The sequence below is a fragment of the Enterobacter sp. 01-M-02-SI-ECC genome (assembly GCF_047530595.1).
GTDB classification, from domain to species: Bacteria; Pseudomonadota; Gammaproteobacteria; order Enterobacterales; family Enterobacteriaceae; genus Enterobacter; species Enterobacter cloacae_M.
Window position 1 is genome coordinate 1 of record NZ_JBLKCZ010000026.1, and the last position, 54,633, is coordinate 54,633.

The 54,633-nt window shown below is 55.7% G+C and carries 46 protein-coding genes and 2 tRNA genes; 30 read left to right on the forward strand and 18 right to left on the reverse strand.

Annotation, left to right across the window (positions count from 1 at the left end):
* The first annotated feature begins 190 nt into the window (after nucleotides 1-190).
* From ACMWLG_RS21935 to ACMWLG_RS21945, 3 genes are all read left to right on the forward strand, one after another.
* Nucleotides 191-649 (forward strand): HNH endonuclease, encoded by a 459-nt coding sequence (locus ACMWLG_RS21935; protein WP_229218475.1) that lies wholly within the window; start codon nucleotides 191-193, stop codon nucleotides 647-649.
* Between the two features lie 124 nt (nucleotides 650-773).
* A complete protein-coding gene (locus ACMWLG_RS21940; protein WP_045620012.1) occupies nucleotides 774-1,202 on the forward strand; it encodes a hypothetical protein in 429 nt (142 codons plus the stop codon).
* A gap of 60 nt (nucleotides 1,203-1,262) precedes the next feature.
* Nucleotides 1,263-1,532, forward strand: a complete 270-nt coding sequence (locus ACMWLG_RS21945; RefSeq protein ID WP_045620010.1) for a hypothetical protein — start codon at nucleotides 1,263-1,265, stop codon at nucleotides 1,530-1,532.
* Nucleotides 1,533-1,536: 4 nt separating this feature from the next.
* On the opposite strand, the gene ACMWLG_RS21950 is transcribed toward ACMWLG_RS21945, so the two are convergent.
* The 6 genes from ACMWLG_RS21950 to ACMWLG_RS21975 form a co-directional block, all read right to left on the reverse strand.
* A protein-coding gene (locus ACMWLG_RS21950) for an IS3 family transposase (RefSeq protein ID WP_127348419.1) occupies nucleotides 1,537-2,684 on the reverse strand; the annotation gives its coding sequence in 2 pieces (ribosomal slippage) (nucleotides 1,537-2,447 and nucleotides 2,447-2,684; 1,149 coding nt in all).
* A 139-nt stretch (nucleotides 2,685-2,823) separates the two neighbouring features.
* Complete coding sequence (locus tag ACMWLG_RS21955) at nucleotides 2,824-3,894, reverse strand: ABC transporter ATP-binding protein (RefSeq protein WP_045404646.1); 1,071 nt, start codon at nucleotides 3,892-3,894, stop codon at nucleotides 2,824-2,826.
* Nucleotides 3,887-5,656: an ABC transporter permease gene (locus ACMWLG_RS21960; RefSeq protein ID WP_023309073.1), complete on the reverse strand. Its 1,770-nt coding sequence runs from the start codon at nucleotides 5,654-5,656 to the stop codon at nucleotides 3,887-3,889. The genes ACMWLG_RS21955 and ACMWLG_RS21960 overlap by 8 nt, the downstream gene beginning before the upstream one ends.
* Nucleotides 5,657-5,736: 80 nt before the next feature.
* On the reverse strand, nucleotides 5,737-6,825 hold the full coding sequence (locus ACMWLG_RS21965; RefSeq protein WP_045404643.1) for an ABC transporter substrate-binding protein: 1,089 nt from the start codon (nucleotides 6,823-6,825) through the stop codon (nucleotides 5,737-5,739).
* 168 nt (nucleotides 6,826-6,993) lie between these two features.
* Nucleotides 6,994-7,689 (reverse strand): response regulator, encoded by a 696-nt coding sequence (locus tag ACMWLG_RS21970; RefSeq protein ID WP_100245683.1) that lies wholly within the window; start codon nucleotides 7,687-7,689, stop codon nucleotides 6,994-6,996.
* A complete protein-coding gene (locus ACMWLG_RS21975; protein ID WP_045404637.1) occupies nucleotides 7,673-9,313 on the reverse strand; it encodes a sensor histidine kinase in 1,641 nt (546 codons plus the stop codon). Before ACMWLG_RS21975 ends, ACMWLG_RS21970 begins: the two co-directional genes overlap by 17 nt.
* Before the next feature lie 301 nt (nucleotides 9,314-9,614).
* Between ACMWLG_RS21975 and yjdI the strand changes: the two genes are divergently transcribed.
* Complete coding sequence (gene yjdI, locus ACMWLG_RS21980) at nucleotides 9,615-9,845, forward strand: 4Fe-4S mono-cluster protein YjdI (protein ID WP_008499689.1); 231 nt, start codon at nucleotides 9,615-9,617, stop codon at nucleotides 9,843-9,845.
* A gap of 10 nt (nucleotides 9,846-9,855) precedes the next feature.
* Entirely contained in the window at nucleotides 9,856-10,128 is a 273-nt protein-coding gene (locus ACMWLG_RS21985; protein WP_045404635.1) for a GNAT family N-acetyltransferase, read from the forward strand.
* Between the two features lie 27 nt (nucleotides 10,129-10,155).
* Here ACMWLG_RS21985 and ACMWLG_RS21990 read toward each other — a convergent pair whose 3' ends face one another.
* Entirely contained in the window at nucleotides 10,156-10,767 is a 612-nt protein-coding gene (locus ACMWLG_RS21990; protein ID WP_045404632.1) for a LysE family translocator, read from the reverse strand.
* A gap of 115 nt (nucleotides 10,768-10,882) precedes the next feature.
* Between ACMWLG_RS21990 and ACMWLG_RS21995 the strand changes: the two genes are divergently transcribed.
* A complete protein-coding gene (locus ACMWLG_RS21995; RefSeq protein WP_045404629.1) occupies nucleotides 10,883-11,335 on the forward strand; it encodes an Lrp/AsnC family transcriptional regulator in 453 nt (150 codons plus the stop codon).
* A 55-nt stretch (nucleotides 11,336-11,390) separates the two neighbouring features.
* Here ACMWLG_RS21995 and ACMWLG_RS22000 read toward each other — a convergent pair whose 3' ends face one another.
* Both ACMWLG_RS22000 and ACMWLG_RS22005 read right to left on the reverse strand, forming a co-directional pair.
* Nucleotides 11,391-12,620 (reverse strand): amino acid permease, encoded by a 1,230-nt coding sequence (locus tag ACMWLG_RS22000; protein ID WP_045404626.1) that lies wholly within the window; start codon nucleotides 12,618-12,620, stop codon nucleotides 11,391-11,393.
* Nucleotides 12,621-12,739: 119 nt separating this feature from the next.
* Nucleotides 12,740-13,201, reverse strand: a complete 462-nt coding sequence (locus tag ACMWLG_RS22005) for a multidrug/biocide efflux PACE transporter (protein WP_023309065.1) — start codon at nucleotides 13,199-13,201, stop codon at nucleotides 12,740-12,742.
* Nucleotides 13,202-13,306: 105 nt separating this feature from the next.
* Here ACMWLG_RS22005 and ACMWLG_RS22010 point away from each other — a divergent pair, with 105 nt between their 5' ends.
* The 7 genes from ACMWLG_RS22010 to ACMWLG_RS22040 all read left to right on the forward strand — a co-directional run bounded on the left by ACMWLG_RS22010 (nucleotide 13,307) and on the right by ACMWLG_RS22040 (nucleotide 21,185).
* Nucleotides 13,307-14,173, forward strand: coding sequence for a LysR family transcriptional regulator (locus ACMWLG_RS22010; protein WP_045404624.1), 867 nt, complete (start codon nucleotides 13,307-13,309; stop codon nucleotides 14,171-14,173).
* A gap of 93 nt (nucleotides 14,174-14,266) precedes the next feature.
* A complete protein-coding gene (locus ACMWLG_RS22015) occupies nucleotides 14,267-15,445 on the forward strand; it encodes an acetyl-CoA C-acetyltransferase (RefSeq protein WP_023309063.1) in 1,179 nt (392 codons plus the stop codon).
* Nucleotides 15,446-15,680: 235 nt separating this feature from the next.
* On the forward strand, nucleotides 15,681-16,517 hold the full coding sequence (gene kduI / locus ACMWLG_RS22020) for a 5-dehydro-4-deoxy-D-glucuronate isomerase (protein WP_045620005.1): 837 nt from the start codon (nucleotides 15,681-15,683) through the stop codon (nucleotides 16,515-16,517).
* Between the two features lie 63 nt (nucleotides 16,518-16,580).
* Nucleotides 16,581-17,342 (forward strand): 2-dehydro-3-deoxy-D-gluconate 5-dehydrogenase KduD, encoded by a 762-nt coding sequence (gene kduD, locus ACMWLG_RS22025; RefSeq protein WP_023309061.1) that lies wholly within the window; start codon nucleotides 16,581-16,583, stop codon nucleotides 17,340-17,342.
* Between the two features lie 312 nt (nucleotides 17,343-17,654).
* On the forward strand, nucleotides 17,655-19,076 hold the full coding sequence (locus ACMWLG_RS22030) for a sugar porter family MFS transporter (RefSeq protein WP_023309060.1): 1,422 nt from the start codon (nucleotides 17,655-17,657) through the stop codon (nucleotides 19,074-19,076).
* Nucleotides 19,077-19,279: 203 nt separating this feature from the next.
* Complete coding sequence (gene wzz(fepE) / locus ACMWLG_RS22035) at nucleotides 19,280-20,404, forward strand: LPS O-antigen length regulator Wzz(fepE) (protein WP_045404620.1); 1,125 nt, start codon at nucleotides 19,280-19,282, stop codon at nucleotides 20,402-20,404.
* An 88-nt stretch (nucleotides 20,405-20,492) separates the two neighbouring features.
* Complete coding sequence (locus tag ACMWLG_RS22040) at nucleotides 20,493-21,185, forward strand: aspartate/glutamate racemase (RefSeq protein WP_045404617.1); 693 nt, start codon at nucleotides 20,493-20,495, stop codon at nucleotides 21,183-21,185.
* Here the strand turns inward: ACMWLG_RS22040 and ACMWLG_RS22045 are convergent.
* A complete protein-coding gene (locus ACMWLG_RS22045; protein WP_045620003.1) occupies nucleotides 21,180-22,106 on the reverse strand; it encodes a LysR family transcriptional regulator in 927 nt (308 codons plus the stop codon). The genes ACMWLG_RS22040 and ACMWLG_RS22045 overlap by 6 nt on opposite strands.
* Before the next feature lie 121 nt (nucleotides 22,107-22,227).
* On the opposite strand from ACMWLG_RS22045, the gene lysA reads away from it, so the two are divergent.
* Nucleotides 22,228-23,490, forward strand: a complete 1,263-nt coding sequence (gene lysA / locus ACMWLG_RS22050; RefSeq protein WP_045404613.1) for a diaminopimelate decarboxylase — start codon at nucleotides 22,228-22,230, stop codon at nucleotides 23,488-23,490.
* Here the strand turns inward: lysA and ACMWLG_RS22055 are convergent.
* Nucleotides 23,460-24,497: a LacI family DNA-binding transcriptional regulator gene (locus ACMWLG_RS22055; RefSeq protein ID WP_045404611.1), complete on the reverse strand. Its 1,038-nt coding sequence runs from the start codon at nucleotides 24,495-24,497 to the stop codon at nucleotides 23,460-23,462. The two genes, lysA and ACMWLG_RS22055, sit on opposite strands and share 31 nt — an antisense overlap.
* A 229-nt stretch (nucleotides 24,498-24,726) precedes the next feature.
* Here ACMWLG_RS22055 and ACMWLG_RS22060 point away from each other — a divergent pair, with 229 nt between their 5' ends.
* On the forward strand, nucleotides 24,727-25,203 hold the full coding sequence (locus ACMWLG_RS22060; protein ID WP_032668263.1) for a GNAT family N-acetyltransferase: 477 nt from the start codon (nucleotides 24,727-24,729) through the stop codon (nucleotides 25,201-25,203).
* On the opposite strand, the gene galR is transcribed toward ACMWLG_RS22060, so the two are convergent.
* On the reverse strand, nucleotides 25,164-26,180 hold the full coding sequence (gene galR / locus ACMWLG_RS22065; protein WP_023309052.1) for an HTH-type transcriptional regulator GalR: 1,017 nt from the start codon (nucleotides 26,178-26,180) through the stop codon (nucleotides 25,164-25,166). The two genes, ACMWLG_RS22060 and galR, sit on opposite strands and share 40 nt — an antisense overlap.
* A gap of 623 nt (nucleotides 26,181-26,803) precedes the next feature.
* Here galR and aas point away from each other — a divergent pair.
* A complete protein-coding gene (gene aas / locus ACMWLG_RS22070) occupies nucleotides 26,804-28,963 on the forward strand; it encodes a bifunctional acyl-ACP--phospholipid O-acyltransferase/long-chain-fatty-acid--ACP ligase (protein WP_414763031.1) in 2,160 nt (719 codons plus the stop codon).
* Complete coding sequence (gene lplT / locus ACMWLG_RS22075; RefSeq protein ID WP_047060028.1) at nucleotides 28,956-30,149, forward strand: lysophospholipid transporter LplT; 1,194 nt, start codon at nucleotides 28,956-28,958, stop codon at nucleotides 30,147-30,149. Before aas ends, lplT begins: the two co-directional genes overlap by 8 nt.
* 93 nt (nucleotides 30,150-30,242) lie before the next feature.
* On the opposite strand, the gene ACMWLG_RS22080 is transcribed toward lplT, so the two are convergent.
* The 3 genes from ACMWLG_RS22080 to mutH form a co-directional block, all read right to left on the reverse strand.
* Nucleotides 30,243-31,283, reverse strand: coding sequence for an NADP(H)-dependent aldo-keto reductase (locus ACMWLG_RS22080; RefSeq protein ID WP_023309049.1), 1,041 nt, complete (start codon nucleotides 31,281-31,283; stop codon nucleotides 30,243-30,245).
* 131 nt (nucleotides 31,284-31,414) lie between these two features.
* On the reverse strand, nucleotides 31,415-31,633 hold the full coding sequence (locus ACMWLG_RS22085) for a YgdI/YgdR family lipoprotein (RefSeq protein WP_008499668.1): 219 nt from the start codon (nucleotides 31,631-31,633) through the stop codon (nucleotides 31,415-31,417).
* 128 nt (nucleotides 31,634-31,761) lie between these two features.
* Nucleotides 31,762-32,454: a DNA mismatch repair endonuclease MutH gene (gene mutH / locus ACMWLG_RS22090; RefSeq protein WP_045404606.1), complete on the reverse strand. Its 693-nt coding sequence runs from the start codon at nucleotides 32,452-32,454 to the stop codon at nucleotides 31,762-31,764.
* A gap of 683 nt (nucleotides 32,455-33,137) precedes the next feature.
* On the opposite strand from mutH, the gene rppH reads away from it, so the two are divergent.
* From rppH to recD, 12 genes are all read left to right on the forward strand, one after another.
* Nucleotides 33,138-33,668, forward strand: coding sequence for an RNA pyrophosphohydrolase (gene rppH, locus ACMWLG_RS22095; protein WP_013098553.1), 531 nt, complete (start codon nucleotides 33,138-33,140; stop codon nucleotides 33,666-33,668).
* A 12-nt stretch (nucleotides 33,669-33,680) separates the two neighbouring features.
* A complete protein-coding gene (gene ptsP, locus ACMWLG_RS22100) occupies nucleotides 33,681-35,927 on the forward strand; it encodes a phosphoenolpyruvate--protein phosphotransferase (RefSeq protein ID WP_023309047.1) in 2,247 nt (748 codons plus the stop codon).
* A 193-nt stretch (nucleotides 35,928-36,120) separates the two neighbouring features.
* Complete coding sequence (gene lgt, locus ACMWLG_RS22105) at nucleotides 36,121-36,996, forward strand: prolipoprotein diacylglyceryl transferase (protein WP_023309046.1); 876 nt, start codon at nucleotides 36,121-36,123, stop codon at nucleotides 36,994-36,996.
* Between the two features lie 6 nt (nucleotides 36,997-37,002).
* Nucleotides 37,003-37,797, forward strand: coding sequence for a thymidylate synthase (thyA, locus tag ACMWLG_RS22110; RefSeq protein ID WP_014885081.1), 795 nt, complete (start codon nucleotides 37,003-37,005; stop codon nucleotides 37,795-37,797).
* 184 nt (nucleotides 37,798-37,981) lie between these two features.
* On the forward strand, nucleotides 37,982-38,446 hold the full coding sequence (locus ACMWLG_RS22115; RefSeq protein WP_045355583.1) for a prepilin peptidase-dependent protein: 465 nt from the start codon (nucleotides 37,982-37,984) through the stop codon (nucleotides 38,444-38,446).
* Nucleotides 38,437-38,997: a prepilin peptidase-dependent protein gene (locus tag ACMWLG_RS22120; RefSeq protein ID WP_045404602.1), complete on the forward strand. Its 561-nt coding sequence runs from the start codon at nucleotides 38,437-38,439 to the stop codon at nucleotides 38,995-38,997. Before ACMWLG_RS22115 ends, ACMWLG_RS22120 begins: the two co-directional genes overlap by 10 nt.
* Nucleotides 38,994-39,395: a DUF2509 family protein gene (locus ACMWLG_RS22125; protein ID WP_045404600.1), complete on the forward strand. Its 402-nt coding sequence runs from the start codon at nucleotides 38,994-38,996 to the stop codon at nucleotides 39,393-39,395. Before ACMWLG_RS22120 ends, ACMWLG_RS22125 begins: the two co-directional genes overlap by 4 nt.
* Nucleotides 39,380-39,703 carry a prepilin-type N-terminal cleavage/methylation domain-containing protein gene (locus ACMWLG_RS22130; RefSeq protein WP_023309042.1) on the forward strand — a complete coding sequence of 108 codons (324 nt, stop codon included), beginning with the start codon at nucleotides 39,380-39,382 and terminating at the stop codon, nucleotides 39,701-39,703. The genes ACMWLG_RS22125 and ACMWLG_RS22130 overlap by 16 nt, the downstream gene beginning before the upstream one ends.
* 12 nt (nucleotides 39,704-39,715) lie before the next feature.
* Nucleotides 39,716-43,090, forward strand: coding sequence for an exodeoxyribonuclease V subunit gamma (gene recC / locus ACMWLG_RS22135; RefSeq protein WP_045404598.1), 3,375 nt, complete (start codon nucleotides 39,716-39,718; stop codon nucleotides 43,088-43,090).
* A 140-nt stretch (nucleotides 43,091-43,230) separates the two neighbouring features.
* Nucleotides 43,231-46,098 (forward strand): pitrilysin, encoded by a 2,868-nt coding sequence (gene ptrA, locus ACMWLG_RS22140; RefSeq protein ID WP_045404597.1) that lies wholly within the window; start codon nucleotides 43,231-43,233, stop codon nucleotides 46,096-46,098.
* Nucleotides 46,095-49,637 carry an exodeoxyribonuclease V subunit beta gene (gene recB, locus ACMWLG_RS22145; RefSeq protein ID WP_045404594.1) on the forward strand — a complete coding sequence of 1,181 codons (3,543 nt, stop codon included), beginning with the start codon at nucleotides 46,095-46,097 and terminating at the stop codon, nucleotides 49,635-49,637. The genes ptrA and recB overlap by 4 nt, the downstream gene beginning before the upstream one ends.
* A complete protein-coding gene (recD, locus tag ACMWLG_RS22150) occupies nucleotides 49,634-51,454 on the forward strand; it encodes an exodeoxyribonuclease V subunit alpha (RefSeq protein WP_045404592.1) in 1,821 nt (606 codons plus the stop codon). The genes recB and recD overlap by 4 nt, the downstream gene beginning before the upstream one ends.
* A 54-nt stretch (nucleotides 51,455-51,508) precedes the next feature.
* On the opposite strand, the gene argA is transcribed toward recD, so the two are convergent.
* Nucleotides 51,509-52,840, reverse strand: a complete 1,332-nt coding sequence (gene argA / locus ACMWLG_RS22155; RefSeq protein WP_023309037.1) for an amino-acid N-acetyltransferase — start codon at nucleotides 52,838-52,840, stop codon at nucleotides 51,509-51,511.
* A 227-nt stretch (nucleotides 52,841-53,067) separates the two neighbouring features.
* Between argA and amiC the strand changes: the two genes are divergently transcribed.
* Nucleotides 53,068-54,321, forward strand: coding sequence for an N-acetylmuramoyl-L-alanine amidase AmiC (gene amiC, locus ACMWLG_RS22160; protein WP_023309036.1), 1,254 nt, complete (start codon nucleotides 53,068-53,070; stop codon nucleotides 54,319-54,321).
* An 88-nt stretch (nucleotides 54,322-54,409) separates the two neighbouring features.
* On the opposite strand, the gene ACMWLG_RS22165 is transcribed toward amiC, so the two are convergent.
* Both ACMWLG_RS22165 and ACMWLG_RS22170 read right to left on the reverse strand, forming a co-directional pair.
* Nucleotides 54,410-54,486 (reverse strand) — tRNA-Met (locus ACMWLG_RS22165).
* 44 nt (nucleotides 54,487-54,530) lie between these two features.
* Nucleotides 54,531-54,607, reverse strand: a tRNA-Met gene (locus ACMWLG_RS22170).
* Nucleotides 54,608-54,633 lie beyond the last annotated feature (26 nt).

Genomic DNA, 54,633 nt, shown 5'->3' on the forward strand with positions numbered 1-54,633 from the left:
TGTTCGTCGGAAAAACGCTTCTTCATGGGGATGTCCTCATGTGGCTTATGAAGACATTACTAACATCGGGGTGTACTAATCAACGGGGAGCAGGTCAAACTCAGTCAACTGCAATCGTAGCTACTGGAGTTTCAACAAAACAGCCAGGCGAACTGATGATGTAACACATCGGCATCATGAGTATGACCGATTGTTCAAGCGAGGGAAGATCTTTGAAATCTATCAACCCTCTATTCATGGTATTTGGGAGTTGTATCAGGATCAGCAAGGTAAATGGTGTTACCGTAAGGTGAAATCTGAGTTTGAAAAGGCTGTTGATGATGCGTCAGAACTGCCCCCGTCAGAACGCAAAGAGATTTTAGACGCTGAGAATAAAACTCCTGAGCTAATCGAGGTTACAACACGAGTTTATAAGCGAAGCCCGTATGTAGTAGCCGAGGTTCTTTCAAGGGCTAATGGAAAGTGTCAAAGCTGTAAGAGTGACGCTCCTTTTCTCAAAGTAGACGGCACACCATTTCTTGAGGTTCATCACATTGAGTGGCTTTCGAATGGTGGGGAGGATTCCGTTGAAAATGCGATTGCATTGTGCCCGAACTGTCACAGACAGGCGCATTTCGGCGTCTTGGAGTTAGCACCAGTTAACAAATAAAACTAAATCTTATGACGACTTATTGTTTACGAGTTAAAGTGGAATCTATCTTTGATAGTCGTTTTTTGCGTCTAAGGGTAAGGTTATAATCTGATCACTTTGATTTTTCATAAGGGATTTTTCTATGGCTGATCCAGCTTCTATTGCTGCTATCTCAGGCACTCTTGAACTTGTTAACAAATCCGTTGACTTAGTGCGTAATCTTCGTAAGAAAGGGGATGACGAACTTAATGCCGCAGAAATGCGTAATACGCTGATTGATTTGCTTGAAGATTTGGTAGAAGTAAAAAGTGAGTTCGTCAGCCTCAAAGCTGTTTTGTTGAGTAAAGAAGAAGAGATACAATCTCTCAAAGCCCAACTTGATGGGAAAAATAAGCTTCAGTTTGACGGCAAACTATATTGGCTGGAAGGGGATAAAACCCCATATTGCACAAAATGCTACGAGAAAGACTCATTGGTATTCCATTTAAACTTTATTCATGCTAACCGTAACTGGAATAGTAGTGAGCACTGGCATTGCAGAAACTGTCAGGCAAACTATTATCTAAGATAGTGGCTATAACTTAAATCATATTTCCCTTTGTTCATTACTAACATAGCAAAAGAGGTTATTATGGAAGTTAAAAAGGTTTCAGTAGAAGACTATAGAGCAGATATGGGGTTGATACGGGGGTATAGTGATGATTCTCAAGAGATCCAGGAAGTAAAAAACTTTTATTATCAAGAGTCTGTCAGGCAGTTAAAAAGCTTTAAGAATGGCATTGAAATACTTAAAGAAGATGAAAACAAGAACATTCTTGTGTTCAAAGTCAATGAGGATCTTAAGTTTCAATTGACTCTTTTGAATAACATTAAATACTTAAGTGTTGTGAATCGCCACTGATAATTTAGACACTTCCGAGCCGCTGATAATACTGGTTTTCATATTCAGTTGGTGGCATCTGATCGCTGGAACCATGCCGACGCTTACTGTTATAAAACATTTCGATGTAATCAAAAATATCGCTGCGGGCTTCTTCCCGCGTTCCGTAGATCTTTTTCTTTATCCGCTCGCGTTTCAATAACTGGAAAAAGCTTTCTGCAACCGCATTATCGTGGCAGTTACCACGACGGCTCATGCTGCCCTCCAGGCCGTGTGATTTCAGGAACGACTGCCACTCATGGCTTGTGTACTGACTGCCCTGATCCGAGTGAACCAGCACCTGTTTTTGGGGATTACGCCGCCATACAGCCATCAGCAGTGCGTTCAGGACAATGTCCTTTGTCATCCGGGATTGCATGGACCAGCCGATAATTTTGCGTGAGAACAGATCAACAACCACGGCAAGATACAGCCAGCCTTCGTGGGTCCTGATGTAGGTTATGTCCGTTACCCAACGCTCATCCGGAGCATCCGGATTGAACTGCCGCTGGAGCCTGTTGGGCGACACGATACTGGCCTCGCCTTTACGTGCCCGCGGGCTCCGGTATCCGACCTGAGCCTTTATCCCGACACGTTTCATCAGCCGCCAGACCCGGTTCACTCCGCACTGTTGCCCGCTGTCCCGCAGATCCAGATGGATCTTGCGATAACCATAGACGCATCCCGATTCCAGCCAGAACTGTTTAATCTGTCCTGTTAGTCTCAGGTCTGCCTGATGGCGTTGTGAATGCGGCTGCTGAAGCCAGGCGTAAAAGCCACTGGGATGAACATCCAGCACCCGACAGAGCAGGCGAACAGGCCAGCAACAGGTGTTGTCACGGATAAAGGCGTACCTCAGTCGGACTGCTTTGCGAAGTACGCCGCGGCTTTTTTTAATATGTCCCGTTCGTCGGTAACCCGCTTCAGCTCTTTCTGGAGACGGCGGATCTCGGCCTGAGCATCTGACTGTTCTTTATTAGTGGAAGATTCCGGACCGTACTTCTTTATCCAGGCGTAAAGGCTGTGGGTGGTGATATCGAGACGTGTTGCAACGCTGGAAACAGAATGTCCACGATCAACAACCTGTTTGACTGCTTCGATTTTAAACTCTTCTGGATAACGCTTACCGCTCATGGGCACCTCTCTTTAAGCCATCTTAAATGACTCTGAGGTGTCTGTTAAACCCGTGGCGATTCAATTTGAGAGGTAGATTGCATGCTCTCATTCTGTCAAAGCAAATAAGGCCGCATCCCGCAGCCTTTTCCTCTTAAATTCACCCTTTCGGGAACACCCAAACATGCTTCTCCGGCAGCGAAAGATGGCAGTGCTGCGGATCCCGAACCTCATGCCCATACGCACGAATGACAAAATCATCCCCCACGGTGCGGAACAGGTACTCCCAGCGGTCGCCGAGGTACATGCTGGTGAGCAGCGGCAGCTCAAGCTGATTTTCCCCTGGCCCCTCGACCACCGCCACGCGCTCGACGCGGATCACCGCCGTGGCTTCTTCACCGCTCTGCACCCCTTCACCGGCCTGGCCCCACAGCACCCAGCCTTTGCCTTCGATACGCGCTTTGCCTTCGCGCACTTCGGTAACCTTGCCGTGCAGGCGGTTGTTGCTGCCCATAAACTCAGCGGTAAACAGCGTTTTCGGCGAGCCGTACATCTCCTGCGGCGTGCCCTGTTGCTCAATTTTGCCGTTGTTAAGCAGCAGGATACGGTCGGAAATCGACATCGCTTCGTTCTGGTCGTGCGTCACCATCAGTGCCGATAGCCCGAGCTTGATAATCAACTCGCGCAGGAACACGCGGGCCTCTTCGCGCAGCTTGGCGTCGAGGTTAGAGAGCGGTTCGTCCAGCAAAATCACCGGCGGGTTGTAGACCAGCGCCCGGCCAATCGCCACGCGCTGCTGCTGCCCGCCGGAGAGCTGGTGCGGGTGACGTTTGCCAAGATGGCCCAGACCCAACTGGTCCAGCACGTCCTGCACGCGCTGCTGGATCTCTTTGGCCGGGACTTTGCGCAGCTTGAGCGGATAGGCCACGTTCTCAAACACGGTTTTGTGCGGCCACAGGGCATAGGACTGGAATACCAGCCCCAGGTTACGCTCTTCCGCCGGGACCTCGCTGCGCGGCGTGCCGTCGTAAACTTTATTGTTGCCAATGACAATCGACCCCTGCGTCGGTTTTTCCAGACCCGCAACGGCGCGCAGCAGGGTGGTTTTACCGCTGCCGGAGGGGCCTAACAGGGAGACCACTTCGCCGCGCTTCAGGTTCATGGAGACACCTTTTAAAACAGGATTGTCGCCGTAGGTTAAGTGCAGATCGTCAACCGCTAATTCAATCATGTATTTTCACTCCGAAACGAAGGGCAATGCCCAGACCTACCACGACCAGCAGGATGTTAATGAAAGAGAGCGCCGCCACGATATCGATGGCACCCGCGGCCCAGAGGGAAACCAGCATCGAGCCGATGGTTTCCGTGCCGGGTGAAAGCAGGTACACACCCGTTGAGTATTCGCGCTCAAAGATCAGGAACATCAGCAGCCACGAACCGATAAGACCGTAGCGGGAGAGCGGGATGGTGACGTGGCGGGTGATCTGCCCGCGCGTCGCTCCGGTGCTGCGCGCCGCTTCTTCAAGCTCCGGCCCCACCTGCAGCAGCGTGGAAGAGATCAGCCTCAGCCCGTAAGCCATCCACACCACGGTATAGGCCAGCCAGACGCTGAAAATGGTGCTGCGCAGCGAACGCAGCCAGACGATGACGTTTTCACGCATCCAGTCGGTCCAGGCAAACCCGGAAAGCCAGCCTGATTTCAGCGAGTTATCCAGCCACATCGGCAGGAACAGGAACACCCACAGGAACGCCAGACCCGCCAGCAGGCCAGGCACGGCGCGCGGCACCAGCACGCTGTAGTCCAGAAAACGCGTGGTGTTGTCCGGCTTGCGGTGCATGGCAATGCCGACAAACAGGTAGCACACCACGGCCAGCGCGCCGCCAATGACGCCAATCGCCATGGAGTTGACGATGGCGCGCAGCAGGTTGGGCTGCGCCCAGATGGTGCGGAAGGTGTTCAGAGAAAGCTCGTCCCACAGCGAAACGCCCACGCCCCAGTTGGAGATAAACGCGCGCAATACCACGCCGAGCAGCGGAACGCCGATGGTGACGGTGAGCCAGAAAGCAATCACTCCGCCAGCCACCCAGCGCCATTTACCCAGCGGCAGCGCGCGGGCCTGCGAAGCCTTACCCTTCATGGTGACGAAGCGGTTGGCGGTGCGCATCAGGCGACGCTGGAGCATCACCAGCGGGATGGTGATGCAGATCAGCACCACGGCAACCGCCGCCATCAGGTTATAGGATGGGGTGCCCATCTTGTTTGTCAGCTTATAGAGATAGGTCGCCAGCACCATGTTGCCTTCCGGGTCGCCGAGGACCAGCATCAGGCCGAACACTTCCAGCCCGAGGAAGAACAGCAGCACGGTGGCGTACAGAATGGACGGGCGCACCATCGGCAGGCTGACGGAGGTCATCACCTGCCAGGGCGACGCGCCCGCGGTGCGCGCGGCTTCTTCCACATCGGAGCCCACGCTGCGCAGCGCTGACGAGATATACAGATAGGCGTGCGGGACGTGCGTCAGGCCGGCGATGACCACAATGCTCGACATGTCGTAGATATTCCACGGCACAAAGCCAATCAGCGCCTGAGCCCACTGGGAGAGAAAGCCCACCGGACCGGCGGCCACCACGTAGCCGAAGCCCAGCACCATCGGTGAAACGAAAATCGGGACCAGGATCAGCGGCTCAATCAACCGGCGACCGGGCAGGTCGGTACGCACCATCAGAAACGCCAGCACGCCGCCCAGCGGAATGGAGATAAAGACCAGCCCGAAAGCAAGAATAAAGCCGCTTTTCAGGGCCTTATAAAAATCAGGATCGGTGAAAATAAACTCAAATGATTCAAAGCTCCACTCTTTTGACGGCGAAAAGAACGGGGCGGACAGGAAGCTCTGGATCACGATAAACGACAGCGGCGTGTAGATAACCAGGGCGGTTATCAGCACGACGATGCCTCGCGGCAGGCTTTGCCACTTTCTGCGTAATGTATTCATGGGGTATCCCTGGTGTTGCAGCCCAGAAAAACGAACTCAGTCGATAAGGGAGCGCGGCGGCCTGCGCCGCGCTCAGACGCTTATTTACCGGCGGCGGCACGCCACTCTTTGATGTACTCCAGGCGTTTTTTCGGCTGCAGATATTCCAGCAGCGTTTCATCAACCGGAATTGGCTTCAGCGCGTTGCCGAGGATTTTGGTCAGGCCGTCGATATCATTTTTCCCTTCGATATCGTTACGAATGGAGGGAATATCCGCCTGACTGGCCAGAATGTTTTGCCCTTGTTCAGACAGCACATAGTCCAGCCACAGTTTCGCGGCGTTGCTGTTTTGCGATTGCTGGCTGATGAACGACACGCGCGACAGCACCAGGGTGTAATCTTTTGGATAGGAAATGCCGAGCGAAGGATCGTTCTTTGCGCGCGCTTCCGCGTAGGAACCGAGGATGTTGAAGCCGATCAGGTTTTCACCGGAGGAGACGCGCTCCATCATGGTGCCGGTAGACGACTGCACCGATAAGCCACCTTTGGCGACGTCGGCCAGGGTTTTGAAGTAATTAGGATCGGCGTTGTGATCCTGAACCGAGAGCATAAAGCCCAGGCCCGATTTTTCGATGTCGTAGGTGGTGACTTTGCCCTTGAATTTGTCCGTCTGGCTGGCAATCAGCTTCGCCAGCGCGGCGTGAGAATCCGGCACGTCGCCGGCCGGGATCAGGCGCTTGTTGTAGATAAAGACCACCGGCTCATAGGTGGTGCCGTAGGCCTTATCTTTCCAGACCGCCCATTTCGGCAGCTGGCTTTGCTCCGGCGATTTATACTCCATGGCGTAGTCGGTGGCGAGCTTCAGGCCGGTGTCCATAGAGGAGCTCCAGACCACGTCGCCGCTCACGCCGCCGGAGGCCTGTTCGCTGATGAAACGGTTATACAGCTCGGTGCTGTTCATGTCGTTGTATTCGACTTTAATGCCCGGGTAGGTTTTTTCGAAGCCCTGGATCAGCGGCCCGGCGGCCTTGATGTCGGTGGTGGAGTAAATAACAACCTTGCCCTCTTTCGTTGCGGCATCAACCACTTTTTGATACTCAGCAGGATAGCCCTGCGGCAGTGCAGACAGTGCAGAAGCAGAGAACAGTACAGTAGCGGTAAGCAGAGAAATTCGGAACGTGTTCGACATTATAGTTAACCTTTTAGTTACATTTGAGGAACTAATTGTCAACATAGCGTATCGGGTTCCACCTACAAGAGGGTGAAGCAAGCAATGATTCCGAAGTGTGATTGTCGCCGTCGTTTCAGCAATTAACACCATAAAATCCGCGAACGTTAGCCTCCGAACGGTTCTGGATTACGGTTTATCGGGCGCTTTGCGGTATAACCTTCGCGGATGACCAATATTGCCATACAGCATTTCGATGCTGATTAACCCGCTCTCCACGCAGTATTCAAGGTAGCGACGCCCCGTGGTTTTGCTGATCCCCACGTTTTCCACCACCTCTTCAACCGACATCGCATCGTCGGGATGCTCGGCGAACAGGCGTTTAATCCGTTCCAGCGTTTGGGGTTCAATGCCCTTCGTCGACGGCGTAATGGAGGCTTCCGAGGCGGGCAGATTAAACAGGCGATCCAGCGCATGCTGATCGACCACCTTCACCTGCTGCACGGTGTGGATAAAACGCATAAACCGCTCCAGCGAGGCGTGCAGGCGCTGGAAAAAGACGGGCTTAATCAGGTAGTCAAACGCGCCGCTGCGCATGGCGTGGCTGCAGGTCTGCATATCGCTGGCGGCGGTGATGAAAATCACCGAACACTCATAGCTTTTCAGCAGCGGGTTATCGATGAGCTCCACGCCTTTACCGTCCGGGAGATAGTTGTCCAGCAGGATCAGCCGCGGCTGATGCTGACGAATCAGCCTGCACGCCTGCTCAATCGACGCGGCGATGCCCACCACGCGCAGATGGAAATTCTGCTCGATATACTCGCGATGCAGCTCCGCCAGGTGCGGCTCATCTTCAACTATCACAACGTCAAGTGGTCGGGTCATGCTGTTGCCCATTCGGAATAAACACAGAAAAAATAGTGCCCTGCGGCGTGTTGTCGGCAATCTCAATACTGCCGCCGGCCTTGTCGATATATCCTGCCACCAGGAACAGGCCAATACCGTGCTCGGTGCCCACAATGTCGTTTTCGCTGTCCGGCTTGCTGCTGAACCCCTGGCGGAAAATGTGCGGCTTCATCGCATCCTCCACCCCGCAGCCCCGGTCGGCCACCTCGATCAGCAGCTCCTGGTTACGGTCAGAAATGTAGAGTTCTACCGGCGCGTGGACCGGGGCGTTGAGTGTCGCCTCCACGGCGTTATCCAGCAGGTTACCAATAATGGACATCAGCTCCGTTTCACTCAGCGTGGCAGGCATGCGGATGAGCTGGCAGGCGGGGTCAAACAGCAGCTCGATGCCTTTTTCGCGCGCGCTGACGTATTTTCCTAACAGCAGCCCACACAGCGCGGGAGAGGAAAAACGGGCTGAGACAAAGTCCAGCACGCGCTGCGCGCCCTCTGACTGCACCTGAATGTAACGGATGGCCTCGTCATAGTGTTTCATCTGCAGTAGCCCGACCAGAGTGGCGGTCCAGTTCAGCTGTTCGTGGCGCATAATGCGCAGGTTATCCGCATAGCGTTTGATCTGGCTGAGCTGGCTGCTTAGGGTATTAATGTCATTTTTGTCGCGAAAGCTGTATACCCAACCGCTTTCAACGCCCGGTTCGACCTCAATGGCTACCCGGTTGACGATCACCTCGCGCTGGTTCAGCACCGCAATCTGGTCATGGCTCCCGCTGCTCACCGAGGCGTAGCGCTGGGATAAAAATCCCGGCGCCGTCTGCAGAATGTCCTCCAGCGGTTTACCGATAAGTTCTTTCTCATTTTGCCGAATATCCAGCATTTCGCGTGCCGCGCGGTTAATTAAAATCAGCTGCTTCTCGCTATTAACGGCAAATACGCCTTCGTACATGGCTTCTAATAGGGCGCGCTGCTGCAAAACCAGCTGAGCGATATCTTTCGGCTCCAGCCGGAACATCTGTTTTTTTAAATTGCGGGTAAACAGCCAGGAGAAAATAAACAGCAGCAGCAGAAGCGCAGCGCCGTATAGCCCGGACTGCCAGAGAATGCGGGCGTTAATATTGGCAATATACGACGTCAGATAGCCGACCGAGACAATGCCAATCACCTGATGCTGCGCGTTGAAGATGGGCGCTTTACTGCGTAGCGACACGCCAATCCCGCCCTGACGCACGGAAATAATGGTTTTGCCCTTTAATACCTCCGCATTATCCCCGCCGATCATCGGTAAATTAATCCGCTCCGGGGATTCCGAATGATAGAGGTGCTGCTCCTCGGTATCGCCAATCACAATGTAGCTGGCATCGCTTTCAGCGCGCAGCGGCTGAATTAAGCGGGCTATTCCCGGAATATCCCTGGCCGCTACCATTGCCGCCAGACCCGGCATCAGCGCGATCTGGCTGGCCTGAACCCGGGCGCGCTGGCCGAGATCGTGGTGGAGCTGACGGTCAATAAAATGAAACAGGATTGTTCCCAGCAGAACTAACAGCAGGCAGGAGAAGCACACCAGCGCTAAAAACAGTTTTACCTGAAAAGAGAGTCTGCGTTTCATTCAACCTGCGGAAGTTATGTAAAAGTGACATTTGCCGAGCCTGACATGGGCCAATAGCGGACGCAATCTGGCGAGAAAAGAGTTGTGACCTGGCTTTTCGTTTTCGGCGTTATACCCTAAATAATTCGAGTTGCGGGAAGGCGGCAAGGGAACGAATCCCCGGGAGCGTACATAAGTACGTGACTGGGGTGAGTGAGTGCAGCCAACGCACCTGCAGCTTGAAGTATGACGGGTATATAGCCATCAGGATCCCGTAAGGCTATGCTTCATTCAGCACGATAATAATTACAGAGGCAATGTCATGGATAAAGAACTACTGGATGCAGGTTACCGGGCCTATACCGGCGAGAAAATTGACGTTTACTTCAATACCGGGATCTGCAAACACTCAGGTAACTGCGTGCGTGGGAGCGCAAAGCTGTTTAATCTGAAACGTAAGCCGTGGATCATTCCCGATGAAGTGGACGTTGAAACGGTTGTACGCGTGATTGATACCTGCCCGAGCGGTGCGCTGAAGTATCGCCAAAAATAAGCGAGGAACCATGGATATTCTGGAAGGCCATAACAAGTTTTACGTGAATGATGCGAACGGCAATCAGGTCGCGGAGATTGTCTTCGTACCGACCGGCGAGCATCTGAGCATTATCGAGCACACCGACGTGGATGAGAGCCTGAAAGGGAAGGGCGTCGGTAAACAGCTGGTAGAGAAAGTGGTGGAGAAGATGCGCGGTGAGAATCGCAAAATTATTCCGCTGTGCCCGTTCGCGAAGCATGAGTTTGATAAAACGCGGGAATATGACGATATTCGGGCGTAAATAACACCGGCGATGGCCGGTGTTTTTTTATCTTACCTGCTCAAACAGCAATACCATCGCGATCAGCACCATTATCCCTCCCGATGCCATACTTACCAGACGCGCCGCCTGTGGCCGGGTCGCCAGTACCGCTTTCGAACCATACCCCACCAGCAGATAGACCAGCGTACAGGTGATAAGGTGCATCACGCCAAGCGCGGACATCTGCTTCGCTATCGACCAGCTTCCGGTCGGGTCGGTGAACTGCGGAAGCAGCGCCAGGAAAAGTAAAAAAACTTTCGGGTTAAGACCGCTAATGCAGAGCCCTTTCACCGCCCACTGCCTCCAGTTTCCCCCATGATGGGTGGCCTTTTCCGGTGCGGCAGGGTGACGCAACAGTCCGATGCCAAGCCACAGGAGATACGCGGCCCCCGCGACGGTCAGCCCGGTTAACGCCATCGGGTGTTGAGCAATCACTACGCCCACGCCAGCCACCACAATCAGCGTGGCTATCAGATGCCCGGACATTAGCCCCATCACCGCCGGTACCACGCGTCGCCCGTTAATCCCGGCGCTAATGGCGTAGGCCCAGTCGGCGCCTGGCGTCATGATAAGCAGAAAAGAAACCACCCAAAAGCCGGCCACAATACTCATTTCCATCGTCCTGAAGACTCCCGCAGTGCGTCAAAGGTTGAGAAAAAGAATATCGCTAACCCTGCGAAATAGGCTTTCAATGTTATGCTCATAACACCGTGAAATTGAGAAAATCTTCCACATGGATAGCATCGATCGAAAAATTCTTGCTGAGCTACAGTCTGATGGCCGCTTATCCCTTACCGAGCTGGCGGAAAGAGTGAATCTGAGCCTCTCGCCGTGCCATCGCCGCGTGCGGGCGCTGGAGCAAAGCGGGGCGATAACGGGATACCGTGCCAGCCTCGACCCCGCCAAAATGGGATTCAACTTCCTGGCGATAGTGTTTGCGACGCTGAAGGAGGGTGACCGTAAGGCGGTTAGCGCGTTTGAAGCGGCGGTGGAGGAAATTCCGCAGATCGTGCTGGCCCAGCGCCTGTTTGGCGATCCAGATTATCTGATGCACGTCGTGACCCGCGACCTGCCCGCTTTCCAGAAGCTCTACGACGAGAAGCTCTCCGCCATGCCCGGCGTGCAGCATCTTCGCTCTACGCTTGTCATGAAAACGGTGGTGCAGGACAGGCCTTTTCCGCTGTAAGCAGCAGGCCAGGACTGAAAGGCCTGCCCGGCAGAGCGCTGGGCAGGAAAGGAAATTAGCCGACAAACATCACCGACACGCACAGCACGCCGACGATCAGCGTCAGCAGGTTGCCAATGGAGCGGTACTGTTTCAGGGAGGGGATCAGATACGTCGACAGCGTCGGCATGATAAACAGGATCATGGCGATAAGCGGGCCGCTGATGGCGTAAATCATCGAAATGGCGTTCGGGTTAATGCAGCAGACGGCAAAGGTGATTAACGACACCCCCATAATGGAAATCGCGCGGTTAAAGGCGCGGCTCTTTTTCACCCCCACCTGGTTCAGCGACGACTTCACGATCTCCGTCGCCCCTTCAATCACCCCAAAATAGGTGCCGAGAAACGATTTCGACATCGCAATAATCGCCACGATAATCCCGGAAATGCCCAGCCACGCCGGAGAAGAAGGCATCATCGACAGCGCGGACAGGATCGTTACCCCTTGCTCTTTGGCGGCCACAATGTACGACGGCGGAATTGAGAGCAGGCAGCTGAAGACAAAAAACAGCACGCTCAGGCAGATGATCAGGTACGCCACCTTCATGATTTTCTTGCATTTATCCATGGCAACGTCGGCAAACTTCTCGCGGCGATCAACGGCAAACGTTGAGATAATCGGGGTATGGCTGAAAGCAAATACCATCACCGGAATCGAAATCCACACCTGGTGCAGCGTATGGCGATCGACGGCCATCTGGCTGGTCAGCAGCGAGGGTTGCCAGCTGCCGATCAGGTAGAGCGAGACAAACAGAAAATAGGCAATCAGCGGAAACACCAGGAAGCCCATCACTTTTATCGTGATATGGCGACCCATCAGGAAGATCAGATTCAGGACCAGCACCACGCCCAGGCTGACCAGCACGCGAACGGCGGTATCCACCGTCAGGTGTTTCACCAGCTGCTCCGTGAGCGAGTTGGTGATGGCCACCGCATAAATCTGCACCACCACAAAGAAGGCGATGAAATAGAGCGTGGTGATCAGGTTGCCAATCTTCCTGCCGTAGTAGTGCGAGACGGCGCCGGTGATCCCTTCGTTGCCTTTTGTTTTTGACGACAGGATAAATTGCGCCAGAGCTCTGTGCGGCCAGTAGGTTAAGGGGTAGGCCACGAGGGCGGTAATAAACAGGACGATTGCGCCTGCGGAGCCCAGCTGAATGGGCAAGAACAGCGTTCCTGCGCCCACGGCCGTGCCATAGAGAGCGAAACTCCAGAGAGTCTCATCTTTTGACCAAATTTTCGACATTAGAGCAACGTATCAACTATCAAACCATCGGAATGGCGTGCAATTTACCATAGTTATGCCTAAAGAGCGCAGTTGCTTCGACGGAGTTTGGCCGGAACGGGCGTCCGGCCAGAGGCGGTTTAGCCTGCCAGGGCGCGCCGTTGCTGGCGACGCTTAAGAAATTTCTCGCGCAGGCTATCGTACGCCCAGTTATAGAACATGGTGTACGGCAGGAAGAACAGGAAGAAACCTATTTCCAGCGTGAATGCCTGAAGCAGGGTAACGCCCAGCACGGCGGCGACAATCGACACGCCAATCACAATAAACCCGCATTCGAACCCCAGCGCATGCAGCGCACGGACTTTTGCGGTACGTTTGACGCGCTGAACGGGCCAGAAACGGTCGAAGCCAAAGTTATAAATAATGTTCCACAGCATGGCGGTGGTGGCCAGAATAATGGTCAATCCCCCCATCTCCACCACGGAACGCTGCATTAGCCACGCCGCCGTAGGGGCGAGGATCGCCGTAGCAATCCCTTCGAAACAGACAGCATGAAAGATCCGCTCCGGCAGCTTACGTTGGAGTGCATCCTGATGTTGCATAGTCATAGACCTCATTAATTCGCCGGTATGGGCGTTGATGCAGCCTATTTTTATCGCTATAGCTGATATATTAAAGATAGTATCCATCGCTAAAGTAGATAGGTTATGCGCTATTCACCCGAAGCCCTTACCGCGTTTGTCGAGACCGTTGCGGCGGGATCTTTTTCTGCTGCTGCACGCCGGCTGCGTAAAAGCCAGTCGACGATCAGCACGTCCATTGCCAATCTTGAAGCCGATCTCGGTTTCGAGCTGTTTGACCGCTCGGCGCGTCAGCCGGTGTTAACGGTCCAGGGAGAACAGGTGCTGGGCTACGTGCAGGCTATCCTGGCCGCCAGCACGCGGCTGGACGAGCTGGCGGTGTCGCTAACGGCGCAAACGGAGGCGCGTCTGACGTTTGTCCTTTCCGATACCCTCAACCCGGACGTGCTGGAAGATATGATGAAACAGTTTGACACGCATTTTCCCCATACGGAATTCGAATGTCTGATTGGCGAGGAAGAGGACGTGATCGATCTGCTGCAAAAGGAGCGCGCGCAGATTGGCCTGACGGAAGCGCGCGACGGTTACCCTACGGATATTGGCGTCACCCGGTTGCCGATGCAGACCCGCATGGCGATCTACGTCGCGACCACGCATCCGCTGGCCGGACAACATGACGTTCAGCATGACGAGCTGCACGGCTGGCGCGAGCTGCGGCTCAGCACCTATCTTGAGCGCGAGGCTGAGATCGCGCGCGGGCCCGTCTGGTCAGCGCCGAATTACCTGTTACTCTTGAGTATGGCGGTACAGGGATTTGGCTGGTGCGTGCTGCCGTGTGCGCTGGTGGATGAATTTGCCGCTGCGAAATCCCTGGTACAGCTCAATGTTCCCGGCTGGCCGCGGGCGATCGGCATCGATCTGCTGTGGAATAAACGATCCCCTCCCGGCGTTGCCGGAAGCTGGCTAAGGCAGTATCTGCAGGATGCGCGCTGATCCTTGTGATTAAACTCACTATTTTTAAACAATTAAGATAATTGCCAGTAACAATCCTCTACTATCGTCATGTCATTTAACACAGAGGTCGTGATGAAAGATGTCGTTATAGTGGGTGCGTTGCGTACAGCTATCGGCTGTTTTCAGGGATCGCTCGCGCGTCACTCGGCGGTTGAGCTGGGTAGCGTGGTGGTAAAAGCGCTGGTGGAACGTAGCGGGATCGCAGCACATGAAGTTGATGAGGTGATTCTGGGCCAGGTCCTCACGGCCGGTGCCGGGCAAAACCCTGCGCGTCAGGCGGCGCTGAAGGGCGGGCTGCCCAATACCGTCTCCGCTATCACCATCAACGACGTCTGTGGTTCAGGATTAAAAGCGCTGCATCTCGCGACGCAGGCCATTCAGTGTGGTGAGGCGGACGTGATCATCGCGGGCGGGCAGGAGAACATGAGCCGCGCGCCGCACGTGTTGACCGACAGCCGGACCGGCGCACAGCTGGGCAACAGCCAGCTGCTCGACAGCCTGGTGCATGACGGGCTGTGGGATGCGTTCAATGACTATCATATGGGCGTGACGGCGGAAAACCTGGCGCGCGAGTACGGCATCAGCCGTGAGGTGCAGGATGCCTATGCGCTAAGCTCGCAGCAAAAAGCGCGTGCGGCGATTGATTCCGGTCGCTTTCGCGACGAGATTGTCCCGGTCAGCACGCAGCGTCAGAGCGGCGAGCGTATCCTCGTGGATACCGATGAACAGCCGCGCACCGACGCCAGCGCAGAAGGCCTGGCGAGGCTGAATCCCGCGTTTGAAATGCAGGGCTCGGTGACGGCGGGAAATGCCTCTTCCATTAACGACGGCGCAGCCGCCGTCATGATGATGAGCGAAAGCAAAGCCCTTGAACTCGATCTTCCGGTCCTGGCCCGCATTAAAGCATTCGCCAGCGTGGGGGTTGATCCTGCGCTAATGGGGATCGCACCGGTCTACGCTACCCGCCGCTGCCTGGAGCGCGCGGGCTGGCAGCTTTCGGATGTGGATCTGATCGAAGTGAACGAAGCCTATGCCGCGCAGGCGATCTCCGTCGGAAAAATGCTGGAGTGGGATCCTCTGCGGGTCAACGTTAACGGCGGCGCGATCGCGCTGGGGCATCCTATCGGTGCGTCCGGCTGCCGGATCCTGGTTTCGCTGGTCCACGAAATGAAAAAACGTAATGCCCGAAAAGGGATTGCCACACTCTGTATAGGCGGCGGGCAAGGGGTGGCGCTGGCCATCGAACGCTAACCTCTTCTCAAACAAAATGACCTCCTCCGGGAGGTTTTTTTTCGCGTCCTTTTTCTCCCGGCGGTTGAATTGTGATCCGAACATCATTTCCGCTATAAACAAAAATAAAAATGAAACGTTGTTTTACATATAATTGAAAAGCCCACTTTATGCCGATAGTATGTGCTCATTATGAAAAACGGAACGATGTTTCGTTTATTTCCGCCTTCGGGCATGACCACATCTGGAGGTTACCGTGGACGTCAGAGAAAGCATCCACAGTGCGCACGCCAAAACGCTCGATACTCAGGGGCTGCGCAATGCATTTTTAGTCGAGCAGGTATTCGAGGCCGACAGGTACACCATGGTTTACAGCCATATCGACCGCATTATTGTGGGCGGGGTTATGCCCGTCACGAAAAGCGTCTCCGTGGGCGGTGAAGTCGGTAAACAGCTGGGCGTGAGCTACTTCCTTGAGCGTCGCGAACTCGGCGTGATTAACATCGGCGGGCCGGGCACCATCATCGTAGACGGACACTGCTATGAGATTGGCCATCGCGAGGCGCTGTACGTGGGTAAAGGGGCGAAAGACGTGGTCTTTGCCAGCATCGACGGCAGCAGGCCTGCGAAGTTTTACTACAACTGCGCGCCGGCTCACGCCACCTGCCCAACCAGGAAAGTGACCACGGCAGACGTCGCGCCCGTGACGCTGGGCGACAACCTCACCAGCAACCGCCGCACCATCAATAAATACTTCGTGCCGGACGTGCTGGAGACCTGCCAGCTCAGCATGGGGTTGACCGAGCTTGCGCCGGGCAACCTGTGGAACACCATGCCGTGCCATACCCACGAGCGCCGCATGGAAGTCTACTTCTACTTCAATATGGATGAGGACGCCTGCGTGTTCCACATGATGGGACAGCCGCAGGAAACGCGCCATATCGTGATGCACAACGAGCAGGCGGTGATTTCACCGAGCTGGTCCATCCACTCCGGCGTAGGGACGAAAGCCTACACCTTTATCTGGGGAATGGTGGGTGAAAACCAGGTCTTTGATGATATGGACCACGTTGCGGTCAGCGATCTGCGCTAGTCGCGGGCGGTGCAGCATAAACCTGCCTGTGAGTGACAGGCTCTGAAAGAGTAAGGAATAAACATGATTCTGGATGCATTCTCTCTGCAGGGAAAAGTGGCCGTGGTTTCCGGGTGCGACACCGGGCTGGGTCAGGGGATGGCGTTAGGCCTGGCGGAAGCGGGCTGCGATATCGTCGGGATTAATATCGTTGAGCCTACGGAAACCATCGAGCGCGTGACGGCTCTTGGGCGCCGTTTCCTGAGCCTGACCGCCGACCTGCGTAAAATCGATACCATTCCTGAACTGCTGGATCGCGCGGTAGCGGAATTCGGTCATATCGACATTCTGGTCAACAACGCCGGGCTGATTCGGCGTGAAGATGCGATCAACTTCAGCGAACGCGACTGGGACGACGTGATGGATTTGAACATCAAGAGCGTATTTTTCATGTCCCAGGCGGCGGCGAAGCATTTTATTGCGCAGGGGAAAGGCGGCAAAATCATCAATATTGCCTCTATGCTCTCGTTCCAGGGCGGCATCCGCGTGCCGTCGTACACCGCGTCCAAAAGCGCCGTAATGGGCGTGACCCGCCTGCTGGCAAACGAATGGGCGAAACATAACATCAACGTGAATGCGATTGCGCCGGGCTACATGGCGACGAACAACACGCAGCAGCTGCGTGCGGACGAGCAGCGTAGCGCGGAAATCCTCGACCGCATTCCGGCAGGACGCTGGGGTCTGCCGAGCGATCTGATGGGGCCGATTGTCTTCCTGGCCTCCTCCGCATCGGATTACATCAACGGCTACACCGTGGCTGTAGACGGTGGCTGGCTGGCGCGTTAATTCCACCCGTATTAAGAACCTCTGCCCGTGGGCGGAGGTTTTTTTGCGCAATAATTGGCTTAGTCCATATCGATAAAGATGAAAAATCCATACTAAAAAATCACTAATGACGGCAATCACACTTTTATTGCTTAAATATTAACTGATTAGTAAAAATACGTGATTATTCGCCACGAGTTGAAATTGTAATGTCCATCACAGAACCGTATGCCGTAGCGGAATAATCCATAACTTCGCGATTTCCGGCCTGACACTTTTCCTCGCTTTCTCGTAATTTCAGTTAACGAATTTTGCTGTTGAGGCAGGAAAAATATGACATCGATAAATGACTCTACCCTAATGCCCGCTGCGCTGCGCGATACTCGCCGCATGAACCAGTTTGTCTCCATTGCCGCCGCCGTGGCGGGCCTGTTATTTGGACTGGATATCGGCGTCATTGCCGGCGCATTACCGTTTATTACCGATCACTTTACCCTCAGCAGTCGCCTGCAGGAGTGGGTGGTGAGCAGCATGATGCTCGGCGCGGCCATTGGCGCGCTGTTCAACGGCTGGCTGTCGTTCCGCCTGGGGCGCAAATATAGCCTGATGGTCGGGGCAATTCTGTTCGTTGCCGGCTCCATTGGCTCGGCGTTTGCCGCTAACGTTGAAATCCTCCTGCTCTCCCGCGTGCTGCTGGGCGTGGCGGTGGGGATTGCGTCCTACACGGCGCCGCTTTATCTCTCCGAAATGGCGAGTGAAAACGTGCGCGGCAAGATGATCAGCATGTATCAGCTGATGGTCACGCTGGGTATTGTGCTGGCGTTCCTGTCTGATACCTACTTCAGCTACAGCGGCAACTGGCGCGCGATGCTGGGCGTGCTGGCCTTACCGGCGCTGGTGCTGATCGTCCTGGTGATTTTCCTGCCAAACAGCCCGCGCTGGCTGGCGCAAAAAGGGCGTCACGTGGAGGCGGAAGAGGTCCTGCGCATGCTGCGCGATACCTCGGAAAAAGCGCGCGAAGAGCTGAACGACATCCGCGAAAGCCTGAAGTTAAAGCAGGGCGGCTGGGCGCTATTTAAGATCAACCGCAACGTGCGCCGCGCGGTCTTCCTCGGCATGTTGCTGCAGGCGATGCAGCAGTTCACCGGGATGAACATCATCATGTACTACGCGCCGCGCATTTTCAAAATGGCCGGGTTTACCACTACGGAACAGCAGATGATCGCGACCCTGGTGGTCGGGCTGACCTTCATGTTCGCCACCTTTATTGCCGTGTTCACCGTGGACAAGGCGGGCCGCAAACCGGCGCTGAAGATTGGCTTCAGCGTGATGGCGCTCGGCACGCTGATCCTCGGCTACTGCCTGATGCAGTTTGATAACGGCACGGCCTCAAGCGGGCTTTCCTGGCTTTCTGTCGGGATGACCATGATGTGTATCGCAGGTTACGCGATGAGCGCCGCGCCGGTGGTGTGGATCCTGTGCTCCGAAATTCAGCCGCTCAAATGCCGTGATTTTGGCATCACCTGCTCCACGACCACCAACTGGGTATCAAACATGATCATCGGCGCGACCTTCCTGACGCTGCTGGACGCGATTGGCGCAGCGGGAACGTTCTGGCTCTATACGGTGCTGAACGTGGCGTTTATTGGCGTCACGTTCTGGCTGATCCCGGAAACCAAAGGCGTGACGCTGGAACATATCGAGCGCAAGCTGATGGCAGGGGAGAAACTGCGGAATATCGGCGTGCGATCGTAATGCCTGTTTAAGCGTTCAACACAAGTCAGAGTTGGTAAAATGGTTAGTCATTACAATAATAACGTAATGAAATTCACTACCAACTCTGGCAGGGAAGGATGAATAGAGGGATTTGAACTTAGGATAATTCTTAGGATAATGTATCATCGGAACACCGCTGTTATTTGCGCAACATGAAACGCATCCTAAAAAGAAGAATGTCTATGTCTGAGATGGATATCAAAAAAAGCACCGATCTTGATTTTCCCCGTTATACCTCCCCGGCAATACACGCTAAAGAAATTGATCTTTTCGGTTTATTAGCGGTCCTTTTGGCGGCCAAAAAACGCATTGTCACCATTACCCTTGCTTTTGCACTGGCGGGGCTGGCCATTTCATTTTTACTGCCGCAGAAGTGGACCAGTAAAGCAGTGATCACTCAGGCAGAATCGTCGCAGTGGAACCCGCTGCGCCAGATGATGGTAGCGTTGCAGGTACTTGACGTGGACGCGAAAATTTCCCGTCCGGAAGTCTTTGACATGTTTATTAAAAAGTTTCAGTCGCAGTCATTGCTTGAAGAGTATCTGAAATCCTCTCCTTACGTGATGTCACAACTTAAAGATGCCGAGGTGGATCCGCTTGAGCTGCATCGGGCGATAGTTAACATTTCAGACAGAATGAAAGCGGTGAATGACGCTCAGGGAAAAGACGCGGATAAAGCGCCTTTTGTCTCCTGGACATTGAGCTTCACTGCGCCGACAGCTGACGATGCTCAAGCCGTACTAAATGGATACATCGATTATATCGCGGCTATTGTTGAAAAAGAGACGGTGCAGAATATCCGCAACCAGATCGCCCTGAAAAAGAATGTCGTTGAGCAGCAGCTGGAACTGGATCGTGTCCGTCTGACTAATATTCACAATACCAACCTGCAGCGACTGAATTATTCGCTGGAAGTGGCAAATGCCGCAGGCATTAAGAAACCAGTTTACAGCAACGGGCAGGCCGTAAAAGATGACCCGGATTACTCCGTTGCGCTCGGCGCTGACGGTATCGCGCAAAAGCTGCAGATCGAAAAAAATCTGAAGGACGTGACCGAGCTGAATGCGGATTTCCAGAACCGGGAATACCACCTCGCACAGCTGAAAAAGCTCTCCTTTGCCGATGTTAAACTTGAGCCATTCCGGTACCAGCTCTCTCCTTCCATGCCGGTGAAAAAGGATGGCCCGGGCAAGGCTCTGATGGTCGTCCTGGCGGCGCTTCTGGGGGGCCTGTTTGCCTGCGGTAGCGTTTTACTGCGCGAGGCGATGCTCGCACGTACTTCGCCGCCGGAGCCGGTAGCGGAATAAGCTCTGCAGTTTAAAAGGCGCTGAATACAGCGCCTTTTTTTATGTGCATCGGTTGTGTTAAAAAAGAGACCAAAGATAAGGAGGGGTAATGAAAACGATCGGCCTGTTAGGCGGAATGAGCTGGGAATCGACAATCCCTTATTACCGCCTGATTAATGAAGGGGTAAAGCAGCGTCTGGGTGGTCTGCACTCCGCAAGCCTGCTGCTGCACAGCGTTGATTTCCATGAAATTGAAGCCTGTCAGTCGAGCGGTGAGTGGGATAAAGCCGGCGAGATTCTGGCTCAGGCGGCGCTGGGGCTGGAGCGCGCCGGCGCCGAGGGTATTGTGCTTTGTACCAATACCATGCACAAAGTGGCGTCGCATATTGAGGAGCGCTGTTCGCTGCCGTTTCTGCATATCGCGGACGCAACCGGGCGTGCGATTGCGGCATCCGGGATGTGCCGCGTAGCGCTTTTGGGTACACGCTACACCATGGAACAGGATTTTTATCGTGGACGTTTGAACAGTGAATTTGGGATAGAGAGCCTGATCCCGGATGAAGAAGATCGGGCGCGCATCAATCAGATTATCTTTGACGAGCTCTGCCTCGGTACCTTCACCGAATCTTCCCGCGCGTATTACGTCAGCGTCATCGATAAACTCGCGCAGCAGGGGGCTGAAGGCGCGATCTTCGGCTGCACCGAGATTGGCCTGCTGGTGCCAGCCGAGCGAAGCCCCGTCCCGGTATTCGATACCACCGCCATCCATGCCGCGGATGCCGTGGCGTTTATGCTGTCATAACGGGTTTTGCAGGTCAGGTAAGCGAAGCGCCACCTGGCGCGCGTGCTCCTTTAAGTGTTCGGTGAACGCGTCCACCAGCGCGGAAGCCGGACGGTGCAGCGGGCGGATCAGGCTCACGGTGAACGGGACGGAGACGCTAAAGCGGCGGATGACGATCCCGCTTCCGGCATAGTCCAGCGCCGTGAGCGGATTCACCACCGCGACGCCGACGCCTGCACGCACCATCGCGCAAATCGAAGCCGCGCTGTGCGTTTCTACCACCATTCGCCGTTTGACCTGATGCTCGGCAAACAGCGAATCCAGCAGCTGTCTGTAGCTGTCTGTCTGCGAAAGGCTAATGTAGTTTTCCCCGTGGAAATCCTCCGGTGTGAGCACCGCCTTACCGGCAAGCCGATGCCCTGCGGGCAGAACGCACACTTCATCTAACGAGATCAACTCCGTGCGCGCCGTTCCCGCCGGCGTGGAGAGGGTTTCAGTTAAGCCTAAATCATGACGCTGGGCCGAAAGCCACTCTTCAAGCAGGGGGGATTCCTGAGGCACGATGGTGAGGCTGACCTCCGGGTATCGGGCCAGAAAAGGCTGCAGCAGCATCGGCAAAAAGGATTGCGAAAAGACGGGCAGGCAGACGATCGACAGCTCGCCCTGGCGAAACTCGCGCAGGCTTTCCGCAGCACTCACTATTCTGTCCAGTCCGTACCAGGAGCGCTGGACTTCCTCGAACAGGCGCAACCCCTGCACCGTCGGGTGAAGCCTGCCCCGGGTGCGCTCGAACAGCTTCAGCTCCAGCACTTTCTCGAAGCGGGCCAGCTCGCGGCTCACCGTCGGCTGCGAGGTATGCAGCATCTGTGCGGCTTCGGTGAGATTGCCGGTAGTCATCACGGCGTGAAAAATCTCGATGTGGCGTAAATTGACGGCGGGCATAGGGCACCTGAAAGCAGATTACTGTCCATATCATTTTTGCATAGACTCGCGATAAAACGATATTTTTTATTCTCTTCGCGCTGTGGCGTAATCATCAAAACGCATTTACCCGGAGAAGACCATGCCACGCCCGCTGAACCAGACCGATACCGATTTGAACGCCGACAACCTGCTGCGCCTGCCTGCCGAGTTTGGCTGTCCGGTGTGGGTCTATGACGCGCAGATCGTTCGCGAGAAGATCGCTGCTCTGCATCAGTTTGACGTGGTGCGTTTTGCCCAGAAGGCCTGCTCCAATATTCATATTCTGCGCCTGATGCGTGAGCAGGGCGTGAAGGTCGACTCCGTCTCGCTTGGCGAAATCGAGCGCGCGCTGGTAGCCGGATTCGATCCGAAAGCCGACAGCGACGCGATCGTCTTTACTGCCGATGTGATCGACGATGCGACGCTTGCGCGCGTCCACGAACTGCAGATCCCGGTGAATGCCGGCTCTGTAGATATGCTGGAGCAGCTGGGTAAGGTTTCTCCCGGCCATCGCGTCTGGCTGCGCGTGAACCCGGGTTTTGGTCATGGTCATAGCCAAAAAACCAACACTGGCGGCGAAAACAGCAAACACGGTATCTGGTATGCCGATATGCCAGCCGCGCTTGACGTGTTGCAGCGTTATAACCTGAAGCTGGTCGGCATTCATATGCACATTGGCTCTGGCGTGGATTATGCGCATCTTGAGCAGGTCTGCGGGGCGATGGTGCGTCAGGTTGTCGATTTTGGTCAGGATCTGGAGGCCATCTCCGCAGGTGGTGGGCTTTCTATTCCTTACCGTGAAGGTGAAGAGGCGATCGATACCGATCACTATTACGGTCTGTGGAGCGCCGCGCGTGACCAGATCGCTGCGCATCTTGGCCATGCTGTGAAACTGGAAATTGAGCCGGGTCGTTTCCTGGTGGCGGAAGCCGGCGTGCTGGTTTCGCAGGTCCGCAGCGTCAAAGAGATGGGGTCTCGCCACTTCGTATTGATTGATGCAGGCTTTAACGATCTGATGCGTCCGTCCATGTACGGCAGCTATCACCACATTACCGCCCTGGCCGCCGACGGCCGTGATTTAACGCAGGCGCCGCGGATTGAGACGGTCGTTGCGGGACCGCTGTGCGAATCGGGTGACGTGTTTACCCAGCAGGAAGGCGGCAAAGTGGAGACCCGCGCGCTGCCAGAGGTCAAACCGGGTGATTATCTTGTGCTGCATGATACCGGTGCCTACGGGGCGTCGATGTCATCTAACTACAACAGCCGCCCGCTGCTGCCGGAAGTGCTGTTTGATAACGGCAAGGCACGGCTGATCCGTCGTCGTCAGACCATTCAGGAACTGCTGGCTTTAGAACTCATCTGATGAAAGTAGGGCCCCGTTGTAACCGAATCGCGTAACACCAGCGTGCCGGTAAACGGCGGGATGGCATCGACCGGCTGGTTTTTTGCCAGCCGGATCGCCTGATCGATGGCCGTGACAATCATATTGTCGATGGGCAGATAAACCGATGAGAGCGCAGGCTCCAGCCATTTCGCGCTTGGGGCATCGTCAAAGCCGAACAGTGAAATATCCTGCGGAATTTTAAGCCCTGCCTGGTGTAACGCTTTGGACGCCCCCAGGGCCATATCGTCGTTACAGGCAAACAGGGCGCTAAACGACACACCGTCGGCAATCAACTCCTTGCACAGCTCGTATCCCCGCGTCATTCCCGCATCGCCGTACTTTATCCGACGCTCGTCCAGGCGAATGCCGTGCTTTTCCAGCGCCTTACGGTAGCCCATCAGCCGCGCTTTCCCGGTTGGGGTGTGGATCGGAACGGTGATACAGGCGATCTCCCGATGGCCCTGGGCGATCAGGTAATCCACGGCCTTAAACGCGGCATCCTGCTGTTCAAAAAATACGCAGCGATCTGGCGCCTGGCTCACTTCGCGGTTAATGACCACCAGCGGCGTTTTCACGGTGTTCATCAGTTTGACGATCGCTTTTTCGCTCATGTAGCGCGTGTAAAGCACGATGGCATCGCACTGGCGATCGGCCAGCATCTGCACGGCCTGTTCTTCCTGTTCCGGCGCGTCGTGACCGTCGGTGACGATCAGCTGTTTCCCGTGAGTTTCCGTCTGCCGCGACGCCTGCTGGAGAAGACGACCAAAGTAAAAGCCGTCGAAGGTCGAGACGACCAGGCCAATGCTGTTGCTGGTCTGGTTAGCCAGCGAACGCGCGAGAAAGTTCGGGCGATAGCCCAGCTCTTCCATCGCAGCAAAGACCTGCTGACGCGTACTCTCTTTAACCTGACCTGTGCCGTTCAGCACGCGCGAGACGGTAGCCTTCGACACGCCCGCACGCAGTGAGACATCCAGCATTGTTGCCATTCTACATTCCTGCTTCCACGTAATGGTTTGCAGTTTAACACAGACCTCACGGCGTATAAGCGATGCGGGAGGCGCAAAACTTCTGCCACGATCACGCTTTTTGGTCACGATTCGTCTGGCCTGCGTGAAGTAAAACGAAATAGTCTGACTCTGGTAAAGTAATCGCCGAACCGAGCTGGGGCGACAGGCCAGCAAATAGACGAGAAAACGCAGGTGAAACGTGAAAAAGATAGCCATCCTCCCGCTTTACCAGGCACCGCACTATGCGGAGCAGGTCACCGACTGGCTCTGGCAGGCCTTTGGCGAAGGGCTTTCCCGGGAATTTTTCCACAGCATTATTGAGCACAGCCAGACGCCGGGAGCATTACCGCTGACCTTTATCGCCGTTGAAGACGAAAAGCTTGTTGGTACGGTAGGGCTCTGGCGCTGCGATTTGATCACGCGTCAGGATCTCTTTCCGTGGCTGGCGGCGCTCTACGTTGACGACGCGTCGCGAGGCAAGGGGCTGGCAGGAAAGCTACAGCAGCACGTTATTACCTGGGCCGCGCAGGCGGGATATGAAGAACTGCACCTCTGGTCTGCCTGCCGCGACTTCTACGAACGTTACGGCTGGCAGTATATCGGTGATGGGCTGGAATACCCCAACACGCGGGTTCACCTCTATCGTTATTCGCTCTGCGCTTCCGCAGGTGAAGCAACGGAGTGACGGCGAACCAGCGTCGGGCTAAACAGATGCGTAATATCCGGCGGCTGGCGCTGTTCAGCCAGCGCTAGCGCCAGCTCGGCGGCCTGCGTCGCCATGGTGATAATCGGGTAGCGTACGGTGGTCAGCCGCGGGCGCACGTAGCGAGAGACCAGCACGTCGTCGAAGCCAATCAGCGAAATTTCTGCCGGAACCTCAATCCCGTTGTCATTCAGCACCCCCATTGCCCCCGCGGCCATGGAGTCGTTATAGCTGGCAACCGCCGTGAAATTTCGTCCGCGACCCAGCAGCTCGGTCATGGCCTGTTCACCGCCGCTCTCATCCGGTTCACCGTAGGCCACCAGACGGTCATTACACGGCAGGCCGTTTTCGCGCAGGGCGTCGTAGTAGCCCTGCAGGCGGTCTTCCGCATCAGAAATCGGATGATTGGAACAGAGATAGCCAATCCGGGTATGGCCCTGTTGAATCAGATGACGGGTCGCAAGCCAGGCGCCGTAGCGGTCGTCGAGGGCCACACAGCGTTTTTCAAACCCGGGAATAATGCGGTTGATGATCACCATTCCGGGCATCTGCTTCATCAGGTGAATCAGCTCGGCATCCGGGATCATTTTGGCGTGAACCACCAGCGCGGCGCAGCGGTGGCGGATCAGCTGCTCGATGGCCTGGCGTTCTTTTTGCTCATTATGATAGCCATTGCCGATCAGCAAAAAATTGCCTGTCTGGTAAGAGACCTGTTCAACCGCTTTCACCATGGCGCCGAAAAAGGGGTCGGAAACATCACCCACTACCAGCCCAATAGTTTCGGTGGACTGCTGGGCGAGCGCGCGGGCATTGGCATTGGGATGATAATTCAGGGATTCCATGGCGGTTTGTACCGCCTGGCGCGATGCGTCACTGGCTTTTGGGGAGTCGTTAATCACTCGAGAGACGGTTGCCACCGACACACCTGCCAGACGGGCCACATCCTTTATTGTCGCCATTCATTACCTTCTTATTGGGGGTAAGCGTTTACACACCAAATAGTGTTGCGGAAAAGCGCCGCCCATTCAAGGGGAGCGGATTTTCGCTCTCTACAAACGTGACGCAGGACAACACTGGTAGTGTAATCGTTACACGCGCAGTCATGTCTGAAGAATGTCAATCTGAACCTTTGGTTACACTTTGCGTCAGGCTGTTGCGATTGTCCGATGGCAAGGATGTTAGAGAGGTTGATACAGTCGAAATCCCAGAGGTATTGATAGGTGGAGTCAACTCCGGTTGATTAACACGCTTACACCAGCCTGCGTTTTTACGCAGGTTTTTTTTTGCCTGAAAGTTCAACCTGTAACAGCAATAGAAAATATTCACACCTGGTTGCACTTCGGCTCATTCCCTTGCGTTTTCCTGCTGGCGAAGCGCAGGTCGAACGACCACAATCAAGATCCCAGAGGTATTGATTGGTGAGAATTCTTAGTACGGTTTCGTACTCATCTCTTGCACCAACCTGCGCGGATGCGCAGGTTTTTTTTCGCCTCCACTTTTGCTGTCGCTCCCGTATCACTTCTCGTGTAATCTGCCACCATTTACTATCAACCCTCCACACTGGCTGGCAAAGGGAGTTGAGATGCTATTTGGGTTCTTCCGTACACTCTTCCGTATTCTTTTTCGCATCCGCGTTACTGGCGATACCCAGGCGCTTCGCGGCGAACGCGTTCTTATCACGCCAAATCATGTTTCCTTTATAGACGGCATTCTGCTGGCGCTATTTTTACCCGTGCGCCCGGTGTTTGCGGTCTATACCTCTATCAGCCAGCAGTGGTACATGCGCTGGCTCACGCCGCTGATTGATTTTGTGCCGCTCGACCCGACAAAGCCGATGATGATTAAGCATCTGGTGCGTCTGGTTGAGCAGGGGCGTCCGGTGGTTATTTTCCCGGAAGGGCGTATCTCCGTGACCGGTTCGCTGATGAAAATCTACGATGGCGCGGGGTTTGTTGCAGCGAAATCAAAAGCGACCGTGGTGCCGCTGCGTATTGAAGGCGCAGAGTTGACCCATTTCAGCCGACTGAAGGGGCTGGTGAAGCAGCGTCTGTTCCCAAAAATCACGCTGCATATTCTGCCGCCCACGTCGTTACCGATGCCGGACGCCCCGCGTGCCCGCGATCGCCGTAAAATCGCCGGGGAAATGCTGCATCAGATTATGATGGAAGCGCGCATGGCCGTGCGTCCGCGCGAAACGCTGTACGAATCTCTGCTTTCCGCTCAGCACCGCTATGGCGCGAAGAAAAACTGCATCGAAGACATCAACTTTACCCCGGATACCTATCGCAAGCTGCTGACTAAGACCCTCTTTGTGGGCCGCATTCTTGAGAAATACAGCATGAAGGGCGAAAAGATTGGCCTGATGCTGCCTAACGCAGGCATCAGCGCGGCGGTGATTTTTGGTGCGGTTTCCCGGGGGCGCATCCCGGCAATGATGAACTACACGGCGGGCGTGAAAGGGCTGACCAGCGCCATCACCGCTGCCCAGATTAATACCGTCTTTACCTCTCGTCAGTTCCTGGACAAAGGCAAGCTCTGGCATCTTCCCGAGCAGCTCACCCAGGTGCGCTGGGTCTTCCTGGAGGATCTGAAAGCGGACGTGACCACCGGCGACAAGCTGTGGATTTTTGCTCACCTGCTGATGCCGCGTCTGGCGCAGGTCAAACAGCAGCCGGAAGATGACGCGATCATTCTCTTCACGTCGGGATCGGAGGGCAACCCGAAAGGCGTCGTCCACAGCCACAAGAGCATTCTGGCGAACGTTGAACAGATCAAAAGCATTGCCGACTTTACCGCGAATGACCGTTTTATGTCGGCGCTGCCGCTGTTCCACTCCTTTGGCCTGACGGTGGGGCTGTTTACGCCGCTGCTGACCGGCGCAGAAGTGTTCCTCTACCCAAGCCCGCTGCATTATCGGATTGTGCCGGAGCTGGTGTATGACCGTAACTGCACCGTTCTGTTCGGCACCTCAACCTTCCTCGGCAACTATGCGCGTTTCGCCAATCCGTATGACTTCTATCGCGTGCGGTATGTGGTGGCCGGTGCGGAAAAACTGCAGGAGAGCACGCGTCAGATCTGGCAGGACAAGTTTGGCCTGCGCATTCTCGAAGGCTATGGCGTTACCGAGTGTGCTCCCGTGGTCTCGATTAACGTACCGATGGCGGCGAAGCCGGGTACGGTGGGTCGAATTCTGCCGGGGATGGATGCGCGTGTGCTGGCCGTGCCGGGCATTGAGGACGGTGGCCGTCTGCAGCTGAAAGGGCCAAACGTGATGAACGGTTATCTGCGCGTGGAAAACCCAGGCGTGCTTGAGGTGCCGACGGCTGAAAACGTCAACGGCGAGGTTGAAACCGGCTGGTACGACACCGGTGATATTGTCCGTTTTGATGAACAAGGCTTTGTACAGATTCAGGGACGCGCGAAGCGCTTCGCCAAAATCGCCGGTGAAATGGTCTCTCTGGAAATGGTTGAGCAGCTGGCGACGGCCGTCTCCGCGGATAAGATGCATGCGACGGTGGTGAAGAGTGATGCCAGCAAAGGCGAGGCGCTGGTGCTGTTTACGACTGACGGTGAGCTTAAGCGCGACAGGTTACTGAGCTATGCGCGTGAACACGGTATTCCTGAACTGGCGGTGCCGCGCGATATTCGCTTCCTGAAGCAGCTCCCGGTGCTGGGTAGCGGGAAGCCCGATTTCGTGACCCTGAAAGGCATGGTTGAAGAGGCGGAACAGCAAAATGCGTGAGTCAGTACACACTAACACATCGCTCAGATCAAAAGGCATGATGGCGGTCATCGCCGCGCAGTTTCTCTCTGCGTTTGGTGATAACGCGCTGCTGTTTGCCACGCTGGCGCTGCTGAAGGCCGAGTTTTACCCCGACTGGAGCCAGCCGATCCTGCAGATGGTGTTTGTGGGCGCTTACATTATCTTTGCTCCGTTCGTCGGGCAGGTGGCGGACAGTTTCCCGAAAGGCCGGGTGATGATGTTTGCCAACGGTCTCAAGCTGCTGGGTGCCGCCAGCATTTGCTTTGGCTTCAATCCGTTTATTGGTTACACGCTGGTGGGCATTGGCGCTGCCGCTTACTCCCCGGCTAAGTATGGCATTCTCGGAGAACTGACCACGGGCGATAAGCTGGTGAAAGCCAACGGCCTGATGGAGTCGTCAACCATCGCCGCAATCCTGCTCGGATCCGTCGCGGGCGGCGTACTGGCCGACTGGCATGTCCTGGCGGCACTGGGCATCTGCGCGGTGGTGTATGGCGGGGCAGTTGTGGCGAACCTGTTTATTCCTAAGCTACCTGTGGCTCGCCCGGGGCAATCCTGGCGCTTTAAACCGATGACAGGCAGTTTCTTTACCGCCTGTCGCGTGCTGTGGCGTAACGGAGAAACGCGTTTCTCCCTGATGGGAACCAGTATGTTTTGGGGGGCGGGCGTCACGCTGCGCTTCCTGCTGGTGCTGTGGGTGCCGGTGGCGCTGGGAATTACCGACAACGCGACGCCGACCTATCTTAACGCGATGGTGGCCATCGGCATTGTGGTGGGAGCTGGCGCGGCGGCGAAGCTGGTGACGCTAGAGACCGTAGCACGCTGCATGCCCGCAGGGATCCTGATTGGCGTCGTGGTGCTGATTTTCTCGCTGCAACATGCATTATTGCCTGCGTATGTCCTCCTCATCCTGATTGGTATTCTGGGCGGTTTCTTCGTGGTGCCGCTGAACGCGTTGCTGCAGGAACGTGGCAAGCAGACCGTCGGGGCGGGGAATGCCATCGCGGTACAAAACCTGGGTGAAAACCTGGCGATGCTGCTAATGCTGGGGCTCTACTCGCTGGCGGTAAAAGTCGGTGTGCCGGTGGTGGGGATTGGCGTCGGGTTTGGCGGGCTGTTTGCGCTGGCGATTGCGGGATTGTGGATCTGGCAACGTCGGCGCTGATAAGTGCGGCCTGATGTCCTCACTCTGGCCCTCTCCTACAGGGAGAGGGAGCAAACCCTAAAAACGGCAACGTGCGTTGCCGTTTTGCTTTTATTACGGCGCAGGATACGTATAAACCTGATGCACCGCTTCAATCTCCGCTAACACCTCTTCACTCAGGTTCAGATGGAAACTCTCAATATTGGTTTTCAGCTGTTCCATCGTGGTCGCGCCCAGCAGGGTGCTGGCAACAAACGGCTGACGACGCACGAAGGCCAGCGCCATCTGGGCAGGGTCAAGACCGTGACGCTTTGCGATATCCACATAGGCGGCAACGGCCTTCTGCGTCTGCTCGCCGCTGTAGCGGGTAAAACGGCTAAAGAGGGTATTTCGCGCCCCGGCCGGTTTCGCGCCGTTCAGGTATTTCCCCGTCAGCGTGCCAAAGCCGAGACAGGAATAGGCGAGCAGTTCCACTTCTTCATATTGCGTCACTTCGGCCAGACCCACCTCATAGCTACGGTTAAGCAGGCTGTACGGATTCTGGATGGTGACGATACGCGGCAGATCGTGTTTATCCGCCAGGTGCAGATAGCGCATTACGCCAAAAGCCGTTTCGTTAGAGACGCCAATGTAGCGGATTTTTCCCGCGCGCTGGCACTCGGTCAGCGCTTCCAGCGTTTCCAGCAGCGTTACGGCGGGGGCACTCTCATTCCAGCTATAGCCGAGCTTACCAAAGCAGTTGGTTGGACGCTGCGGCCAGTGCACCTGATACAGGTCGAGGTAGTCGGTTTGCAGGCGCTTCAGGCTGGCGTCCAGTGCAGCGCGGATATTCTTACGATCGAGGATCTGATTCGGGCGGATCCCGGTATCGTTGTTGCGCGCGGGACCACTGACTTTTGAGGCAATCACCAGCTTTTCACGGTTGCCGCGTTTTGCCAGCCAGTTACCGACGTAGGTTTCGGTAAGTCCCTGCGTTTCCGGACGTGGCGGAACAGGGTACATCTCCGCGACATCAATCAGGTTAATCCCCTGGCTGACGGCGTAATCGAGTTGTGCATGGGCATCGGCTTCGCTGTTTTGTTCACCAAATGTCATCGTGCCCAACCCCAGTTGGCTAATTTCCAGAGCGCTGTGGGGGATACGGTGATAATGCATAGCCGGCTTCCTCAGTAGACTTATAGACCGCGTCAGGGCGTGCCCGACAAAGGAATATAAACATGGCAGAGGGGAAGCAAAAGGGGAAGAAAAAAATCAAAAAGGCCAGCAAGCGACTGACCTCTCTCTGTTTATCGCTCGATAATTTGCGATACTTCGTCGCGATTGATCTGCATTTTATTGCCTTCCTGGTCGCGGTAGCTGACCAGACCGGTATCATCGTCGACTTCGGGTTTGCCGTCGGTCAGGATCATTCGACCGTCTTTTGTCGCCATAACGTAATCGCTGCTACAGCCCGATACGGCAAACGCTAAACCGACTGCTGAAACTAACACTGCCCATTTTTTCATCGTTATCGTCCTCATCTGGCGCGTATCAAATCATAGTTTAGTTTTAACCCGATATTGCAACAGGAGGAAGCGGTAAAATCTTAAAAAGCAGTCGATTATGTTTGGGAGCTCGCAAAATAAGTAAAAAACTATGTTTTTAAGAGGAAATGACGTGCCAGGAGTGCGCCGGTGAAATTCTTCTTGAGATAAAAACCGCGCGGCAGCGTCAGTATCGGCTCGCCCTGCGCGCCGATTGCCTCGGTAAGCGCTTTACTGTTGGCCGCTTTCGGGCGCAGCTGTAATACTTCTCCGTGTCGGGCGGTGATGCGCTCTACCTGCCCAAGCACGATCATGTCCATCAGCTCCTCCCAGTCCAGACGCAGCTGTTGCTCCTCATCGTCGTCCGGGCTCCAGAGCAGCGGCGCGCCAACGCGACGCTCAGCCAGGGGGATCTGACGCTCACCTTCAACCGGCACCCACAACACGCGCTTCAGCTTGTGGCGAACGTGGCTGGTTTCCCACGTCACGCCGGTGTTGCCGGTTAGTGGCGCAACGCAGACGAAGGTGGTCTCAAGGGGCTTGCCCTGGCTGTCTATGGGGATGGTTTTTAACTCCACGCCAAGCGCTGCAAAATCCTGCTCGGGTTTGCTCCCTGCGCTGGCGCCCAGCCACAGCTCGAGCAGCATGCCGATCCAGCCTTTATCCCGTTTTAGATCCTTCGGGATCTGAAGCCCTGCCAATGCCGCCAGCTCGCCAAGCGAAAAGCCTGCCAGACGCTGTGCCTGCTGTAGCAACTGGCCCTCGCTGGACGGCGGTGAGAGCAAGGGTGTAAGCGGATGCATGAAGGTAACCTTTTGATTAAAAAATAAACGAAGAAATTGTCCCCTGTGGATAGAGTTTAACTATTTCTGTACCAATATTCCATGTATATGATTTATAGGTTTTTTTATTGCTTTTAAATCGTTTCACCAGACTCAGAAAACCGGTTGTTCAAATCTGGTCACTGACAATGAACAGGATCTTACACCATGTTATCCACAGAAAAATGGGATAACTGGGTATAACCCTGACTACTGTTTCAATTTACAGCCTTGACGTGCGATGAAAATCGAATTTTCAAACAAATTGTGACTAACTTATTGGCACAATCTGTGGATAAAACCGACGCTGTTCGATCTTTCATCAGTACGACGATCCCTGATGTGACGATCGTCACGCTATTCTGTTTTTTGTTCATAAAAATACATTTAACTTTATGAAAAATATTGAATTATTTGAATGATGCGAAAGCGTTGGCAAAACAGGGTTTGAGGTTGTTCATCGGTAATCAGACACTTCTTCACAACTATATCCACAGAAAAGGTGAATAAAATTCCCTTCACCGCCTCTCATCTGTTTATAACTCAGCACTTATTTGTGAGTTATTCAAATGTTATTAGGTTGCAGCCCTGTAAGAGAGTGGTTTACCGCCTCCCTGTAGTGTGAAACAATCATTCATATATAAGGTTTAGTTTGGGGTAGTCCGGTGATTGATGACGATGGCTACCGCCCGAACGTAGGAATAGTAATTTGTAATCGTCAGGGCCAGGTAATGTGGGCCCGGCGATATGGTCAGCACTCCTGGCAGTTCCCGCAAGGCGGGATCAATCCGGGAGAGTCCCCAGAACAAGCGATGTACCGGGAGCTTTTTGAAGAGGTCGGTTTAAGCCGAAAAGATGTTCGCATCCTGGCTTCGACCCGCAACTGGTTGCGTTACAAGTTACCGAAACGTTTGGTGCGTTGGGACACAAAGCCGGTTTGTATCGGCCAGAAACAGAAGTGGTTTCTGTTGCAGTTGGTGGGCAACGATTCAGACATCAATATGCAAACCAGCAGTACGCCGGAGTTCGATGGCTGGCGCTGGGTGAGCTATTGGTATCCTGTTCGTCAGGTCGTGTCATTTAAACGCGATGTTTACCGTAGGGTGATGAAAGAGTTTGCAAGTGTGGTCATGCAGCTGCAGGAGATCCCGCCTAAGCCGCAGAGCGCACCTGCATGGCGACGTAAAAGAGGTTAAGCTACGCAAATCATGCTCACCCGCTTGCGAGAAATAGTCGAGAAGGTGGCCAGTGCTCCGCGTCTGAACGAGGCGCTGAATATTCTGGTCACTGACATCTGTCTTGCGATGGAGACCGAGGTCTGTTCGGTGTATCTGGCCGACCACGATCGGCGCTGCTATTACCTGATGGCGACCCGTGGTTTGAAAAAACCACGTGGACGCACCGTCACGCTCGCCTTTGATGAAGGTATCGTGGGTCTGGTTGGGCGGCTGGCTGAACCCATCAACCTTGCTGATGCGCAAAAACACCCCAGCTTTAAATACATCCCTTCCGTAAAAGAAGAGCGCTTTCGCGCTTTCCTTGGCGTGCCGATTATCCAGCGTCGCCAGCTGCTCGGCGTGCTGGTTGTCCAGCAGCGCGAGCTACGTCAGTACGATGAAAGCGAAGAGTCTTTCCTCGTCACGCTGGCCACGCAGATGGCGGCGATCCTCTCCCAGTCCCAGCTTGCCGCGCTCTTTGGTCAGTATCGCCATACGCGCATTCGTGCCCTTCCGGCATCGCCAGGCGTAGCGATTGCGGAAGGCTGGATGGACGCCACGCTGCCGCTGATGGAGCAGGTTTACGAAGCCTCTACGCTTGATGAAGCGCTTGAGCGCGAGCGTCTTACCGCCGCGCTGGAAGAGGCTGCGAATGAATTTCGTCGTTACAGCAAGCGTTTTGCCGCAGGCGCACAGAAAGAGACGGCGGCCATCTTCGACCTCTATTCGCATCTGCTCTCCGACGCGCGTCTGCGTCGTGAGCTTTTTGCGGAAGTGGATAAAGGCTCGGTCGCAGAGTGGGCGGTTAAGAAGGTCATCGAAAAATTTGCCGACCAATTTGCGGCACTGACCGACGGTTACCTGAAAGAGCGGGCTGGCGATCTCCGCGCCCTGGGACAGCGTCTGCTGTTCCATCTCGATGACACCATTCAGGGGCCGAATGCCTGGCCAAAACGGTTTGTTCTGGTCGCCGATGAACTCTCGGCAACGACGCTGGCTGAACTGCCCCAGGACAGGCTGGCCGGTGTGGTGGTGCGCGATGGTGCCGCCAACTCGCATGCCGCCATTATGGTGCGCGCGCTGGGTATCCCAACCGTTATGGGGGCCGATATCCAGCCGTCGGTACTGCACCGCCGTACGCTGGTGGTTGACGGCTATCGCGGTGAGCTGCTGGTCGATCCTGAGCCGGTTCTGCTCCAGGAATACCAGCGTCTTATCAGCGAAGAGAATGAATTAAGCAAGCTGGCGGAGGATGACGTTAACCTGCCCGCACAGCTTAAGAGCGGAGAGCGGATCAAAGTCATGCTCAACGCCGGTTTAAGCCCTGAGCATGAAGAAAAGCTTGGCAGCCGCATCGACGGTATTGGCCTGTACCGTACTGAAATCCCGTTCATGCTGCAGAGCGGTTTCCCCTCCGAAGAGGAGCAGGTGGCGCAGTATCAGGGGATGCTGCAGATGTTTAACGACAAACCTGTCACCCTGCGAACCCTCGATGTCGGCGCGGATAAACAGCTGCCCTATATGCCGATCAGCGAAGAAAACCCTTGCCTGGGCTGGCGTGGGATCCGCATTACGCTCGATCAGCCGGAGATCTTCCTGATCCAGGTGCGTGCAATGCTGCGCGCCAACGCGGCGACGGGCAATCTCAGCATCTTACTCCCGATGGTCACCAGCATTGATGAGATCGACGAGTCCCGGCGACTGATCGAACGTGCCGGCCGTGAAGTGGAAGAGATGATCGGCTATGCGATCCCGAAACCGCGGATCGGGGTGATGCTTGAAGTGCCGTCTATGGTCTTTATGCTGCCGCAGCTGGCAAACCGTGTTGATTTTATCTCTGTCGGCACGAACGACCTGACGCAATATATTCTGGCCGTCGACCGTAACAATACGCGTGTCGCCAGTATCTACGACAGCCTGCACCCGGCGATCATTCGCGCGTTAGCGATGATTGCCCGCGAAGCGGAACAGTACGGCATTGATTTACGCCTGTGCGGTGAAATGGCCGGGGATTCAATGTGCGTTGCGATCCTGATTGGTCTGGGATACCGCCATCTGTCGATGAACGGTCGCGCTGTCGCCCGCGTGAAGTACCTGCTGCGGCATATCGACATCAACGATGCCCGCGAGCTGGCTGAACGCAGCCTTGACGCGCAGCTGGCAGCAGAGGTTCGTCATCAGGTCGCAGCGTTTATGGAACGACGCGGTATGGGCGGCCTGATCCGCGGCGGCCGCTAATCATCTTTCTGCCTCTCCCTCCGGGAGAGTGCTCCAGCGCGCATAAAACCCTATACACATCTTTTACATCTCTGGCGCATCCTCCGCGCCCGCCTTGTGCTATGATTCGCAACTTTGGAGCCTCTGCTTACGGCAGAATCGCATTTCTACCGCTGTCCACTTTCAGCGGAATAACAACATCTTGTGGTGACAGATGAACAGTGGTTATCTGCATTTTCCGGAATTTGATCCGGTCATTTTCTCAGTAGGACCTGTTTCGCTTCACTGGTACGGTCTGATGTACCTGGTGGGCTTCATTTTTGCCATGTGGCTCGCTGGCCGTCGCGCCAGTCGTCCGGGCAGCGGCTGGACGAAAAACGAAGTTGAAAACCTGCTCTATGCGGGCTTCCTCGGCGTGTTCCTCGGTGGCCGCATTGGGTACGTGCTGTTCTATAACTTCCCGGTGTTTCTGAACGATCCGCTCTATCTGTTCCGCGTGTGGGACGGCGGCATGTCCTTCCACGGCGGCCTGATTGGGGTGATCCTGGTGATGGTGATTTTTGCCAAACGCACCAAACGCAACTTCTTCCAGGTTTCAGATTTTATCGCACCGCTGATCCCGTTTGGTCTCGGCGCTGGCCGTCTGGGTAACTTTATCAACGGTGAGCTGTGGGGCCGAGTCGACCCGAGCGTGCCGTACACGATGCTCTTCCCGGGCTCCCGCGCAGAGGATATAGCGCTGCTGCCATCACACCCGGAGTGGCAGTCCATTTTTGATACCTACGGCGTTCTGCCGCGCCATATGTCTCAGCTGTACGAGCTGGCGCTGGAAGGCGTGGTACTGTTTATCATCCTCAACCTGTTTATCCGCAAACCGCGTCCGATGGGCGCTGTCTCCGGCCTGTTCCTGATTGGCTACGGCGCATTCCGTATTATCGTCGAGTTCTTCCGTCAGCCTGACGCACAGTTTACCGGCGAATGGGTACAGTACATCAGCATGGGGCAGATCCTCTCCATTCCGATGATTGTCGCGGGTGCCATTATGATGATTTGGGCGTATCGTCGTCGTCCACAGCAACAAATTTCCTGAGGAACCATGAAACAGTATCTTGAATTGATGAAAAAAGTGCTCGACGAGGGCACGCCGAAAAACGACCGCACCGGCACCGGTACGCTCTCCATTTTTGGCCACCAGATGCGCTTCAATCTGCAAGAAGGCTTCCCACTGGTGACGACAAAGCGCTGCCACCTGCGCTCGATCATTCATGAACTGCTCTGGTTCCTGCAAGGCGATACCAACGTTGCGTATCTGCACGAAAATAACGTCTCAATCTGGGACGAGTGGGCAGATGAAAATGGCAACCTGGGCCCGGTTTACGGCAAGCAGTGGCGCGCCTGGCCGACGCCTGATGGTCGCCATATTGACCAGATCACCACCGTGATGAACCAGCTAAAAAACGATCCGGACTCGCGCCGAATCATCGTTTCCGCCTGGAACGTCGGCGAGCTGGATAAAATGGCGCTGGCGCCGTGCCATGCGTTCTTCCAGTTCTATGTGGCGGATGGAAAGCTTTCTTGTCAGCTCTACCAGCGCTCCTGTGACGTGTTCCTCGGCCTGCCGTTTAACATTGCCAGCTATGCGCTGTTGGTCCACATGATGGCGCAGCAGTGCGATCTTGAAGTGGGTGATTTTGTCTGGACCGGTGGGGACACCCATCTTTACAGCAACCATATGGAACAGACGCATCTCCAGCTGACTCGCGAACCGCGTGCTCTGCCGAAGCTGATTATCAAGCGCAAACCGGCATCAATCTTCGACTACCGCTTTGATGATTTCGAGATTGAGGGCTATGACCCGCATCCGGGCATCAAAGCGCCTGTCGCTATCTGATGCGATAAAGCGTGACACAACCGGTGCTCTTTAGCGCCGGTTTTTTTTTGCCTTTATCCCGTTTCCCGAAGCGCTATCCAGAAAGCGTGCAACGCGCTGCAACACTCTCAATTCCTCGGATAACGCCTCGTAAAACGAAGAACCGTCGCTCGTCATGTTCACGGCGCTTCGCCACACTCCCGGTATGAAAAAAGAGAACGGTTTTACGCTTATCGAAACGCTGGTCGCGATTTCGCTTGTCGTTATCCTCAGCGCCTCAGGGCTGTACGGCTGGGACAGCTGGCAGCGGCAGCAGCGGCTGTGGCAAACCGCCAGTCAGGTGCGAGATTACCTGCTGTTTCTGCGCAACCATGCCAACCGCTACAACCGCGACCATCAAATTACCCGTCTGCGGGTGGGAGGCATGGATTGTCTGGTGAGCTCTGCCGTGCAAGGCTGTGAGAAGGGCAGTCCCTTTGTGCTGATACCACTCTGGCCTGAGGTCGCGATCGGCGAGGTAACGCCGTCGCTCGCGTTCTATGGATTAAAGGATACGGCATGGGCAGGGCGGATACGCGTTCAAAGCCGTGCGGGAGAATGGCTGATTATTGTCTCAAATGGAGGACGCATCAGGATGTGTAAGGTCTCTGCAGGAGGTTCATGTCGATGAAGCAGCGTGGTTTCTCACTGACTGAAGTTCTGATTGCCACGGCGATTAGCAGCCTCCTGCTGATAAGCGCATCGCGTTTTTTACCCGGCTTGCAGCGGGCGGTCTTAGCGCAATCTGGCCAGAGACAACTGGAGGAAGAGGTCTTGCACCACCTGTTTGCCCTGGGCAAACAGCTCCAGCGTGCGGGGTACTGTGCGGGAAACTGTCAGGGACAGGCGCTGGTGACCGCCAGGCAAGGAAGTTGCGTCATTGTGCGGTGGGATGCCAACAGTAACGGCAGCTGGGATAACAGCGCATCAGAAAATGACAGCACCGGTTTTCGACTGGAGTCTGGTGCGCTTGAAACTCAGCGTGGAGCGACCTCATGTGAAGGAAAAGGATGGGAAAAGCTCACGGACCCGGACAGGCTAGGGATCGCGCAATTTGTGGTGAGGACAGTTGAACATGCCGGTTTTGCGCCAGAGGTGAATATCGAACTGGCGGCGATTCGTAAAGGCGAGCAGGGGGAACCCTGGCAGGCGTTGTATACGGTCACGGGGTACAACCTGTGAATCGTCAACGCGGCATGTCTTCGCTGGCGATGGTTCTGCTTTTACTGGTGCTCGGTACCCTGATCCTCACCGGTCTCAATCAGCAGCTCACAACGTTTAGCGCGCTCGTTGGCGGTGAGAAAAGTTCGATTCAGCAGCAGGCGACGGTGCAGTCCGCGCTTGAGTGGGGACGAGTTCAGAGCTGGTCATCGGAGCCACAGGTTCAGTGCAAAATGACACCGGCGTGGCGAGTGTGTTTGCGCCAGTTGAATGGAGCGCGTGTGCTGCTGATTGCCGGAGACAGCGGCCTGCTGCTTTGGCGCTCAGGAGAGATTGTCGACGGGAACGTTCGCTTTTCGCCTCACGGCTGGAGTGATTTTTGTCCCCTTAAGGAGAGCGCGTTATGCCAGCTGCCGTGAACAGAGAAAAAGGGTTTAGCATGGTTGAGGTACTTCTGGCGATGATGCTGCTGGTGATCGTCGTGACGGCTTTGTCCGGTTATCACCGGGCGCTGGCGGCGCGGTTTACCCTGTTTAATCAGTATCGCCAGCTCTGGCACCATGCCTGGAATCAGTCTCAGCTTTCAACAAATGTTCTCCCGGCAGGCTGGCAGGCCAGTCGGGGGCAGACAACGCACGCAGGATGTGTCAGCATCACGGTCACACTTATTTCTCCTCTGGGGCGGCGCGGTGAGATAACGCGTCTGCATTGCCCGGTTAGCCAGTAGTCGGGAGCGTCTATGTTAAGGGTCTACCACTCAAATCGTCTGGATGTGCTGGAAGCGCTGATGGAATTTATCGTTGAGCGCGAGCGGCTTGACGATCCTTTTGAGCCTGAAATGGTGCTGGTGCAGAGCACCGGTATGGCACAGTGGCTGCAAATGTCGCTTTCCCGTAAATTTGGCATAGCCGCAAATATTGATTTCCCGCTGCCCGCGAGTTTTATCTGGGAGATGTTTGTGCGCGTGTTGCCGGACATCCCGGAGCAGAGCGCCTTCAACAAACAAGGCATGAGCTGGAAGCTCATGGCGCTGCTGCCGGAAATGCTGCAGCACGATGAATTCGCCATGCTGCGCCACTACCTCAATGACGATACCGATAAGCGCAAGCTGTTCCAGCTTGCGTCGCGCACCGCCGATCTCTACGACCAATACCTTGTTTACCGTTCTGACTGGTTAATTCGTTGGGAAGCGGGCGAGTTGGTTGAAGGGCTACCGGAGGCGCAAATATGGCAGGCACCGCTGTGGAAAGCACTGGTAGAGCATACGGAGAAACTTGGGCAGCCTAAGTGGCATCGTGCCAACCTGTACGAGCGGTTTATCTCAATACTCGAGAATGCCCCGGAGCGCCCGGCCCGACTGCCGTCACGCGTTTTTATCTGCGGGATATCCGCATTACCGCCTGTTTATCTGAAGGCGTTGAACGCGCTGGGTAAACATATTGATATCCATATTTTGTTCACCAACCCTTGCCGACAGTATTGGGGGGATATCCTCGACGAACGTTGGCTTGCGCGGCTGGTAACTCGCCAACGAAAGCGCCTTTTTGAAGAACGTTCCGTCCCGCTGTTTAAAGACGGCGCGACTGCCGGTCAGCTTTTTGATGAAGACGGTATCCAGAACCTGCCCAATCCACTGCTTGCCTCGTGGGGGAAGCTGGGGCGTGACTACATTCACATGCTTTCAGACATCACTTCATCAGGCGAAGGCGACGTGGATGCCTTTGTCGACATTACCCCGGATAGCCTGCTGCATCATATTCAGCTGGATATCCTCGATCTGGAAAACCGTGCCGTGATGGGCGTGACGGCGAACGAATTCGAACGTAGCGACAGCAAGCGCAAGCTGGATGCTGACGATCGCAGCATCACGATCCATGTTTGCCATAGCCCTCAGCGTGAGGTCGAAGTGCTTCACGACCAGCTGCTGGCGATGCTGCAGGACGATCCCGAACTGACGCCACGCGATATCGTGGTGATGGTGGCGGATATCGACAGCTACAGTCCCTTCATTCAGGCCGTTTTTGGCAGTGCGACGGGCGAGCGATATCTGCCTTACGCTATCTCTGACCGTCGTGCCCGCCAGTCGCATCCGGCACTGCAGGCCTTTATCACTCTGCTTTCACTGCCGGATAGCCGCTTTATCTCCGAAGATGTCCTGGCGTTACTGGATGTTCCCGTGCTGGCTGCACGCTTCAACATTAATGAAGAGGGGCTGCGCTACCTTCGCCAGTGGGTGAACGAATCTGGCGTGCGCTGGGGGATCGATGACGATAACGTTCAGGAGTTCGAACTTCCTCCTACCGGGCAGCATACGTGGCGTTTTGGCCTGACGCGTATGCTGCTGGGCTACGCCATGGAGAGCAGCCAGGGCGAGTGGAATGAGGTGCTGCCTTACGATGAGTCCAGCGGGTTAATTGCTGAACTGGTGGGGCATTTAGCGTCACTCCTGATGCAGCTTAACCGCTGGCGACACGAGCTGATGCAGCCGCGTCCGCTTGAAGCGTGGCTTCCGGTTTGCAGGGCATTGCTTAATGATTTCTTCCTGCCAGACAGTGACACCGAAGCGGCAATGGCACTGATTGAAACGCAGTGGCAGGCGATCATCGACGAAGGCGTGAACTCCCACTATCAGGAGGCCATCCCGCTGTCGCTGTTGAGGGATGAGCTGACGCAGCGGCTCGATCAGGAGCGAATCAGCCAGCGTTTCCTGGCAGGTCCCATCAATATCTGCACCCTGATGCCAATGCGTTCTATCCCGTTTAAAGTGGTCTGTCTGCTTGGCATGAACGACGGCGTTTATCCGCGCGCGCTGGCGCCGCTGGGGTTCGATTTGATGAGCGCAGATCCAAAGCGGGGCGACCGTAGCCGCCGCGATGATGACCGCTACCTCTTCCTTGAGGCGCTCATTTCCGCCCAGAGTAAGCTATATATCAGCTATATCGGCCGTTCCATTCAGGACAACAGCGAGCGTTTTCCCTCCGTTCTGGTGCAGGAGCTGGTGGACTATATCGGCCAGAGTCACTATCTGCCGGGGGATGAAGAGCGCAACTGCGATGAAAGCGAGAAGAGGGTGAAATCTCATATCACCTGTTTCCACAGCCGCATGCCATTTGACCCGGTGAACTACACGCCCAGCGAGCGCCAGAGCTATGCGCAGGAGTGGTTACCGGCAGCGAAAAAGGAGGGGAGTGCGCATACCGATTTCATACAGGAACTTGACCCGCGCCCTGTCGATACCCTGACCTTTGAACAGCTTCAGCGGTTTTGGGCGCATCCGGTGCGCGCCTTCTTCCAGCAGCGATTGCAGGTCAACTTCCGTTCTGAAGAGAGTGAAATTCCTGATGCAGAGCCCTTTACGCTGGAAGGGCTGGAGCGCTACCAGTTAAACCTGCAGCTGTTGAATGCGCTGGTTGAAGAGGAAGATGCTGACAAACTTTATCGCCGCTACCGTGCTGCAGGGCAGCTGCCCTATGGGGCGTTCGGGGAAATTGTGTGGGAGGCGCAGTGTCAGGAGATGACCGCCCTGGCAGAGCGCGTAAGAGCGTGCCGACAGCCAGGAAAAAGCATTGAAATTGATCTCAACTGCAATAGTGTACAGCTCACGGGCTGGTTAACCCAGGTTCAGCCGGACGGGTTGCTGCGCTGGCGGCCCTCTATGCTTAGCGTTTCACAGGGTTTGCAACTCTGGCTTGAACATCTTGTCTACAGTGCGGATGGTCATAAAGGTGAAAGTCGGATTTTCGTGCGCAAAGAGGGCGAATGGCGCTTCCCGCCGATGGAGTCTGAGCAGGCGTTACGGTATCTGTCTTTGTACATTGAGGGCTACCGTCAGGGAATGAACAAACCGCTCCTGGTACTGCCGGAAAGTGGCGGCGCCTGGATAAAAGCCTGTTATGACGCACAGAATGATGCGATGTTAACGGATGAGGCGTCACTGCAGAAAGCGCGCAGTAAATTTATGCAGGCCTACGAAGGTAACATGATGGTGCGGGGCGAAGGTGAAGATGTCTGGTATCAGCGCTTATGGCGAACGCTTGAGCCAGAGTACTTTGAGGCCATCACGGAAGAGGCGCAGCGCTACCTGCTGCCGTTGTTTAAATTTAATCAGTCCTGAGCGCTGTATAAAAATTGCGCAGCATGGGGGGTTCATTTATGATGCACTTCTTATCACGGACTGATGTACCCCATAAAGAGATGTTGGCGTGTCCAGCACGCAATGTGTTAATGATGTAGCCGTGATAAAGAGGTAGCACCTTGTTTAAAGCGTTTGTTTTGTTTTTCGCCCTCTGGGTACCTGTCACTCAGGCAGACTCCGGTTGGCAACCCGTTCAGGAAACTATTCGTAAAAGCGAAAAAGATACTCGTCAATATCAGGCTATTCGTCTTGATAACGGCATGACCGTGCTGCTGGTTTCCGATCCGCAGGCGGTGAAGTCCCTCTCGGCATTAGTGGTGCCGGTTGGATCGCTGGAAGATCCTGACGCGCATCCTGGGCTTGCACACTATCTGGAACATATGACGCTGATGGGGTCAAAAAAATACCCGCAGCCAGATAGCCTGTCCGAATTTTTGAAAATGCATGGCGGCAGCCACAATGCCAGTACGGCACCGTACCGCACGGCCTTTTATCTCGAAGTCGAAAATGATGCGCTGGAAGGCGCGGTCGACCGCCTTGCTGATTCCATCGCCGCGCCGTTGCTGGATAAAAAATATGCCGACCGTGAACGCAATGCCGTCAATGCTGAGTTGACCCTTGCCCGTACGCGAGATGGTATGCGCATGGCCCAGGTCAGCGCCGAAACCATCAACCCTGCGCACCCGGGTTCGCGCTTCTCCGGCGGTAACCTGGAGACGTTAAGCGACAAACCGAATAGCCCGGTGCTTGATGCCCTGCACGCGTTTCGCGATAAATACTACTCCGCCAACCTGATGAAAGCGGTCATCTACAGCAATAAACCGTTGCCAGAACTGGCAGGCATGGCGGCTAAAACGTTTGGTCGGGTGCCGAATAAAAATATCGACCTGCCGCAGATAGACGTACCGGTGGTCACGGACGCGCAAAAGGGCATTGTGATCCACTACGTGCCTGCGCTGCCGCGCAAAGTGCTGCGCGTGGAATTCCGCATCGATAACAACACCGCAAAGTTTCGCAGTAAAACCGATGAGCTGGTGACCTACCTGATAGGTAACCGTAGTCCGGGTACGCTTTCTGACTGGCTGCAAAAACAGGGGCTCGTGGAAGGTATTCGCGCCGACTCCGATCCGGTTGTGAACGGCAATAGCGGCGTGCTGGCGATCTCCGCCACCCTGACCGACAAGGGCCTGGCAAACCGTGACGAAGTGGTGGCTGCGATCTTCAGCTACCTCTCTTTACTGCGTGAGAAAGGCGTCGATAAGCGCTACTTTGATGAGCTCGCGCACGTGCTGGATCTCGATTTCCGCTATCCGTCCATTACCCGCGACATGGATTACGTTGAGTGGCTGGCGGATACCATGATCCGCGTGCCGGTGGAACACACCCTCGATGCGGTCAATATTGCCGACCGGTATGATGCCGATGCGGTGAAAGCCCGCCTGGCGATGATGACGCCGGAGAATGCCCGCATCTGGTACATCAGCCCGAACGAACCGCATAACAAGACGGCGTATTTTGTCGATGCTCCTTATCAGGTGGACAAAATCAGCGCACAGACCTTCGCCGACTGGCAGAAGAAGGCCGGGGAGATTGCGTTGAAGCTGCCGGAGCTGAACCCCTATATTCCGGATGACTTCTCGCTGACCAAAACGACTCAAGATTACCCGCACCCGGCGCTAATCGTTGATGAGCCTACCCTGCGCGTGGTGTATACCCCTAGCCGCTATTTCGCAAGCGAGCCAAAGGCCGATGTCAGCGTGGTGCTGCGTAACCCGAAAGCGATGAACAGCGCTAAAAATCAGGTGATGTTCGCGCTCAATGACTATCTCGCCGGGATTGCGCTCGATCAGCTCAGCAACCAGGCGGCCGTGGGTGGGATCAGCTTCTCCACCAACGCCAACAACGGTTTGATGCTCAATGCAAACGGCTATACCCAGCGTTTGCCTCAGCTGTTCCAGGCACTGCTGGAGGGTTATTTCAGCTATACGCCGACGGAAGAGCAGCTTGAGCAGGCCAAATCGTGGTATGCGCAGATGATGGATTCTGCGGAGAAGGGCAAAGCTTACGATCTGGCGCTTATGCCGGCGCAAATGCTGTCGCAAGTTCCTTATTTCCAGCGAGAGGACCGCCGCGCGCTGTTGCCTTCGATCACCTTAAAAGACGTGCTGGCTTACCGTGACGCGCTGAAAACCAACACGCGCCCGGAGTTCCTGATCGTCGGCAACATGAGTGAGGATCAGGCCAAAACCCTGGCAGAGAATGTACGCGCTCAGCTCGGTTCGAAAGGCGACGAGTGGTGCCGAAACCAGGACGTGCTGGTTGAGAAAAAACAGAATGTGATTTTTGAAAAGGCGGGTAACAGCACGGACTCCGCGCTGGCCGCGGTATTTGTGCCAACGGGCTATGATGAATTCGCCAGCTCAGCGCAGAGTGCCGTGCTGGGGCAAATTATTCAGCCGTGGTTCTACAACCAGTTACGCACTGAGGAGCAGCTTGGCTACGCGGTGTTTGCCTTCTCCATGAACGTAGGCCGACAGTGGGGGCTGGGTTTCCTGCTGCAAAGCAGCGATAAACAGCCGGCGTATCTCTGGAAGCGTTACCAGGCCTTCTTCCCGCAGGTGGAAGCGAAACTCCGCGCCATGAAGCCGGAAGAGTTTGCGCAGATCCAGCAGGCCGTCATCGCACAGGTGATGCAGCCGCCGCAGACGCTGGGTGAAGAAGCCTCGCAGCTGAGCAAAGATTTCGATCGCGGTAATCTGAAATTTGATTCGCGTGATAAAGTAGTGGCCGAGATAAAACAGCTGACGCCGCAGAAGGTTGCCGACTTCTTCCATCAGGCGGTCATTAAGCCGCAGGGTATGACCATTCTGTCCCAGGTTTCCGGAAGCCAGAACGGGAAAACGGAGTACGTGAACCCGAAAGGCTGGAAAGTCTGGAAGAGCGTCAGCGCGCTGCAGCAATCTATGCCCTGGAGTAAGAAAGAATGACCGATACCGCTGAGTCCCTTGATCCCTTACGTTTACCTATGCAGGGTGAACGATTGATTGAAGCCTCAGCGGGAACGGGAAAAACCTTCACCATTGCCGCTCTGTACCTGCGTCTGCTGCTGGGGCTTGGCGGCAACGCCGCTTATCCACGCCCTTTGAGCGTGGAAGAGCTGCTGGTGGTGACCTTCACCGAGGCTGCCACCGCTGAGCTGCGGGGTCGTATTCGCAACAATATCCACGAGCTGCGCATCGCCTGTCTGCGTCAGAGCACGGATAACCCCCTCTACGCGAGCCTTCTGGAAGAGATTGCCGATAAGCAACAGGCCGCCCAGTGGCTGCTGCTCGCTGAACGGCAAATGGACGAAGCGTCCGTCTTTACTATTCACGGTTTTTGCCAGCGCATGCTGAGCCTGAATGCGTTCGAGTCCGGCATGCTGTTCGAACAGCAGCTCATTGAAGATGAATCCGTTCTTCGCTATCAGGCGTGCGCGGATTTCTGGCGTCGCCACTGTTATCCTTTAGAGCGCGATATCGCCGAAGCGGTACATGCGCTGTGGAAGGGCCCGGAGGCGCTGCTGCGCGCTATCGATCGTTACCTGCAGGGCGAAGCGCCGGTCATCAAATCCCCGCCGCCAGCGGATGAAACCCTGGCCTCACGGCATGAAAAAATCATCGCGCAAATTGCCGACATCAAGCAAAAATGGATGGAGTCCGTTGGCGAGATTGACGCAATCATCGAAAATTCCGGGATTGACCGACGCAAGTTTAACCGTGGCAACCAGGGAAAATGGATCGACAAGATCAGCGCCTGGGCGCAGGAGGAGACGCGAGGCTACCAGCTCCCGGACGCGCTGGAGAAATTCTCCCGGCGTTTCCTGGTTGAGCGGACCAAATCCGACGGCATTGTGCCTGAGCATCCCCTGTTTGTGGCGATTGAAACCCTGCTGGCTGAGCCCTTAACGCTCAACGATCTGATGATCGCCCGCGCCATGACGGAAATTCGCGAAGCCGTCGCGCGTGAAAAACGCCGCCGGGGTGAGCTGGGGTTTGACGACATGCTGAGCCGCCTCGATGCGGCGCTGTGCAGTGAAAATGGCGAAGCGCTTGCCGCCGCGATCCGGACCCGCTTCCCGGTGGCGATGATTGACGAATTTCAGGATACCGACCCTCAACAATACCGCATTTTCCGCCGTATCTGGCGCCAGCAGCCCGGTACCGCGCTGTTGTTAATCGGCGATCCGAAACAGGCCATCTACGCCTTCCGCGGTGCGGATATTTTCACTTACATGAAAGCCCGTAGCGAAGTTGACGCGCACTACACTCTCGATACTAACTGGCGCTCCTCTCCCGGCATGGTGGAAAGCGTCAATGCGCTCTTCAGCCGCATGGATACGGCGTTTATGTTCCGGGAGATCCCGTTTCAGCCGGTAAAATTCGCCGAGAAAAATGCCTCGTTGCGCTTCGAGTTCAACGGCGAGACGCAGCCTGCCATGAACTTCTGGCTGCTGGACGGGGAAGGCTGCGGCGTTGCCGACTATCAAAATGCCATGGCCCAGCACTGTGCCGCACAAATCCGCGACTGGCTCAGCGCGGGCGCGCACGGTAAAGCGCTGCTGTGGAAGGGGGATAAACCAACTCCGGTAAAGGCATCCGATATCACGGTGCTGGTGCGCAGCCGTCAGGAGGCCGCGCTCATCCGCGACGCCCTGACGTTACTAAATATCCCCTCCGTCTACCTCTCAAACCGCGACAGCGTCTTTGAAACGCTGGAAGCGCAGGAGATGCTATGGCTGCTGCAGGCCGTGCTGGCTCCGGAGCGGGAAAGCACGCTGCGTAGCGCACTGGCGAGCGCGATGCTCGGGCTGAACGCGCGGGATATCGATGCGCTCAACAATGACGAAGCCGCGTGGGATGCCGTGGTGGAAGAGTTTGTTCGCTACCGCGAAAAGTGGCAGAAGCGTGGAGTCATGGCGATGGTGCGCGAGCTCATGGCACAGCGCCACATTGCCGAGAATATGCTGGCGACAGCAGGCGGCGAGCGCCGTTTGACCGATATTTTACATATCAGCGAACTGCTGCAGGAAGCCGGTACGCAGCTGGAGAGCGAACACGCCCTCGTGCGCTGGCTGGCGCAGCAGATTGCCGATCCGAACAGTAATTCGTCCAGCCAGCAGATGCGCCTTGAGAGTGATAAACATCTGGTGCAGATCGTCACCATTCACAAGTCGAAAGGCCTGGAATATCCGCTGGTCTGGCTGCCGTTTATCGCCAATTATCGCGTGCAGGATCAGGCCTTTTACCACGATCGCGAATCTTTTGAGGCGGTGCTCGATCTCAGCAACGCGGAGTCCAGCGTTGAGCTGGCCGAAGCCGAGCGTCTGGCGGAAGACCTGCGCCTGCTTTACGTGGCGCTGACCCGTTCGGTCTGGCACTGCAGCCTGGGCATTGCGCCTCTGTTCCGTCGCCGTGGCGAAAAGACCGGGGAGAGCGATTTTCATCTGAGCGCGCTGGGGCGGCTTATTCAGCATGGTGAACCCAAAGACGCGGCGGGCCTGCGCCAGTGCATCGAATCTCTTTGCACAGAGCATGTTGCCCTGCATATTCCGTCGCAGCCCGACAACAGCCGCTGGCAGATGCCGGAGCTGGGTGAGTCAGAGCTCCATGCCCGCCAGGTTGTACGTACCATTGCCGACGACTGGCGCGTCACCAGCTACTCCGGTTTGCAGCAGCACGGGCAGAGTATTGCGCAGGATCTGATGCCAAAACTGGACGTAGATGCCGCAGGAGCCGGTAGCGTACCTGTTGAGCCAGTGCTCACGCCGCACCAGTTCCCGCGCGGCGCCTCGCCGGGCACGTTTTTGCACAGCCTGTTTGAAGAGCTGGATTTTACCCAGCCGGTATCGGAAGAGTGGGTGCTGAAGATGTTACAGAGTGGCGGCTACGACGCACAGTGGCAGCCGGTTCTCACCGACTGGATCCGCGCGGTACTGCACGCGCCGCTCACGACGCAGGGGATCTCGCTGAACCAGTTGACCGCCAAAGATAAGCAGGTGGAGATGGAGTTTTATCTCCCCATCGCCAGCCCGCTCAGGGCCGAAGCGCTTGATGCGCTGATCCGCGAGTACGATCCGTTATCCGCCGGATGTCCGCCGCTGAACTTCCGTCAGGTGCAGGGGATGCTCAAAGGCTTTATCGACCTGGTTTTCCGCCACGAAGGGCGCTACTACCTGCTGGATTACAAATCAAACTGGCTGGGTGAAAGCAGCGAAGCCTACACCCAGGACGCGATGGCCTCGGCAATGCAAATGCATCGCTACGATCTGCAGTACCAGCTTTACACCCTTGCGCTGCACCGTTACCTGCGCCATCGCATGGCCGATTACCGCTACGAAGCGCATTTTGGCGGCGTAATTTACCTGTTCCTGCGCGGAGTGGATGCTAACGACCCGCATTCCGGCGTCTTTAGCACGCGTCCGGCTGCGGAACTGATTGAAAAAATGGATAACCTGTTTGCTGCAGGCACGGAGGAGGTGGCATGACGATGCAGGCGCTACTGCTGGACGCGGTTGAACAACGATTATTGCGTCACCTGGATGTGCAGTTCGCCATGATGGTGGCAGGCGAGGAGCCGGCCGTCATGCTGGCCGCCGCCATTCTGAGTAAAGACGCGGGGGAAGGGCACGTATGTCTGCCGCTGTCGCGTCTGGCGGTGGATGAGAAAATGCCTCCGGCTTTACAGGCGTGTTTCGCGCTGCTGGGGGACGCAGTGGACTGGCAGGAGATATTACTCGGTTCGCCTGCCGTGAGCGGAGCCGATACCGGGACGCCAATGATCCTTGTCGGCGAGCGTTTGTATCTTAACCGGCTGTGGTGTAACGAACTGACGGTAGCGCGCTTCTTCAGCGAGACCAACGCCCCGCTTCCCTGCGATGAAGCGCAGCTCCGGCAAACGCTGGATACGCTGTTTACCGCTGACGACGCGACAGACTGGCAGAAAGTGGCGGCAGCCGTGGCCTTAACGCGACGGATCTCGGTGATTTCTGGCGGTCCGGGCACCGGTAAAACGACCACCGTGGCAAAACTGCTTGCTGCGCTGATTCAGCTCTCGGGTGAGCAAAAGTGCCGTATTCGCCTGGCGGCTCCCACCGGTAAAGCGGCGGCGCGTCTGACGGAGTCGTTAGGCGGCGCGCTGCAAAAGCTGCCGCTAACCGGGGAGCAGCTTGCGCTTTTCCCCAATGAAGCCAGCACGCTGCACCGTTTGCTTGGCGCACAGCCGGGTAGCCAGCGTCTGCGCTATCATGCCGGTAATCCATTGCACCTTGACGTGCTGGTGGTGGATGAAGCGTCGATGATTGATCTGACTATGATGTCGCGTTTGATCGATGCGCTACCGCCGCACGCGCGTGTCATTTTCCTCGGCGATCGCGACCAGCTTGCCTCCGTTGAGGCGGGAGCCGTATTGGGGGATATCTGCACCTATGCCAGCCTGGGATATACCGCTGAACGCGCGCAGGAGTTAGCCCGTCTCACCGGATGTTCGCTCACCTCTGAAAACCATTCGCTGGCAGGGGCGCTGCGCGACAGCCTGTGTCTGCTGCAAAAAAGCTACCGTTTCGGCAGCGACTCCGGCATCGGCCAGCTTGCGGCAGCGGTGAACCGGGGCGACCGGCGCACCACCACTGCGGTGTTTGACGGTACCTTTACGGATATAGAGAAAAAATCGCTGCAAAGCGGGGAAGAGTATCAGGCGATGCTGGACGACGCCCTGCAGGGGTACCAGCACTTTCTGACGGGCGTACAACAGCAAAGTACGCCGGAGCAGGTCATTGCCGCGTTTGGCGAGTATCAGCTGCTCTGTGCGCTGAGGGAAGGCCCCTTTGGCGTCCGGGGTCTCAACGACAGGCTGGAACAGCTGCTGGCGCAAAAACGCAAAATTAACCGTACCCCGCACTCGCGCTGGTATGAAGGGCGACCGGTGATGATCTCCCGCAACGACAGCGCGCTGGGGTTGTTTAACGGGGATATCGGGATTGCGCTCGACTGCGGTCAGGGCCTGCGCGTCTGGTTCCAGATGCCGGACGGGAGCGTGAAGTCCTTCCAGCCCAGCCGTTTACCCGAGCATGAAACCGCCTGGGCGATGACGGTGCATAAATCCCAGGGCTCCGAGTTTAACCATGCGGCGCTGATCCTGCCCACGCAGCTTTCACCCGTCGTTACCCGCGAGCTGATCTATACCGCCATTACGCGCGCGCGTCAGCGCCTGTCGCTCTATACCGATGAACGGGTGCTGGTGCAGGCGATCGCCACCCGAACGGAACGCCGAAGCGGGCTGGGCGCGATATTTGAGTCACTCTGAACAACGCCAGACATCCAGGCCGGGTACGCGCAGCGCTACCCGGCAAGCGTTGTATTATCCCAGGTCAGCCATCAGCACCTTTGAACGACGCTGATAGTTGTACATCTCTTTCTTCGTTTCCGGCAGAGAATCGATATCCACCGGCGTGAATCCGCGCTCCTGGAACCAGTGAATGCTGCGCGTCGTCAGGACGAACAGCTTGCTTAGCCCCATCTGGCGCGCCTGTGCCGCCACGCGTTCAAGCAGCATTTCGCCGCGTGAAGAGCTACGGTAATCAGGATGCACCGCCACGCAGGCCATTTCACCGATCTTCTCTTCCGGGAACGGATAGAGCGCGGCGCAGGCAATGGTCAGGTTATCGCGCTGAATAATGGTGAATTTGTCGATCTCCATCTCCAGCTGTTCGCGCGAACGACGCACCAGAATACCCTGCTGTTCCAGCGGGCGGATCAGCTCCAGAATGCCGCCGATGTCATTGATGGTGGCGCGGCGGATCTGCTCCGCACTCTCCATCACAATCTGCGTACCAATACCGTCGCGGGAGAACAGCTCCTGGAGCAGGGCCCCGTCTTCCTGATAGCTGATCAGGTGGCTGCGGCGCACGCCGCTGCGGCAGGCCTTCACGGCGCCACGCAGGAAGCGGACGGTGCCGGAGTGGTAATCACCTTCGGCTTCCAGCGCTTCCACGCGGGCCTGAGCTTCATTCGGGAAGAGTTCCGGTACGATTGTTCCTTCAGCGTCCACGACGCCCTGGGAGGAGCAGAATCCAATCATTTTTTCCGCCTTCAGCTTGATCGCCAGCTGCGTGGCGATCTCTTCGGACGTCAGGTTAAAGCTTTCGCCGGTCACGGAAACGGCGACCGGGCCCATCAGCACGATGGCGCCGCTGTCCAGCTGGCGGTGAATAGCTTCCTCATCAATACGACGGATACGGCCGCTGTGGCAGTAATCCACGCCATCGTCCACGCCGAGCGGCTGGGCAATGATAAAGTTGCCGCTCACGACGTTGATATGCGCCCCCTGCAGCGGCGTATTGTTCAGGCTCATGGAGAGACGCGCGGTAATATCCAGCTGCAGCAGACCCGCCGCCTGTTTCACCAGCTCCAGGGTTTTGGCATCGGTGACGCGGGTGTGTTTGTGGTAAATCGGCTCGTGGTGGTGAGCGGCCAGGTTGGCGTCGATCTGCGGACGCGCGCCATACACCACCACCAGGCGGATCCCGAGGCTGTGCAGCAGGCCAATGTCATTGACGATGCTGGAAAAATTTTCATGCTCAATGGCTTCGCCGCCAAGCATGATGACAAACGTTTTTCCCCGATGGGCGTTGATATAGGGAACAGAATGGCGGAATCCCTGGACCAGTTCGGTTCTACGTTCCTTCACCATGGCACAACCCTTAATGAATGTTTATTCGTAATTTCTGTATTTTTATTCGATTGTGGTCGCGTGTGCAAGCGCAAATTTTCCGCGACCTACAGAAATTGGTAAGTAATCCGTGCGTTAGCGTATGATTGTTTACCCTTTTATAGATGACAGTTTATGCGTCATTCGTTAAAGTTTTCGGTCAATCTGGACATTTTGTATATCAGTCAGTGTTCTTGCTCGGGAGAAGCATGTCGGGATCCAATTCAGCAATAAGCCGCCGCCGTTTGTTAAAAGGGGCCGGGGCAATGTGGTTGCTTAGCGTCAGTCAGGTCGGTCTTGCCGCCACCAGTCAGGTGGTGGCGGTACGCGTCTGGCCGTCGTCGACCTATACGCGCGTGACGGTCGAATCCAATCGCGTGCTGAAATATAAGCAATTTGCCCTCAGCAACCCGGAACGCGTGGTGGTGGATCTCGAAGGCGTTAACCTCAACTCCGTGCTGAAAGGGATGGCGGCGCAGATCCGCGGCGACGATCCGTTTATTAAATCGGCTCGCGTCGGGCAGTTTGATCCGCAAACCGTGCGCATGGTGTTTGAGCTTAAACAGAACGTTAAGCCGCAGCTGTTCGCCCTGGCGCCCGTCGCGACGTTTAAAGAGCGCCTGGTGATGGATCTCTACCCGGCCAACGCAACGGATATTCAGGATCCGCTTCTTGCCCTGCTGGAGGATTACAACAAGGGCGACTTGCAGCGTCAGGTTCCACCTGCGCAAAGCGGTCCGCAGCCGGGGAAAGCAGGGCGCGATCGTCCGATTGTGATCATGCTCGATCCCGGACACGGCGGTGAAGACTCCGGCGCGGTGGGGAAATACCGCACGCGTGAAAAAGACGTTGTGCTGCAAATTGCCCGCCGCCTGAAGGCGTTGATTGATAAAGAAGGTAATATGCGCGCCTATATGACGCGCAATGAAGATATCTTTATTCCGCTGAAGGTCCGGGTGGCGAAAGCGCAGAAGCAGCGCGCCGATTTGTTCGTGTCGATCCATGCGGATGCCTTTACCAGCCGCCAGCCAAGCGGCTCGTCGGTGTTCGCGCTCTCAACCAAAGGCGCGACCAGTACCGCCGCAAGATATCTGGCTGACACCCAGAACGCCTCTGACCTGATTGGCGGCGTGAGCAAAAGCGGTGACCGCTACGTCGACCACACTATGTTCGATATGGTGCAGTCGCTGACCATTAACGACAGCCTGAAGTTTGGTAAAGCGGTGCTGGGCAAGCTGGGCAACATCAATAAGCTGCATAAAAACAGCGTTGAACAGGCCGGGTTTGCGGTACTCAAAGCACCGGATATCCCGTCCATTCTGGTCGAAACCGCGTTTATCAGTAACGTCGAAGAGGAGCGTAAGCTCAAGACGGCAAAATTCCAGCAGGAGGTTGCGGAGTCGATTCTGGCGGGGATACGGGCGTATTTCTCTGACGGGGCGACGCTGGCGCGACGCGGATAACGCTTTCAGCCGGGTACACGCCCGGCAAATTCACAAACGACAGATACAAAAAAACACCCTTGAGGGTGTTTATTGTTTTCAGAAGTGTTGGTTGCGGGGGCCGGATTTGAACCGACGACCTTCGGGTTATGAGCCCGACGAGCTACCAGGCTGCTCCACCCCGCGTCCGTCTTTCTACTCGTATAGAAACTTACTTCTTCAAATTTGATTGGTTGCGGGGGCCGGATTTGAACCGACGACCTTCGGGTTATGAGCCCGACGAGCTACCAGGCTGCTCCACCCCGCGTCCGTCTTTCTACTCTCGTAGAAGAT

Excerpts from the sequence above, each read along its gene's own strand:
- ACMWLG_RS21985 (WP_045404635.1), top strand. The coding sequence starts at position 9,856 with ATGGATATTCTGGAAGGCCATAACAAGTTTTACGTGAATGATGCGAAC.
- argA (WP_023309037.1), bottom strand. The coding sequence starts at position 52,840 with ATGGTGAAGGAACGTAGAACCGAACTGGTCCAGGGATTCCGCCATTCT.
- ACMWLG_RS22120 (WP_045404602.1), top strand. The coding sequence starts at position 38,437 with ATGTCGATGAAGCAGCGTGGTTTCTCACTGACTGAAGTTCTGATTGCC.
- lysA (WP_045404613.1), top strand. The coding sequence starts at position 22,228 with ATGCCACGCCCGCTGAACCAGACCGATACCGATTTGAACGCCGACAAC.
- recB (WP_045404594.1), top strand. The coding sequence starts at position 46,095 with ATGACCGATACCGCTGAGTCCCTTGATCCCTTACGTTTACCTATGCAG.
- ACMWLG_RS22040 (WP_045404617.1), top strand. The coding sequence starts at position 20,493 with ATGAAAACGATCGGCCTGTTAGGCGGAATGAGCTGGGAATCGACAATC.
- ACMWLG_RS21945 (WP_045620010.1), top strand. The coding sequence starts at position 1,263 with ATGGAAGTTAAAAAGGTTTCAGTAGAAGACTATAGAGCAGATATGGGG.
- lgt (WP_023309046.1), top strand. The coding sequence starts at position 36,121 with ATGAACAGTGGTTATCTGCATTTTCCGGAATTTGATCCGGTCATTTTC.
- ACMWLG_RS21960 (WP_023309073.1), bottom strand. The coding sequence starts at position 5,656 with ATGAATACATTACGCAGAAAGTGGCAAAGCCTGCCGCGAGGCATCGTC.
- ACMWLG_RS21940 (WP_045620012.1), top strand. The coding sequence starts at position 774 with ATGGCTGATCCAGCTTCTATTGCTGCTATCTCAGGCACTCTTGAACTT.
- ptsP (WP_023309047.1), top strand. The coding sequence starts at position 33,681 with ATGCTCACCCGCTTGCGAGAAATAGTCGAGAAGGTGGCCAGTGCTCCG.
- lplT (WP_047060028.1), top strand. The coding sequence starts at position 28,956 with ATGCGTGAGTCAGTACACACTAACACATCGCTCAGATCAAAAGGCATG.
- galR (WP_023309052.1), bottom strand. The coding sequence starts at position 26,180 with ATGGCGACAATAAAGGATGTGGCCCGTCTGGCAGGTGTGTCGGTGGCA.
- ACMWLG_RS22055 (WP_045404611.1), bottom strand. The coding sequence starts at position 24,497 with ATGGCAACAATGCTGGATGTCTCACTGCGTGCGGGCGTGTCGAAGGCT.
- thyA (WP_014885081.1), top strand. The coding sequence starts at position 37,003 with ATGAAACAGTATCTTGAATTGATGAAAAAAGTGCTCGACGAGGGCACG.
- mutH (WP_045404606.1), bottom strand. The coding sequence starts at position 32,454 with ATGCATCCGCTTACACCCTTGCTCTCACCGCCGTCCAGCGAGGGCCAG.
- ACMWLG_RS21990 (WP_045404632.1), bottom strand. The coding sequence starts at position 10,767 with ATGGAAATGAGTATTGTGGCCGGCTTTTGGGTGGTTTCTTTTCTGCTT.
- ACMWLG_RS21970 (WP_100245683.1), bottom strand. The coding sequence starts at position 7,689 with ATGACCCGACCACTTGACGTTGTGATAGTTGAAGATGAGCCGCACCTG.
- recC (WP_045404598.1), top strand. The coding sequence starts at position 39,716 with ATGTTAAGGGTCTACCACTCAAATCGTCTGGATGTGCTGGAAGCGCTG.
- ACMWLG_RS22080 (WP_023309049.1), bottom strand. The coding sequence starts at position 31,283 with ATGCATTATCACCGTATCCCCCACAGCGCTCTGGAAATTAGCCAACTG.
- ACMWLG_RS22015 (WP_023309063.1), top strand. The coding sequence starts at position 14,267 with ATGAAAGATGTCGTTATAGTGGGTGCGTTGCGTACAGCTATCGGCTGT.
- aas (WP_414763031.1), top strand. The coding sequence starts at position 26,804 with ATGCTATTTGGGTTCTTCCGTACACTCTTCCGTATTCTTTTTCGCATC.
- ACMWLG_RS22030 (WP_023309060.1), top strand. The coding sequence starts at position 17,655 with ATGACATCGATAAATGACTCTACCCTAATGCCCGCTGCGCTGCGCGAT.
- ACMWLG_RS22000 (WP_045404626.1), bottom strand. The coding sequence starts at position 12,620 with ATGTCGAAAATTTGGTCAAAAGATGAGACTCTCTGGAGTTTCGCTCTC.
- kduD (WP_023309061.1), top strand. The coding sequence starts at position 16,581 with ATGATTCTGGATGCATTCTCTCTGCAGGGAAAAGTGGCCGTGGTTTCC.
- ACMWLG_RS21975 (WP_045404637.1), bottom strand. The coding sequence starts at position 9,313 with ATGAAACGCAGACTCTCTTTTCAGGTAAAACTGTTTTTAGCGCTGGTG.
- ACMWLG_RS22115 (WP_045355583.1), top strand. The coding sequence starts at position 37,982 with ATGAAAAAAGAGAACGGTTTTACGCTTATCGAAACGCTGGTCGCGATT.
- ACMWLG_RS21955 (WP_045404646.1), bottom strand. The coding sequence starts at position 3,894 with ATGATTGAATTAGCGGTTGACGATCTGCACTTAACCTACGGCGACAAT.
- yjdI (WP_008499689.1), top strand. The coding sequence starts at position 9,615 with ATGGATAAAGAACTACTGGATGCAGGTTACCGGGCCTATACCGGCGAG.
- ACMWLG_RS22045 (WP_045620003.1), bottom strand. The coding sequence starts at position 22,106 with ATGCCCGCCGTCAATTTACGCCACATCGAGATTTTTCACGCCGTGATG.
- ACMWLG_RS22130 (WP_023309042.1), top strand. The coding sequence starts at position 39,380 with ATGCCAGCTGCCGTGAACAGAGAAAAAGGGTTTAGCATGGTTGAGGTA.
- amiC (WP_023309036.1), top strand. The coding sequence starts at position 53,068 with ATGTCGGGATCCAATTCAGCAATAAGCCGCCGCCGTTTGTTAAAAGGG.
- ACMWLG_RS22005 (WP_023309065.1), bottom strand. The coding sequence starts at position 13,201 with ATGCAACATCAGGATGCACTCCAACGTAAGCTGCCGGAGCGGATCTTT.
- ACMWLG_RS22085 (WP_008499668.1), bottom strand. The coding sequence starts at position 31,633 with ATGAAAAAATGGGCAGTGTTAGTTTCAGCAGTCGGTTTAGCGTTTGCC.
- ACMWLG_RS21965 (WP_045404643.1), bottom strand. The coding sequence starts at position 6,825 with ATGTCGAACACGTTCCGAATTTCTCTGCTTACCGCTACTGTACTGTTC.
- ACMWLG_RS22010 (WP_045404624.1), top strand. The coding sequence starts at position 13,307 with ATGCGCTATTCACCCGAAGCCCTTACCGCGTTTGTCGAGACCGTTGCG.
- recD (WP_045404592.1), top strand. The coding sequence starts at position 49,634 with ATGACGATGCAGGCGCTACTGCTGGACGCGGTTGAACAACGATTATTG.
- ACMWLG_RS21995 (WP_045404629.1), top strand. The coding sequence starts at position 10,883 with ATGGATAGCATCGATCGAAAAATTCTTGCTGAGCTACAGTCTGATGGC.